The 57,671-nt window shown below is 75.1% G+C and carries 48 protein-coding genes and 1 tRNA gene (1 of these 49 running past the window's edge); 24 read left to right on the top strand and 25 right to left on the bottom strand.

Going from position 1 to position 57,671, the window contains the following annotated elements; translation table 11 throughout:
* Positions 1-48: 48 nt before the first annotated feature.
* From P9841_RS06645 to P9841_RS06610, 8 genes are all read right to left on the bottom strand, one after another.
* Positions 49-1,029 (bottom strand): electron transfer flavoprotein subunit alpha/FixB family protein, encoded by a 981-nt coding sequence (locus P9841_RS06645; protein WP_283321246.1) that lies wholly within the window; start codon positions 1,027-1,029, stop codon positions 49-51.
* Between the two features lie 10 nt (positions 1,030-1,039).
* Positions 1,040-1,822 (bottom strand): electron transfer flavoprotein subunit beta/FixA family protein, encoded by a 783-nt coding sequence (locus P9841_RS06640; protein WP_283321245.1) that lies wholly within the window; start codon positions 1,820-1,822, stop codon positions 1,040-1,042.
* Positions 1,823-1,865: 43 nt separating this feature from the next.
* Positions 1,866-3,488 carry an AMP-binding protein gene (locus tag P9841_RS06635; protein WP_283321244.1) on the bottom strand — a complete coding sequence of 541 codons (1,623 nt, stop codon included), beginning with the start codon at positions 3,486-3,488 and terminating at the stop codon, positions 1,866-1,868.
* 64 nt (positions 3,489-3,552) lie between these two features.
* Positions 3,553-3,855 (bottom strand): ferredoxin family protein, encoded by a 303-nt coding sequence (locus tag P9841_RS06630; RefSeq protein ID WP_283321243.1) that lies wholly within the window; start codon positions 3,853-3,855, stop codon positions 3,553-3,555.
* Positions 3,852-5,150 carry an FAD-dependent oxidoreductase gene (locus P9841_RS06625; protein WP_283321242.1) on the bottom strand — a complete coding sequence of 433 codons (1,299 nt, stop codon included), beginning with the start codon at positions 5,148-5,150 and terminating at the stop codon, positions 3,852-3,854. The genes P9841_RS06630 and P9841_RS06625 overlap by 4 nt, the downstream gene beginning before the upstream one ends.
* Positions 5,150-6,292: an acyl-CoA dehydrogenase family protein gene (locus tag P9841_RS06620; protein ID WP_283321241.1), complete on the bottom strand. Its 1,143-nt coding sequence runs from the start codon at positions 6,290-6,292 to the stop codon at positions 5,150-5,152. Before P9841_RS06620 ends, P9841_RS06625 begins: the two co-directional genes overlap by 1 nt.
* Before the next feature lie 77 nt (positions 6,293-6,369).
* A complete protein-coding gene (locus P9841_RS06615; protein WP_283321240.1) occupies positions 6,370-7,650 on the bottom strand; it encodes a CaiB/BaiF CoA transferase family protein in 1,281 nt (426 codons plus the stop codon).
* Between the two features lie 20 nt (positions 7,651-7,670).
* Positions 7,671-8,846, bottom strand: a complete 1,176-nt coding sequence (locus P9841_RS06610) for an acyl-CoA dehydrogenase family protein (RefSeq protein WP_283321239.1) — start codon at positions 8,844-8,846, stop codon at positions 7,671-7,673.
* Positions 8,847-9,216: 370 nt separating this feature from the next.
* On the opposite strand from P9841_RS06610, the gene P9841_RS06605 reads away from it, so the two are divergent.
* Both P9841_RS06605 and shiA read left to right on the top strand, forming a co-directional pair.
* Positions 9,217-10,470 (top strand): MFS transporter, encoded by a 1,254-nt coding sequence (locus P9841_RS06605; protein ID WP_283321238.1) that lies wholly within the window; start codon positions 9,217-9,219, stop codon positions 10,468-10,470.
* Between the two features lie 32 nt (positions 10,471-10,502).
* Positions 10,503-11,801 carry a shikimate transporter gene (gene shiA / locus P9841_RS06600; RefSeq protein WP_283321237.1) on the top strand — a complete coding sequence of 433 codons (1,299 nt, stop codon included), beginning with the start codon at positions 10,503-10,505 and terminating at the stop codon, positions 11,799-11,801.
* Between the two features lie 49 nt (positions 11,802-11,850).
* Here the strand turns inward: shiA and P9841_RS06595 are convergent, their stop codons facing one another.
* Positions 11,851-12,591 (bottom strand): TetR/AcrR family transcriptional regulator, encoded by a 741-nt coding sequence (locus P9841_RS06595; protein ID WP_283321236.1) that lies wholly within the window; start codon positions 12,589-12,591, stop codon positions 11,851-11,853.
* A 156-nt stretch (positions 12,592-12,747) separates the two neighbouring features.
* Between P9841_RS06595 and P9841_RS06590 the strand changes: the two genes are divergently transcribed.
* The 3 genes from P9841_RS06590 (at position 12,748) to P9841_RS06580 (ending at position 15,529) form a co-directional block, all read left to right on the top strand.
* On the top strand, positions 12,748-13,383 hold the full coding sequence (locus tag P9841_RS06590) for a shikimate kinase (RefSeq protein WP_283321235.1): 636 nt from the start codon (positions 12,748-12,750) through the stop codon (positions 13,381-13,383).
* A 31-nt stretch (positions 13,384-13,414) separates the two neighbouring features.
* Entirely contained in the window at positions 13,415-14,596 is a 1,182-nt protein-coding gene (locus P9841_RS06585) for an aminotransferase class I/II-fold pyridoxal phosphate-dependent enzyme (RefSeq protein ID WP_283321234.1), read from the top strand.
* Positions 14,597-14,824: 228 nt separating this feature from the next.
* Positions 14,825-15,529 carry a head GIN domain-containing protein gene (locus tag P9841_RS06580; RefSeq protein ID WP_283321233.1) on the top strand — a complete coding sequence of 235 codons (705 nt, stop codon included), beginning with the start codon at positions 14,825-14,827 and terminating at the stop codon, positions 15,527-15,529.
* 7 nt (positions 15,530-15,536) lie between these two features.
* Here P9841_RS06580 and P9841_RS06575 read toward each other — a convergent pair whose 3' ends face one another.
* The 7 genes from P9841_RS06575 to P9841_RS06545 all read right to left on the bottom strand — a co-directional run bounded on the left by P9841_RS06575 (position 15,537) and on the right by P9841_RS06545 (position 25,583).
* Entirely contained in the window at positions 15,537-16,481 is a 945-nt protein-coding gene (locus P9841_RS06575) for a 4-(cytidine 5'-diphospho)-2-C-methyl-D-erythritol kinase (protein WP_283321232.1), read from the bottom strand.
* 73 nt (positions 16,482-16,554) lie between these two features.
* The gene (locus tag P9841_RS06570) at positions 16,555-17,532 is read right to left on the bottom strand and encodes a ribosomal RNA small subunit methyltransferase A (protein ID WP_283321231.1); all 978 of its coding nucleotides are present in this window, start codon (positions 17,530-17,532) and stop codon (positions 16,555-16,557) included.
* A gap of 57 nt (positions 17,533-17,589) precedes the next feature.
* A complete protein-coding gene (locus P9841_RS06565; RefSeq protein WP_283321230.1) occupies positions 17,590-18,831 on the bottom strand; it encodes a resuscitation-promoting factor in 1,242 nt (413 codons plus the stop codon).
* Positions 18,832-19,106: 275 nt separating this feature from the next.
* Positions 19,107-20,435, bottom strand: a complete 1,329-nt coding sequence (locus P9841_RS06560; RefSeq protein ID WP_283321229.1) for a resuscitation-promoting factor — start codon at positions 20,433-20,435, stop codon at positions 19,107-19,109.
* Between the two features lie 446 nt (positions 20,436-20,881).
* Positions 20,882-21,856 (bottom strand): TatD family hydrolase, encoded by a 975-nt coding sequence (locus P9841_RS06555; RefSeq protein WP_283321228.1) that lies wholly within the window; start codon positions 21,854-21,856, stop codon positions 20,882-20,884.
* A complete protein-coding gene (metG, locus tag P9841_RS06550) occupies positions 21,857-23,650 on the bottom strand; it encodes a methionine--tRNA ligase (protein WP_283321227.1) in 1,794 nt (597 codons plus the stop codon).
* 124 nt (positions 23,651-23,774) lie between these two features.
* On the bottom strand, positions 23,775-25,583 hold the full coding sequence (locus tag P9841_RS06545; RefSeq protein ID WP_283321226.1) for an ABC-F family ATP-binding cassette domain-containing protein: 1,809 nt from the start codon (positions 25,581-25,583) through the stop codon (positions 23,775-23,777).
* 60 nt (positions 25,584-25,643) lie between these two features.
* Here P9841_RS06545 and P9841_RS06540 point away from each other — a divergent pair, with 60 nt between their 5' ends.
* The 4 genes from P9841_RS06540 (at position 25,644) to P9841_RS06525 (ending at position 29,864) form a co-directional block, all read left to right on the top strand.
* The gene (locus P9841_RS06540) at positions 25,644-26,957 is read left to right on the top strand and encodes a sensor histidine kinase (protein WP_283321225.1); all 1,314 of its coding nucleotides are present in this window, start codon (positions 25,644-25,646) and stop codon (positions 26,955-26,957) included.
* The gene (locus P9841_RS06535) at positions 26,954-27,679 is read left to right on the top strand and encodes a response regulator (protein ID WP_283321224.1); all 726 of its coding nucleotides are present in this window, start codon (positions 26,954-26,956) and stop codon (positions 27,677-27,679) included. Before P9841_RS06540 ends, P9841_RS06535 begins: the two co-directional genes overlap by 4 nt.
* A 119-nt stretch (positions 27,680-27,798) precedes the next feature.
* Positions 27,799-28,737 carry an ABC transporter ATP-binding protein gene (locus tag P9841_RS06530; RefSeq protein WP_283321223.1) on the top strand — a complete coding sequence of 313 codons (939 nt, stop codon included), beginning with the start codon at positions 27,799-27,801 and terminating at the stop codon, positions 28,735-28,737.
* Complete coding sequence (locus P9841_RS06525) at positions 28,734-29,864, top strand: ABC transporter permease (protein WP_283321222.1); 1,131 nt, start codon at positions 28,734-28,736, stop codon at positions 29,862-29,864. The genes P9841_RS06530 and P9841_RS06525 overlap by 4 nt, the downstream gene beginning before the upstream one ends.
* An 84-nt stretch (positions 29,865-29,948) precedes the next feature.
* Here P9841_RS06525 and P9841_RS06520 read toward each other — a convergent pair whose 3' ends face one another.
* Positions 29,949-30,479: a MarR family winged helix-turn-helix transcriptional regulator gene (locus P9841_RS06520; protein WP_283321221.1), complete on the bottom strand. Its 531-nt coding sequence runs from the start codon at positions 30,477-30,479 to the stop codon at positions 29,949-29,951.
* A 68-nt stretch (positions 30,480-30,547) separates the two neighbouring features.
* Positions 30,548-31,198: a TetR/AcrR family transcriptional regulator gene (locus tag P9841_RS06515; RefSeq protein ID WP_283321884.1), complete on the bottom strand. Its 651-nt coding sequence runs from the start codon at positions 31,196-31,198 to the stop codon at positions 30,548-30,550.
* A gap of 151 nt (positions 31,199-31,349) precedes the next feature.
* Between P9841_RS06515 and P9841_RS06510 the strand changes: the two genes are divergently transcribed.
* Positions 31,350-31,421 (top strand) — tRNA-Gln (locus P9841_RS06510).
* Between the two features lie 25 nt (positions 31,422-31,446).
* On the opposite strand, the gene P9841_RS06505 is transcribed toward P9841_RS06510, so the two are convergent.
* The 3 genes from P9841_RS06505 to P9841_RS06495 form a co-directional block, all read right to left on the bottom strand.
* Positions 31,447-31,620, bottom strand: a complete 174-nt coding sequence (locus P9841_RS06505) for a DUF6767 domain-containing protein (RefSeq protein WP_283321220.1) — start codon at positions 31,618-31,620, stop codon at positions 31,447-31,449.
* A gap of 105 nt (positions 31,621-31,725) precedes the next feature.
* Complete coding sequence (locus P9841_RS06500; RefSeq protein WP_283321219.1) at positions 31,726-33,447, bottom strand: phosphoenolpyruvate--protein phosphotransferase; 1,722 nt, start codon at positions 33,445-33,447, stop codon at positions 31,726-31,728.
* Positions 33,444-33,722, bottom strand: coding sequence for an HPr family phosphocarrier protein (locus P9841_RS06495; protein ID WP_283321218.1), 279 nt, complete (start codon positions 33,720-33,722; stop codon positions 33,444-33,446). Before P9841_RS06495 ends, P9841_RS06500 begins: the two co-directional genes overlap by 4 nt.
* 613 nt (positions 33,723-34,335) lie before the next feature.
* On the opposite strand from P9841_RS06495, the gene P9841_RS06490 reads away from it, so the two are divergent.
* From P9841_RS06490 to P9841_RS06470, 5 genes are all read left to right on the top strand, one after another.
* Complete coding sequence (locus P9841_RS06490) at positions 34,336-35,766, top strand: PTS transporter subunit EIIC (RefSeq protein WP_283321217.1); 1,431 nt, start codon at positions 34,336-34,338, stop codon at positions 35,764-35,766.
* 81 nt (positions 35,767-35,847) lie between these two features.
* Positions 35,848-37,737: an oxidoreductase gene (locus P9841_RS06485; protein ID WP_283321216.1), complete on the top strand. Its 1,890-nt coding sequence runs from the start codon at positions 35,848-35,850 to the stop codon at positions 37,735-37,737.
* 47 nt (positions 37,738-37,784) lie between these two features.
* On the top strand, positions 37,785-38,324 hold the full coding sequence (locus P9841_RS06480; RefSeq protein WP_283321215.1) for a PTS sugar transporter subunit IIA: 540 nt from the start codon (positions 37,785-37,787) through the stop codon (positions 38,322-38,324).
* 9 nt (positions 38,325-38,333) lie between these two features.
* Positions 38,334-39,743 (top strand): glycoside hydrolase family 1 protein, encoded by a 1,410-nt coding sequence (locus P9841_RS06475; protein ID WP_283321214.1) that lies wholly within the window; start codon positions 38,334-38,336, stop codon positions 39,741-39,743.
* Positions 39,744-39,745: 2 nt separating this feature from the next.
* Complete coding sequence (locus P9841_RS06470) at positions 39,746-40,612, top strand: PRD domain-containing protein (RefSeq protein WP_283321213.1); 867 nt, start codon at positions 39,746-39,748, stop codon at positions 40,610-40,612.
* Between the two features lie 5 nt (positions 40,613-40,617).
* Here P9841_RS06470 and P9841_RS06465 read toward each other — a convergent pair whose 3' ends face one another.
* On the bottom strand, positions 40,618-41,085 hold the full coding sequence (locus P9841_RS06465) for a VOC family protein (RefSeq protein WP_283321882.1): 468 nt from the start codon (positions 41,083-41,085) through the stop codon (positions 40,618-40,620).
* 234 nt (positions 41,086-41,319) lie between these two features.
* Between P9841_RS06465 and P9841_RS06460 the strand changes: the two genes are divergently transcribed.
* From P9841_RS06460 to P9841_RS06420, 9 genes are all read left to right on the top strand, one after another.
* Complete coding sequence (locus P9841_RS06460) at positions 41,320-43,389, top strand: hypothetical protein (protein ID WP_283321212.1); 2,070 nt, start codon at positions 41,320-41,322, stop codon at positions 43,387-43,389.
* Between the two features lie 292 nt (positions 43,390-43,681).
* Positions 43,682-45,340, top strand: a complete 1,659-nt coding sequence (gene glmU / locus P9841_RS06455) for a bifunctional UDP-N-acetylglucosamine diphosphorylase/glucosamine-1-phosphate N-acetyltransferase GlmU (RefSeq protein ID WP_283321210.1) — start codon at positions 43,682-43,684, stop codon at positions 45,338-45,340.
* On the top strand, positions 45,337-46,320 hold the full coding sequence (locus P9841_RS06450; protein ID WP_222171518.1) for a ribose-phosphate diphosphokinase: 984 nt from the start codon (positions 45,337-45,339) through the stop codon (positions 46,318-46,320). The genes glmU and P9841_RS06450 overlap by 4 nt, the downstream gene beginning before the upstream one ends.
* 636 nt (positions 46,321-46,956) lie before the next feature.
* Entirely contained in the window at positions 46,957-47,550 is a 594-nt protein-coding gene (locus tag P9841_RS06445) for a 50S ribosomal protein L25/general stress protein Ctc (protein WP_283321209.1), read from the top strand.
* 133 nt (positions 47,551-47,683) lie between these two features.
* Positions 47,684-48,304: an aminoacyl-tRNA hydrolase gene (gene pth / locus P9841_RS06440; protein ID WP_283321208.1), complete on the top strand. Its 621-nt coding sequence runs from the start codon at positions 47,684-47,686 to the stop codon at positions 48,302-48,304.
* A gap of 378 nt (positions 48,305-48,682) precedes the next feature.
* Positions 48,683-50,245, top strand: a complete 1,563-nt coding sequence (locus tag P9841_RS06435; protein WP_283321207.1) for a sugar transferase — start codon at positions 48,683-48,685, stop codon at positions 50,243-50,245.
* Entirely contained in the window at positions 50,232-51,401 is a 1,170-nt protein-coding gene (locus P9841_RS06430) for a glycosyltransferase (protein ID WP_283321206.1), read from the top strand. The genes P9841_RS06435 and P9841_RS06430 overlap by 14 nt, the downstream gene beginning before the upstream one ends.
* 11 nt (positions 51,402-51,412) lie before the next feature.
* Positions 51,413-53,251 (top strand): tyrosine-protein kinase domain-containing protein, encoded by a 1,839-nt coding sequence (locus P9841_RS06425; RefSeq protein WP_283321205.1) that lies wholly within the window; start codon positions 51,413-51,415, stop codon positions 53,249-53,251.
* Entirely contained in the window at positions 53,248-54,525 is a 1,278-nt protein-coding gene (locus P9841_RS06420; protein WP_283321204.1) for a glycosyltransferase, read from the top strand. Before P9841_RS06425 ends, P9841_RS06420 begins: the two co-directional genes overlap by 4 nt.
* Here the strand turns inward: P9841_RS06420 and P9841_RS06415 are convergent.
* The 3 genes in view from P9841_RS06415 to P9841_RS06405 are tightly spaced (each overlapping or abutting the next) and all read right to left on the bottom strand, a layout consistent with a single transcriptional unit that may run on beyond the window.
* Positions 54,503-55,720: a glycosyltransferase gene (locus P9841_RS06415; protein ID WP_283321203.1), complete on the bottom strand. Its 1,218-nt coding sequence runs from the start codon at positions 55,718-55,720 to the stop codon at positions 54,503-54,505. The two genes, P9841_RS06420 and P9841_RS06415, sit on opposite strands and share 23 nt — an antisense overlap.
* On the bottom strand, positions 55,717-56,877 hold the full coding sequence (locus tag P9841_RS06410) for a glycosyltransferase family 4 protein (protein WP_283321202.1): 1,161 nt from the start codon (positions 56,875-56,877) through the stop codon (positions 55,717-55,719). The genes P9841_RS06415 and P9841_RS06410 overlap by 4 nt, the downstream gene beginning before the upstream one ends.
* Positions 56,874-57,671: the 3' portion of an O-antigen ligase family protein gene (locus P9841_RS06405; RefSeq protein ID WP_283321201.1), read on the bottom strand. The gene runs 756 nt beyond the window's last position; the window shows 798 of its 1,554 coding nt (coding positions 757-1,554); its start codon lies off the right edge, out of view; it ends in the stop codon at positions 56,874-56,876. Before P9841_RS06405 ends, P9841_RS06410 begins: the two co-directional genes overlap by 4 nt.

Raw genomic sequence — 57,671 nt, 5'->3', positions numbered from 1 at the left:
GCCCCGTCGCCCTCCGGGGTGACGGGGCCGCTCCGCGTGCGGGACGCGTCATCCCCGGTGCGCGCGCACCGCCTCGGTCAGCGCGGGCACGATCTCGAACAGGTCGCCGACGACGCCGAAGTCCGCGACGCCGAAGATCGGCGCCTCCGGGTCCTTGTTGATCGCGACGACGGTGCGGGAGCCGGACATGCCGGCGAGGTGCTGGCTGGCGCCGGAGATCCCGCAGGCCAGGTACAGGTCGGGGGCGACCTTCTTGCCGGAGACCCCGATCTCGAGGGAGACGGGCACCCAGCCGGAGTCCGCTGCGGGCCGGGAGGCGCCGACGGCCGCGGTGGGGCCGAGTGCCGTCGCGAGCTCGCGCAGCACGCCGAACCCGTCGGCCCCGCCCATCGCGCGGCCGCCGGAGACGATGATGCGGGCGTCCTCGAGCGCGACCTCGCCGGTGTCCTCCGCGGGCACACGCTCCACGAGCGTGGTGCGCGAGGGGGCGGCCGGGAGGTCCTCGACGACGACCTCGGCAGCGGTCCCGTCGGTGGCGGCGGGCGGCAGGACGCCCGGGCGGACGGTGAGCACGGCGACGGCGTCCCGCACCCGGCTGCGGGTGACGGCCGCGCCGCCGAGCACGGTCTTGACGCCCAGCAGTCCGTCACCGGTGCACTCGAGCGCCACGCAGTCCGTGACCAGGCCCGTGCCGAGGCGCGCGGCGAGCCGGGGGGCGACGTCCGCCCCGCGGGTGGTCGCGGCGACCAGCAGCGCGGTCGGGGCGTGCGTGGTCAGCAGGGTGTGCAGCGCCGCCGTCCACGGCTCGGTGGCGTAGTCGGCGTAGCCGCCGGACACGCGGCGGACGGTGTGCGCGCCCGCGGCGCCGGCCCGGGCGACGACGTCGTCCAGGTCCTCGCCGACGGCCACCGCGGTCACGGTGCCGCCGCACGCGTCCGCCAGGCGGCGCGCCTCGGTCACGACGGCCAGGCTCGCGTCGGCGGCGACGCCGCGCTCCGACTCGACCAGGACCCACAGGGTGCAGCTCATCTCGTCCTCCTCACAGGGCGCCGGCGCCGGCGAGCGCGGCGACCAGCTTCTCGGCGGTGTCCCGGGCGTCGGTGCCCTGGATGCGCTGCCCGGGCTCCCGGGCGGGCGGCTCCGCGGTGGCGACGACGACCGCGCGGGCGGCGTCGGGGCCGACCTCGGTGACGCCGAGGTCCGCGGCGGTCAGCACCTCGAACACCGCCTTGTTGGCGGCGAGCTTGGAGCGCACGGACGGGTACCGCGGGGTGTTCACGTACTCGTCGACCGACACGACACCGGGCAGCGGCAGCCGCACGCGGGCGTGCCCGTCCTCGAGCACCTGGGTGCAGACCAGCGCGCCGGGCTCGGCCTCGATCGCGGTGACGGTCGTGACCTGCGGCAGGTCCAGCAGCTCGGCGACCATGGCGGGCACCGCGGCGGTGGCGCCGTCGAACGACCGCGCGCCGGCGAGGACCAGGTCGACCGGGCCGAGGCGGCGCACGGCGGCGGCGAGCACCCGCGCGGTCGCGAGCGCGTCGGAGCCGGCCAGGCCCTCGTCGCTGACGTGGACACCGGCGGTCGCGCCGACGCTCACGCACTCCTTGAGCACCGCCTTGGCGGACGCCGGACCCATCGCGACGACCGTCACGGTGCTGTCCCCGGCGGCCTCCGCCAGCGCGACGGCGGCCTCGAGGGCGTTGCGGTCCACGGGGTCGGTGGTCGCGGGACCGGCGGCCCGGTCGAGCACGCCGGCCGCGGTCAGGCGCGCGCCGGCGAGGTCGTCGGGCACCTGCTTGACCAGGACTGCGATCTGCATCTCTTCTTCCTTCTCTCGGGTACTGCCGTTCGCGGAGGCGGTGTCAGCCGACGGGGACGAGGGCCGCGGCGCGCTCGCGCAGCACGTCCTTGCGCACCTTCCCGGCGGGGGACAGCGGCAGGGCGTCGACCACCTCGACGTGCGCGGGGATCTTGTACTTGGCCAGGCCGCGCGCCAGGAACTGCTCGCGCAGCGCCGGGACGTCCGGGGCGGGCACCCCGGGCTCGAGCACGAGGTACGCGCACACGCACTCGCCGAGCCGGCGGTCGGGCATCGCCACGGCCGCGGCGTCGCGCACCCCGGGGCACTCCCGGAGCACCTGCTCGACCTCCGCGGCGGAGATGTTCTCGCCGCCGCGGATGATGACGTCCTTGGCCCGGCCGACGATGCGGAGGTAGCCGTCGGCGTCGAGCCGGGCGAGGTCGCCGGAGTAGTACCAGCCGTCGGCGTCGAGCACCGCGGCGGTGAGCGCGGGGTCGTCCAGGTAGCCGCAGAACACCTGCGGGCCGCGGGACGCCGCCTCGCCGACCTCACCGACCGGCAGCGGCTCGCGGGTCACCGGGTCGACGACGCGCACCTCGACGCCGGGCACGGGGCGGCCGTCGGTGGTGAGCACCCGCTCGAGGTCGTCGGCGGGGGTGGTGAGGGTGTGCGGGGCGCTCTCGGTGGACCCGTAGACGCTGAGCAGCCGGACCCCGTGGTCGAGCGCCTCGCGGGCGAGCGACCGCGGCACGGGGGAGCCGCCGCAGCACAGGAACCGCAGGTGCTCCGCGACGCGCTCGCCCGGGTCGCACGAGTCGAGCATGCACCGCACGACGCTGGCCGCGGCCATGCCGCACGTGGCGCCCTCGGCGCGGGCCATCGCGACCGCGGACGGCCCGGTCGGCACGTCGAGCAGCAGCGCGGTGCCGCCCACCAGGTACGGCAGCGTGAGGCCGTGCAGGTACCCGGTCGCGTGGCCGAGCGGCGCGGGCATGAGCACCCGGTCGCCGTGGCCGACGCCGAGCATGCGCGCGAACCCCCGCTCCCCGGACAGCACGTTGTCGTGGGACAGCAGCACGCCCTTGGGCCGGGCCTCCGACCCCGAGGTGAACAGCACGGCGGCCACGTCCTCGCCGCGCCCCGGCCGCCGCAGGTCCTCGGGCAGCGGCTCGTGGGTCGCGACGACGTCCGCCAGGTCGGGCACCGCTGTCGCGGGCCGGCCGTTGTGCGGGACGGCGGCGACGGCGACCAGGTGGTCCAGCTCGGCGGCGAGCCGCGCGGCGACGGGCTCGAGGTCGGCCCCCCGGAACCGGGTCGGGACGAGCAGCGCGCGCGACCGGCTGCGGGTGAGCACCTCGCGCAGCTCGGTCTCGCGGTACGCGGTGAGCACGGGGTTGACGACCGCGCCGATGCGCAGGCAGGCCGCGTTCACGCAGACCATCTCGGCCCAGCTCGGCAGCTGGACCGAGACCACGTCGCCCCGGCCGACGCCGTGCCCGCTCAGCCAGGTGGCGATGCGGGCGGCGCGGTCGTCCACCTCGGCGTAGGTGAGCCGGGCGCCGCGCGAGTCGACGACGGCCTCCTGCTCGGGCCCGGCGAGCACGGACAGCCGCCAGTAGTCGTCGAGCGACGCGTCGCCCCACAGCCCCGCGCGCCGCAGCTCCGCCCGCCGGGCGGGGCTCACGACGGCCGTCCCGCGCACGCCGCGCGGGACGGCCCGCCCCGGCGCGCCCTGGTGCCCCACCGCCTCAGCCCTGCCGGTAGGAGACGCCGGCGCCGGCGGCCGGGTAGTCCCAGGAGTAGCCCGGCGCCCCGGTGCGCAGCCGGTCGCACACCAGCCGGCAGCTGCCGCACTCCAGGCAGCCGACGTGGTCGAACGACATGACGTCGGCCGCGTCGTCCCAGGCGTAGCGCTGCGCCGGGCAGGACGTCGCGCAGGCGCGGTCCGAGGGGCAGGTGCGGCACGCGACGGGGTCGATGACGATGTGCGGGTGGTGCTCGTCGGTCTCGAACCGGGTGGCCGCGAGCAGCACGTCGACGGGGCGGGTCACAGCGTCCGCACTCCCTTCAGCAGGGTGCGGGCGGTCCGCACCGGCTTCTTGATCTGGCGGGCGGCGCGCCACAGCGTCGACGCGACGGGCGTCAGCGGCTCGGGGCCCACGTGGTACAGCCCGGTCATCGCGTCGACGGCGAGCTGCGGGTAGACGGTGAACAGGTCGGTCGTCGCGGCCATCCAGTCGTGCGCGCCCCGCGTCGCCCGGAAGTCGCGCAGCAGCCCGGCCTCCAGGCGCTCGCGGTACCCGGACAGCGCGGCGGCGCCCAGCGGCCCGGTGCCGGCCGCGGCGTCCAGCGCCCCGGTCACGGCGTCCGCGGCCGCGATCCCGCTCATGACCGCGTAGTCCATGCCGCGGATCGTGAAGCCGCGGTTGAGGCACAGCCCTGCCGCGTCGCCGCAGACCAGCCAGCCGGCGCCGGACAGCTCGGGCAGCGTGTCGTACCCGCCCTCGTAGACCAGGTGGGCGCCGTACTCGACGAGCTCCCCGCCGGCGACGTAGCGGCCGATCGCCGGGTGCTCGTGCAGCGCCTCGGCGGTGTCGAGCAGCGAGTGCCCGGACTCCTTCCACGCGACGGAGTCGAGCACCAGGCCCAGCGACACCGAGTCGGCGTTGGAGTAGCAGAACACGCCGCCGAACACCCCGCGGGTGACCGCGCCCATGCCGAGCACCGCGGCGCCCTCGCCGGGCCGGACGCCGAAGATGCGGTCGACCTCCTCGCCGGAGCCGTACCGGTAGACGTACTTGGCGCCGACCGCCACGGCGTGCGGGTCGAGCGGCCGGATCAGGCCGGCGCGCTCCAGCAGCAGCGGGTTGATGCCCTCGCAGTCGATGACGACGCGCGCCTCGAGCTCGTCCTCGCCGGCCTTCACGCCCCGGACCACGCCGTCGCGGACCAGCAGGCCCTCGACGGTGGTGGCGGTGACGACCATCGCGCCGGCCTCCTCGCACCGGGCGGCCAGCCACTCCAGCAGCGGCGTGGCGAGGACGGTGTACGACTCCTCGGGCGCGGAGCCGAGCGTGGTGTCGATGTTCACCGCGTCCTGCTCGGTCAGCAGCGAGATGATCTCGCGGGTGACCCGGCGCTGGAGGGGGGCCTCGCGCCAGTCGTCGCCGAGCAGCGCCTGCAGCGCGTAGGTGTAGAGGCGGCCGCCGGTGAGGTTCTTGGAGCCGCACGTGGCGCCGCGCTCGACCAGCAGGACGGAGCGGCCGGCCTGCGCCAGCCGGTAGGTCGCGGCGAGGCCCGCGAAGCCCCCGCCGACGACGATCGCGTCGAAGACCTCCTCGTCCATCAGGCCGACTCGCGCGCCAGCGCCCGGCCGATGACCAGGGCCTGGATCTCGTTGGTGCCCTCCATGATCTGGAAGACCTTGGCGTCCCGGAAGATCTTCTCGACCGGGTACTCCTTGGTGTACCCGTTGCCGCCGAGCACCTGGATCGCCTTGCTGACGACGTCCTGCAGCATGTCGGAGACGAGCATCTTGGTGATGGCCCCCTCCTTGGTGACGGGGAGGCCGGCGTCCATGAGGCGCATCGTGTTGTGCACGAGGCAGCGGGCGGCCTCGGTCTGCGCGGCCATGTCGGCGAGCAGCTTCTGGACGAGCTGGAACTCGATGATCGGCTGCCCGAACTGCTCGCGCTGCCTCGCGTAGGCGACGGCCTCGTCCAGGGCGCGCTGCATCATGCCGACGCAGATCGTCGCCATGAACGCGCGCGAGAAGTCCAGGCCGCGCATGGCGATCCGGAAGCCCTCGCCCTCGGCGCCGACGCGGTGGTCGGCCGGGACGCGCACCTCGTCGAAGACGACGTCGCAGGTGTTGGACGTGCGCAGGCCGCACTTGTCCTCGTGGGTGCCCCAGGAGACACCGGGCCGGTCGGTCTCGACGATGAAGCACGAGATGCCGCGGTGGCCGGCGGCCGGGTCGGTCTTGGCGAGCACGGCGTAGACCTTCGCGATGCCGCCGTTGGTGATCCAGGTCTTGGTGCCGTTGAGCACGTACTCGTCGCCGTCCCGCACCGCGGTGGTGCGGATCGCGGCGGCGTCCGACCCGGCGCCGGGCTCGGACAGCACGAACGCGCCGAGGCCGCCCGGGGCCACCAGGTCGGCGAACAGCTGGGCCTGCTCCGGCGTGCCGGCGAGGATGACGTTGCGCAGCGCGACGAACGTCGACACCAGGGTGATCGCGTAGCCGGCGTCGACCTTGCCGAGCTCCTCGAACACCATCGCGGTGGTCGCGAAGTCCAGGCCGCCGCCTCCGAACTCCTCGGGGATCTCGAGCATGTGCAGGCCCATCTCGAACGCGGGCCCGAAGAACCCGGGCGGCAGCTCGCCGGCCTTGTCGGCGGCGCCGATGTGCGGCGCGACCTCCTTCTGGACGAACTCACGGACCATCGCGACGAGCTCGGACTGCTCCTCGGTGAGGATGAGGGCCACGGGTGTGCTCCTTTGCTGCCCGCCGGCACGGCGGGGTGGGGGACGAGGGGACGCGGGGGCGCGGGGGACGGGGACGGTCAGGGGGCGGCGGGCGCCGGCGCGGCGGGTGCCGCGGGCGCCACCGGTGCCGCGGGTGCGGACGGCGCGGCCGGACCGTGCACGGCGCCGGCGGCCAGCAGGTCGGCGACCTGCGCGGGGGTGTAGCCGAGCTCGGCGAGCACGGCCTGCGTGTCCGCGCCCTGCGGCCGCGACAGCGTGAGCTCGGGGTGGCCCTGGCTGGCGAACCGCACCGGGTTGGTCGGCAGCATCCGCTGCGCGCCGTTGGGGTAGGTCACGGTCCGCAGCACGTCGTTGGCCTGCGCCTGCGGGTCGTCGTAGACGTCCCGGGGGAGCTGGCAGGGGGCGATCGGGAGGTCCAGCGCGCCGAAGGCGGCCAGCCAGTCGGCCGCGGGCCGGCGGGCGAACGCGGCGTCGAGCGCGTCGACGACCTCGGCGTTGCGCCCGGCGGCGTTCATGTCCGCGCACACCCCGAGCACCGGGTCGCCGACCAGGTCCTCGCGGCCGACCACGCGCATGACGGCGTCGTAGTCCCGGTCGTACTCCGCGACGCACAGGGCCATGAGGCCGCCGTCCGAGCCGAGGTAGGTGTTGTTGAACGGGTTGGTGACGGCCCGCCGCGCCTTGGGGTACTCGGCGCCGTACTGCGCCGCGATCATCGCCTGGTTGAGCATGAACACCCCGGAGTGCAGCAGGCTGGCCGTGACGTAGTCGCCCTGGCCGGTGCGGTCCCGCTGCAGCAGCGCGGCCAGGATGCCGGCGGCGAGCACGAACGAGACCTGGAAGTCCCCGTACCCCGACGGCGGCAGCATCGCGGTGCCCTCGCGGTCCCGGGTGGTGGCGAGGACCCCGCCGCGCGACATGTAGGTGGTCATGTCGAAGCCGGCGGCGTCCTTGAGCGGCCCCTCGGCGCCGAAGCCGAGCACCTGGGCCATGACGAGGCGGGGGAACCGGGCGTGCAGCGTGTCGAAGTCGTACCCCAGCTTCGCCAGGGAGCGGACCCGCGTGCTGGTCACGAACACGTCGGCGTCCGCCAGCAGCCGGTCCATGACCTCGCGCCCGCCGGGCGTGCGCAGGTCGACCGTGACGAACCGCTTGTTCATGTTCGCCATGTCGAACCCGGGGTTCTCGTCGTCCGTGCACGGCGTGCCGAAGACGGTGCCCTGGGTGCGGCCGGGGTCGCCCCGCGGCGGCTCGACCTTGATCACGTCCGCCCCCCACTCGCCCAGCACGCGCTGGGTGGTGGGGGCGGCCAGGAACGCCGTCATGTCGACGACGCGCAGACCTGCGAGCGGCTTCATCGTCCGGTTCCCCCCGCCCGTCAGAAGGTGTCGCCGCCGGTGGCGATCAGCCCGCGCGCCGCGGTGATGCGCTGGACCGTGGGAGGGCCCTCCTCGAGCCACATCGCGCGGCAGTCGCGGTACAGGCGCTCGACGGGTCCGTACTCGCAGTTCTCGAAGTAGCCGATGCCGCCGAGGATCTCGAGCATGTTGTCCGAGACGAGCTTGACGGTGCGGATCGAGAACAGCTTGCACATGGCCGCGTGGGTGTCGGCCTCCTCGCCGCGGTCGTAGCGGTCGGCGGTGTCGTGGACCATCTGGCGCAGCGCGTAGATGTGCGTGCCGGACTCGGCGATCATGTGCTGGATCTCCTGGCGGCTGGCCAGCACCTTGCCGAACGTGACGCGGTCCTTGGCGCGGGCGACGGAGATCTCGAGCATCCGCTGGGCCATGCCGAGGTTGGAGTCGGCGATGTGGGCGCGGGACAGGCCGAGCGAGAACATCGCGACGTGGTAGCCCTCGCCGACCTCGCCGAGGCGGTACCTGTCGGGCACGCGGCAGTCGGTGAACCGCAGGCCGGCGTGACCGGCGCCGCGGCAGCCCATCATGTGCTCCATCTCGACGATCTCGTACCCGGGGGTGTCGGTCGGGACGAAGAACGCGGTGAGGCGGTGGTCCTTGTCGGCCTCGGGGTTCGTGAGCGTGATGAGGTAGGTGCCGTCGGAGCAGTCGGTGTGGGAGATGAGGGTCTTCTCGCCGTTGATGACCCAGTCGTCGCCGTCGCGCACCGCGGAGGTCTTGATGTCGGCGCCGGAGCCGGCCTCGGCCTCGGTGAGCGCGAAGTTGATGTACAGCGTCTTGTCCGCGAACCGCGGCATCGCCCAGGTCTTGAGCTCCTCCTGGCCGAAGTCGTCCATGATCCGCCAGTTGAGGCCGGCCGCGTGGTGCAGGTGCATCCGCATGCCGCCGGGCCCGCGGGAGAACTCCTCCTGGACCTGGAAGATCTGCTTGGTCGTCAGGCCCCAGCCGCCGTACTGCTCCGGCAGGTAGAACCGGTAGAGGTTGTGCTTCTTGCCGAGCTCGAAGAACTCGTCCGGGAAGACGTTGGTGTGCTCGATCTCCTTCTGCATCTCGTCGAACGGGCCCTCGGCCAGCTCGCGGATCTCGCGCAGGTACTGCTGGAACTCCTCGTCGGTGGCGGGCTTGTGGTCGAGCACGGGCATCCTCCTCGATGGCGTGGGCCGACGGCGCGGAACGACGGCGTCGTCGTACTCACTAGTTCGTACAAACTCGTGGACAGCCTCGCACCCCGGCCGTGAGGTGCCAGGGACCAACGTCCCCGCACGCGTGCTCGATGGGCGATGTCGCAGGTCAGGGCGCTGCGGATGGGGGTAGACGCCCGTCGCGGGTGACTTTGTGACGCCGCGCTCAAACTCGGGACCTAGGGCCCTGCCGCGGGCCGGGGGAGGACCGATTATGTACTACCGAGTGAGTACCTACGACTGAGCTCCTCAGCCGACCGCCCCCTCGGGGCGCCGACCCCCCGGCGCGTGCCCTTCTGCAGCAGCGTCGCTCGAAAGGCTCGACATGAAGAACCGCTACGCCCCCACCGCGGGGTCCGTGTACCTGTACTTCTTCCTCTACGGCATGGCCGTCATCATCATGTCCCAGAACTCCGCGCACCTGCAGGAGCAGTGGGGCTCGACCGAGGGCAACGTGCTGATGGCCATCTCCGGCATCGGCATCGGCAAGATCATCGGCCCGTCGTTCGCCGGGTTCCTGTCCGACCGCGTCGGCCGCCGCTTCATGGTGCTGACGTCGCTCGGCATGTACACGCTGTTCATGGTGGGCATGCTCGTCAGCCCGACGTGGCAGGTCGGCTTCGCGCTCGCCGTCTGGTTCGGCCTCGCCAACGCGATCATGGACGTCGGCACCTACCCGACGCTCATGGAGTCCTACCCGGACAAGGCCGGCTCCGCGAACATGCTCGTCAAGGCCGCCATCGCCGCCGGTCAGCTCGTGCTGCCGCTCATCATCACGTGGCTCGCCGCCTCCGGGCACTTCTGGGGCCTGCCGTTCATCGGGGCGGCCGTCGTGCTCGTCGTGGTGTTCGTCGTCATGCTGCGCGTGCCGTTCCCGGACTACAAGGCGCTGGCCGCCGAGCAGAAGGCCCGCATCGAGGCCAACGCCGAGAGCGCCGGCGACACCGGGGCCAAGCTCGGCGTCGAGGGCATCGCGCTCGTCCTGTTCGGCTTCACCGCGACGTCGATGTTCTGGCTCGCGCAGAACTCGCTGCCGTCCGCCGGGCAGTACATGGCCGGCATGAGCGAGGGCTCCGCCCGCGGCCTCATCTCCTGGTACGCCATCGGGTCGTTCGCGGGCGTGTTCATCACCGCGAGCCTGGTCGCCAAGAAGTTCCGCCCGGTGACGTTCCTCATCGTCAACCCGGTGGCGGCGGCGCTCGCGTACCTGCTGATGGTCACGGTGCAGAACGCCACGCTGTACCCGTTCCTCGCGTTCGCCATCGGCTACTTCGCCGCCGGCGGCCTGTTCCAGCTGACCGTCGTCGTGCTGGCCGAGTTCTTCCCGGTCCGCAAGGGCGTCGTCACCTCGATGATCGGCCTCGCGTCCGGCCTCGCCGCCTTCGTGCTGCCGTACCTGTCCGGCTGGCTCGTCGACGGCGCCGCCACCAAGGCGTCCGGCTACACGAACGTCGTGTGGGTCGGCCTCGTCGTCTCGGTAGCCTCGGTCCTGCTCGGCGTCCTGGTGCTGATGCGGCACCGCCGGGTGTTCCCCCGGTCCGTGGCCGCCGAGTCCCGTCCCGCGGTCGTCGCCGCCTGAGGGCGGCCGCACCCGACCAGGAGATCCCCACCATGACCGCGCTCGGAACGACGGGCCTGCCGGCCGACGTCACCCCCCGCCAGGCCCGTCGCGCCGCTGTCAGCGCGTTCGTCGGTGCCGTCATCGAGTGGTACGACTTCCTGATCTTCGGGCTGGTCGCCGCCACGGTCTTCAACAAGCACTTCTACGCCTTCGACAGCCCGACCATGAACCTGCTGGCGTCGTTCGCGACGCTCGGCATCGGGTTCCTGTTCCGGCCGCTGGGCGGGCTGTTCTTCGGGCGCATGGGCGACCGGGTCGGCCAGAAGCGCGTGCTGATCGTGACGATGACCGTCATGGGCGCGTGCACCGGGCTCGTCGGGTTCCTGCCGACGTTCGACCAGATCGGCTGGTGGTCGCCGGTGCTGCTCACCCTGCTGCGGTCCGTGCAGGGGTTCGCGGTCGGCGGCGAGTGGGGCGGGGCCGCCCTGCTCGCCGTCCGGCACGCCCCCGCGGGCCGGCGGGCGTTCTACTCCTCGGGCGTGCAGATCGGCTACGCCGTCGGCCTCGTCACCGCCTCGACCGCCGTCTCCGGCATGAGCTACCTCACCGGCGACCAGTTCGAGGTGTGGGGCTGGCGGGTGCCGTTCTGGTCCTCGATCGTGCTGATCGCGGTCGGGCTGTGGATCCGGTCGGGCGTCGTCGAGCGCCCCAAGGAGCCGCAGGCGGCGAGCTCCGCGGCGGCGGGCGGCGTGCGGGCGGCGATCCGGCAGAACCCCCGGGCGTTCCTCGAGATCATCGGCCTGCGGCTCGTCGAGCTGCTCACGATGTACATCGTCACGACGTTCGCGGTGGCGTACGCCGACACGCACCTGGGGATGCCGCGCGAGCAGCTCGTCAACGTCGCGGCGCTGGTGGGCGCGCTCGGCATCGTGTCGATCCCGGCGTTCGCGTACCTGTCCGACCGGGGCGGCTGGCGGCGCAACTACGTGGTCGGCTCGCTGGTCGCCGCGGTGTGCGCGTTCCCGTTCTTCTTCGCCCTGGAGTCCCGGTCGATCGTCGCGATCGCGATCGTGGCGATCCTGCTCATCAACGTCGCCCACGACATGGCGGTCTCGGTGCAGCAGCCGCTCATCACCCAGATGTTCGGCGCCGCGCACCAGAACACCGGGGCCGGGGTCGGCTACCAGGTGGCCTCGGCCGTCGCCGGCGGCTTCACGCCGTTCCTGGCCACGGCCATGCTCGAGGCGGCGCACGGGCGGTGGTGGCCGGTGGCGACCTACCTGCTCGTCGGGTCGCTCGTCTCCGCCGCGGTCGCGGCGTTCGCGGTCCGGCAGCCGGCCGCGGCCTGAGCGCGGTCCGGGCCCGGTCGTCGCGGACCGGGCCCGGGCCGTCCCCGGGTCAGGCGGCGTCCGCCGGGTCCGCCAGCACGAAGCGCAGCACCACGTCCTCGATCATCGCCCGGACGTGCACCGACTCCTGCTCGCCCAGCATGTCCCGGCCGAACAGCTCCCGGAACGTCGAGCGGTTCGACACGCGCTGGAACGCCAGGCCCGAGATGACCTCCTGCACGTCGAGCGCCGTCGGGGCGTCCGGTCCCGCCCGGAACACGCCCTGCTCGCGCCCGCGCCGCAGGATGTCCTCGATGATCGTCACCGCCGAGCGGTTCGCGGCACGCACCTCGTCGGACATCAGGTGGATCGCCCCGGCCTCGAGCAGGTTCTCGAACACCACCAGCCGCACGAACGCCGGGTTCTGCTCGTGGTGCTGCACGTTCGAGCGGACCAGCAGCCGCAGCGCCTCGGCCGGGTCCCGCTCGTCGAGGTGCAGCCCGACCTCCGTGGCCCGGATGCGCCGGTAGGACTCGAGGAGCGCCTCGGCGTAGAGCTGCTCCTTGCTGCGGAAGTAGTAGTAGATCATCCGCTTCGTGGAGCGGGTGCGCTCCGCGATGGCGTCCACCCGCCCGCCCATCAGGCCGTGCGTCGAGAACTCCTCGATGGCCGCCTCGAGGATCTCGCGGCGGGTGCCCTCGGGGTCGCGGCGTGCCACGGCGGTGCGCGCCGTGCCGCGGCGGGCGCCGCCGGGGCCGCCGGGGCCGCCGGGGCCGTCGGTGGGCGCGGTGGTCGCGGTCGTCTCGGGCATGGCGGATCTCCGGTCGTCGTCCCGCGTGCCCCCTGCGAGCACGCGCGGCCGTCCGCAGGTCGGAGAGCCGCGAGGTGCAGTATGAACCACTTGGTACGATCCGCGACGCACCGCGGCACCGACCGCCGCGTCGCCGTACCCCTGGAGGACCGCGTCATGCAGCCCCGCCCCGCCCCGCACGCCGCCGCACAGCCCCCGCTGCCCGAGCACGGCCCGCTCCTGGTGCTCTGCGGCCCGATGGGGTCCGGCAAGACCTCCGTCGGGCAGGCGCTCGCCCGGCGCTGGTCGGTCGAGCTGCGCGACACCGACGACGACGTCGAGCAGCGGGCCGGCGTCACCATCGCCGACATCTTCCTCGCCGAGGGCGAGGACGCGTTCCGCCAGCGCGAGCACGAGGCCGTCGAGGCCGCCCTCGCCGAGCACCGGGGCGTCCTCGCCCTCGGCGGCGGCGCACCGCTGCGCCAGGACACCCAGGAGGAGCTCGCCGCGTACGTCGCGGGCGGCGGCATCGTGGTGTTCCTCGACGTCAGCATCGAGTACGCGGCGCCCCGCGTCGGGCTCGACGACTCCCGGCCGCTGCTGATGGGCAACCCCCGGCAGCGGTGGATCGACATCATGCGCGAGCGCCGGGAGGTCTACGAGTCCGTCTCGACCCTCCGCACGCTCACCGACGGCATGACCGCCGCCGAGGTCGCCAAGGAGATCGAGCGCCGGCTGCGCGTTGCCGCCCGGGAGCGCGCGGAGCACGCCGGGCACGCCAAGCACGGCCCGCACTCCGGCGAGCGTCACTAGCGCCGCGGCGGTCGGGGGCTAGCGTCGGGCCATGGAGTTCCGACGCATCCCGGGCCTGCCGCCGTACGTGTTCACGATCATCGACACGCTCAAGGTCGAGGCGCGGCGCGCCGGCCGGGACGTGGTGGACCTGGGCTTCGGCAACCCCGACCTGCCGAGCCCGCAGCTCGCGGTCGACAAGCTCGCCGAGGCGGCGCAGAACACCCGCAACCACCGGTACTCCGCGTCCCGCGGCATCCCCAAGCTCCGCCAGGCGGTCGCCGACCACTACCTGCGCCGGTTCGGCGTGACCCTCGACCCGGAGACCGAGGTGATCTCGACCATCGGGGCCAAGGAGGGGTTCAGCCACCTCATGTGGGTGCTGCTGCAGCCCGGCGACGCGGCGCTGGTGCCGACCCCGTCGTACCCCATCCACATCTGGGGCCCGTACTTCGCCGGCGCCGACGCCCGCCAGGTGCCGATCGGTGACGGCACGGACGGCGCCGGCTACGTGGACCGCGTGATGGAGGCGTGGGACCTCGGCTGGCCGAAGCCGCGGGTCGTCGTCCTGTCCTTCCCGCACAACCCGACCACCACCACCGTCGAGCTGCACGACCTGCAGCGGCTCGTCGACTGGGCGCGGGAGCGGGACGTCGTCCTCGTGCACGACCTCGCGTACGCCGACATGAGCTTCGACGGCTGGACGCCGCCGTCGATCATGCAGTGCGTCGGCGCCACGGAGGTCGCGGTCGAGCTGTACTCGATGACCAAGTCCTACTCCATGGCCGGGTGGCGGGTGGCGTTCCTCGTCGGGCGGCGCGACGTGGTGGGCGCGCTCGCGAAGCTCAAGTCGTACCTGGACTACGGCACGTTCCAGCCCATCCAGATCGCCGCGACCGTCACGCTCAACGAGGCGACGGAGTACCCGGCGGAGCTGTCCGCCGTCTACGAGAGCCGCCGCAACGCCCTCGTCGACGGCCTGTCCCGGATCGGGTGGGACATCCTGCGGCCGCGCGGGACCATGTTCGCCTGGGCGCGGATCCCCGAGCCGTACCGGGACCTCGGGTCGATCGAGTTCGCCGAGCTGCTCGTGCGCGAGTGCGACGTCGCCGTCTCGCCGGGAGTCGGGTTCGGCCCGGGCGGCGACGGGCACGTGCGGTTCGCGCTCATCGAGAACGAGCAGCGGATCGCCCAGGCGGTGCGCGGGCTGCGCCGGGGGCTCACCCGGCTCTGACGCAGGGCCGCCCGCACCCGCGGGCGCTCACCGTCCGGGGTCGGCTCAGGGTGCGCTCCGGGTGGTCCCCGATGCGGGGCGGGCCGGCCGGCTGGGAGGCTCGGGAGCACGACGCGGGGACGGCCCGCGCCCGGGACGAGGAGACGCACGATGGCACCGCGCACGACGGCACGGCGCAGCGCAGCAGGGCGTACGGCGGCAGGGCGTACGGCGGCAGGGCGCACGGCGGTGCGGCGCCGGACGGCCGGCGCGGTGGCGCTCGGGGCGGTCGCCGCGGTCGCGCTCGGCGGGTGCGTGGCGTCCGCCGGACCGAGCGAGACCCGGGAGGTCGAGGTCGGGGACGTCCACGCCGTGGACCTCGGCACGGGTGGCGAGCTCACCGTGCGGCGCGGCGACCGGGCCGGCCTCACCATCACGGCCGGCGCGCGCACGCAGGACCGGCTGGTCGTCCGCGAGCGCGACGGCGTGCTGCTCCTGGAGGCGGACAGCCGGCCGTTCGGCGGCCTCGGGGACGTCGAGTACGAGCTCGTCCTGCCCCGGGTCGACGAGGTGGCGGTGTCCGGCTCGGGCGACGTCGAGCTGGCCGACGTCACGGGTGAGCGGCTCCGGGTGCTGGTCGAGGGCTCGGGCAGCGTGTCCGCGTCCGGCGTGGACGCCGACCGGGTGGACGTGACGATCGAGGGCTCCGGCGGTGTCGAGCTGTCCGGCCGGGCGGGTGCGGCCAACCTGAGCATCGAGGGCTCCGGCGACCTGGACCTGGAGGACCTCCGGCTGGAGGAGGCGAACGTGTCGGTCGAGGGCTCCGGCGACGTCGAGGTCAGCGTGCGGGACCGGCTCGCCGTGTCGATCAGCGGCTCCGGGACCGTGAGCTACACCGGCGACCCGCGGGTCGAGCAGGACGTCTCGGGGTCCGGCTCGGTCGAGCGCGGCTGACGGCCGGTCAGAGCACGTCGGACCCGGCGACCACCCGCGCCCCGGGCACGGGGCCGGAGGCGGTGAGCACCGAGTCGGCGACCCCGGCGGCGGTCATCGCCGCGGCGATCACGAGCGCGTGCTGCCGGCTGCGGGCCAGCGCCGCGACCGTCGGGCCGGACCCGGAGACGACCACGCCGAGCGCCCCGGCGTCCTCGGCGACGGCGAGGGTCTCCACGAGGCCGGGCGCGAGCTCCACGGCCGCGTCCTGCAGGTCGTTGTGCAGCAGGGCGCCGACCGCCGGCGCGTCCCCCGCCCGCAGCGCCTGCAGCAGCGTGACGTCGGCGTCGGGCTCCGGCCCCGGGTGGCCGCCGCCGAGCGCGTCGAACTCCTCGAACACGCGCGGCGTCGCGAGCCCCTCGTCCCGGACGCCGAACGCCCAGTGGTACTCCCCGCGGCTGAGGGCGGCGGTCAGCAGGTCGCCCCGGCCCGCCCCGACGGCGGTCTGGCCCATGAGCAGGAACGGCACGTCGGAGCCGAGGTCGGCGGCGAGCTCGTGCAGCTCCTCCCGTCCGAGGCCCGTGCCCCAGAACGCGTCGCACGCCAGCAGCGCGGCAGCCGCGTCGGCGGAGCCCCCGGCCATGCCGCCGGCGACCGGGACGCCCTTGTGCAGGTGCAGGTGCACCCCGTCGGAGACGCCGGTGCGGTCGGCCAGGGCACGCGCCGCCCGCAGCGCCAGGTTGCTGCCGTCCGTGGGCACCAGCTCCGACTGCGGCCCGGAGACCGTGACGCGCAGCTCGTCGGCGGCGCTCGCGACCACGTCCTCGTAGACCGAGACGGCCTGGAACACGGTCGACAGCGGGTGGTACCCGTCCGGCCGGCGCGGGCCGACCCGGAGCGAGAGGTTGACCTTGCCCGGCGCCCGCACGCGGACCTCACGGCCGGTGCGGGGGGCGAGGCGCAGGTCGGTCACGGGACCACTGTGCCAGGTCCGGGCGCTGGTGGCGCGGGGTCGTCGGCCCCGGGCCGGGCGCCCTCCGTCGCGCTCAGACGCCGGGCAGGTGCTCGGCGACGCGCGCGAGGGCGGCCACGTCCAGGGCCTCGCCGCGCGCCTGCGGGTCGACCCCCGCCGCCGCGAGGGCCGCGACCGCGGGCCCCGACCCCCCGGCGAGCGGTGCGAGCGCGGAGCGCAGCATCTTGCGCCGCTGCGCGAACGCCGCGTCCACGACGGCGAACACCTGCTCGCGGGTGGCGGACGTCGGCGGGGGCTCGCGCCGGTCCAGGCGCACCAGCGCGGAGTCGACGTTGGGCACCGGCCAGAACACCGTGCGCCCCACGGTCGCGGTGCGGCGCGCGGAGGCGTACCAGGCGGCCTTGGCCGACGGCACCCCGTAGGTGCGGCTGCCCGGCGGGGCGGCGAGCCGGTCCGCGACCTCGGCCTGCACCATCACCAGGACGCGCTCCAGGGTCGGGAACCGCTCGAGGAACGTCAGCAGCACCGGCACGGACACGTTGTACGGCAGGTTGGCGACCAGCGCGGTGGGCGGGCGGCCCGGCAGCGCCCGGACGTCGAGGGCGTCACCGCGGACGACCGTCAGCGAGGGGGCGGGGGCGGGACCGGCGGGGGGCGCCGGGTGTCCGTCGGGGCGGACGTCCGCGCCGGCGTCCGGGCCGACGTCGGAGAGGTCCACGACGTCCACGGCCGCGCCGGGGACGTGCCGCCGGACCGTCTCCGGCAGCAGGCCCGCGAGCACCGGGTCGATCTCCACGGCGACGACGTCCGCGCCGGCCTCCAGCAGGCCCAGCGTCAGCGAGCCGAGACCCGGGCCGACCTCGACGACCCGCTCGCCCGCGACCACGTCGGCCTGCCGCACGATCTTGCGCACCGTGCCGCCGTCGAGCACGAAGTTCTGCCCGAGGGTCTTCGTCGGCCGGATCCCCGCCCGCTCGGCGAGGGCGCGGATCTCCGCGGGACCGAGCAACGGCCCCGCCGCAGGAGCGACGGGGCCGTTGCTGGAGGACATGCGGGCGAGCCTACCGGCCGCGCGCGGGCGGCCGGCGTGCGGCCGTCCGCCGCGGCGTCAGGAGAACAGCCGCGGCCCGCAGTGCGGCCACTGGCCGGCGCCGGAGCGGTTGTACAGCATCTGCGCCCGCGCGGTCTGCTCGTCGGCCGAGGCCTCCGAGGGCAGGCCCGCGCCACCGACGGCCTGCCAGGTGGCGACCGAGAACTGGTACAGGCCGTGGTACGTCCCGCTCGCGGAGACCGCGGTGGGGTTGCCGCCCGACTCGCACGCCGCGAGGGCGCCCCAGTTCAGGCCGGCCGCGTCGCCGCCGCCGACCGCGGGGGTGCTCGGGGTGCTCGGCGCCGCGACGACCGGGCGCTTCGTGGTCCCGACGTTCGTCACCTGCGCGACGGGCGCCTGCGTGACCTCGTCGGAGAGCAGGTCGCGCCCCGTCTCCTTGCCGTCCACGGTCGTGACCCGCTCGATGACGGTCCGCACGCCGGGCACGCCCGCGGTGGTGACCTTCGACTGGCCGACGTACAGCGCCGGGTCGTCCTGCTCGACGGCGTCGAACGGCACCTCGCTCGTGGTGGTGACGTCCTCGACGACCACGCGGTTCACGACGACCGTCACGCGGTCGTCCCGGTGGCGCACGCTCACGCGGTCCAGCGGCTGGAGCTCGACGTCCAGGCGGTCGAGCGCGTCGGCGACCGTGGTGCTGCCGTCGGGGACCGTGAGGGTCGTGCCGTCCACGACCACGTCGGCCGGGCCGTCCAGCGTGAGGTCCAGCGACAGGTCGGGGCGGCCGCCCGCGGTGGAGCGCGACGCCACGAGGCGCACGTCGTCGCCGCGGGTGGCGAGCATCTCGAGCGCCTCGTCGGCGGTCAGCGCGGTCGTCCAGACCGTCGCCTGCTCGCCGTCCGCCTGCACGGTCACCTGGCGGGCGTGCCGGACGACGACGTCGACGCCGTCGCTCAGGGCCCCGGCAGGGCTGACGGTGTCACGGGCGCCGAGCTCGAGGTCCTGCTCGGCGAGGAGGCCGTCGACGCTGCCCGCGAACGTGGAGACGGTGGTGCTCACGCCGTCCACGTCGAGGGTGACGGTCTTGTGGGCGTCGGCGACGGCGATGCCGCCGGTGGCCAGCACGACCACGGCGGTCGCGGCACCGATGAGGCGCACACGACCCCGGCGCGTCCGGCGCTCGGCGGTCGGCTCCTGGTCCGTGGTCCCGGGGTCCGTCGTGTTGGACACGACGCGGGTGCGGAGGGTGGCGGGCGTGGCTGCGAGGCGCATGCGGGCGCGACGGAGGAGGGAGGTCACGTGTGTCCAGACGACGGCGGTCCCGGGCACGAGGGGCGGGGTGCGTCGCGGTCCGCGACGCCCGGCGGTGCCCCGGGCTCAGGAGCCCGCGGCGACGGCGGCACCTGGAGGGAGGAGCCGCACCCGACGGTCCCGGATCCTCGATCCGGCGGTCGGCCCTCCGAGACCCGGAGGGGCGGTGCTGCCCGGGAGCCCAGGGTTGCGGGCTGTCACGGGCGACACGCGACCGTAACCCATTCGTGATCTGCTGCCAAGTGGGGGACAGGGCGCGGGGGTCAGTACCAGCCCTTGGCCTGGAACGACGACCAGGCGCCGCACGGCGTCGAGTACCGGCCGGCGATGTAGTTCAGACCCCACGTGATCTGCGTGGACGGGTTGGTGCGCCAGTCGGCGGCGATGCTGGCCATCTTCGAGCCGGGCAGCGCCTGCGGGATCCCGTACGCGCCCGACGAGCGGTTCTCGGCGTCGACCCGCCAGCCGCTCTCCTTGTTCCACAGCTCCAGCAGGCAGGCGAACTGGTCGTCGCCCCACCCGCGCTCCGCGGCCAGCTGCTTGCCGACCTCCTGCGCGCTGCCCGGCGTGACGGTGATGTCCACCCCGGACGCGAGCTCCATCGTGCCGACCTTGACGACCTGGGTCACGGGCTCGACGGTCACCGCCGACGCCACGACCTGCCGGTCCACGACCGCGCCGCCGACCGTGGACGTCGAGTACGTGGTGGTCCGGACGCCCGCGCGGCCCTTGGTCTCGACGACCCGGGTGCCCTTCACGAGCGTCGGGTCCTCGACCTCCTGCTCCTCGAACGGGACGGCCTCCTCGACGCGCTCGCCGCCGGTCGCCGCGCGGGTCACCAGCACCACCAGCCCGTCGGTCGCGGTGGCGTCCAGCGGCACCGACACGCGGTCGCCCTCGTTGAGCACCAGGCCGATCTCCCGCAGGGCGTCGCGCACCGTCCCGGCGCTGGTCACCCCGTCGATCACCTGGCCGTCCACCGCGAGGTGGATCGTCTTCTGCGTCGAGACCCGCAGCACGTCGCCGCGGCTCAGCGACGACGACCGCGAGGCGGACAGCAGGGTCTCGTTCTCCCGCAGGCCCAGGCCCTCGACGGCCTCGCCGACCGTCAGCGCGGTGGTCCACACGGTGCGCTGCTCGCCGTCCACCTCGACGTCGAGCTGCCGGCCGTGGCGGACGACCACCTGGGACCCGTCGCGCACGGGCTCGCCGAGCGCCGGGGCGACCATGTCGTGCTCGCCGACCTCGATGTCGCCCGCCGCGAGCACCTGCGCGACGGTCCGGCCGAACGCGCTCACCTCGACCGGCGTGCCGTCGACCTCGACCGTGATCGTCTTGTGCAGCCCGGCGAACGCCGTCGTCGCGCCCGCGACCAGCAGCAGGGCGGCGCCCTGCGCCCCGATCCGCAGCAGCCGGCCCCTCCGGGAGCGGTGCGCGCGGTGGGCGTGGACGCGGTGGGGGTGCGCGTCGCGCGGTGCGGGGTGCGGGGTCGATCCCGTCGCGGCGGACCCGGTCACGACGGCGTCGGCGGGGGGCTCGGTGCGCCCCGCCGGCAGCGGCCGGGAGGGCACGGACGGGTCGGGCGCAAGCACGCGGACGGCTCCAGCAGGTCGGGACGGCGGGAGGGAGGGACTCACGCCGGGTACAGCAACCCCGACCGTAACCGATTCGTGACCCGCAGCGGAAGCCACCCGCCCCGCCACCACCCACCCGGCCGCCCCGCCCGCTCGGCGGCCCCGCCTGCGTCGACGGCCCCGTCACGGCCGCCCCGGCACCCGCACCGGCTCCCGCGCGTTCGGAGGCTCCCACAGTGCTCGGAGGCGTCCGCGCGGGGTTGGAGGTGTCCGCGGAGCCCTCCGATGCCGCGCGCCTGCCTCCGATGCCGTTGGGAGCCTCCGAGGGTGCCGGGTGGTGTGGGCGCGGGCTCGGAGGGTCGGGCGCGGGGTTGGAGGTGTCCGCGGAGCCCTCCGATGGTGCGCGGACCCCTCCGATGACGTTGGGAGCCTCCGAGGGGAAGGGGAGAAAGGGGGCGGTCAGCTCACCAGGCGCCGTAGACGCGGGTGGCCGTGGTGGCGAGGGTGGCGCAGGTGGTCGCCAGGTCGAGGTCGCGCTCCTCGGCGAGGCGGCGGACGGTGTGCGGGATCACGTACGGCGCGTTGGGGCGGCCGCGCAGGGGGTGCGGCGTGAGGTAGGGCGCGTCGGTCTCGACCAGCAGCAGGTCCAGCGGCAGCAGGCGCAGGGCGGCGCGCAGGTCCTCGTTCGCGGGGTAGGTCAGCGGGCCGGCGAACGAGCAGTACCAGCCCTCACGCGCGCAGGCCTCGGCGAGCGCCGGCCCGCCGGAGAAGCAGTGGAAGACGGTGCGCTCGGGGGCCCCGTCGCGCAGCAGGACGTCGACGACGTCGTCGTGCGCGTCGCGGTCGTGGATCTGCAGGGCGAGGCCGAGCTCCTTGGCCAGCGCGACGTGCGCGCGGAACGCCTCGCGCTGCACCTCCCGCCCCCGCGATCCGGCGCGGAAGTAGTCGAGGCCGGTCTCGCCGACGGCGCGCACCCGGTCGTTGCCGCGCGCGACGTCCGCCACGCGGGCGAGGGCGTCGTCGAGGCCGACGTCGTGGCGGGGCTGCGGGTCGGGCTCGAGGCCGTCGGGTGCGACCTCGTGGACGCCGGCGTGCAGCACCGCCTCGTTGGGGTGGATCGCGACCGCGCCGAGCAGCGCCCGCCGGCCGGCCCGCTGCGGCACGGGCCCGGAGGCCGCCGCCCCGGCGTCCACGGCCAGCACCGCGTCGGTCCACGCGACGGCGTCCAGGTCGCAGCCCACCTGCACCATGCGGGTGACCCCGACGGCGGCGGCCCGGTCGAGGTGGTCGTCGAGCCCGGTGGGTGCCGGCTCGGCCCCCGGGGGCGCCTCGAAGCCGAGCACCGACTCCAGGTGGGTGTGGTCGTCGACGACCGGGGCCGGGAGCGCGTCCGGCAGCGCCGGCCAGCCGCGGTCCCGCCCGGCGCGCGAGCGGCCCACTCAGCCCTGCCGCAGCCGGTCGAGCTCCTCCTCGACGATGGCGTCGTCGAGCTTCGTGAACACCGGCTCCGGCTTGCCGACGGGCGTCCCCGGCACGACCGCGGCCGGCTGCCACGCGGGCAGCGTGACGCCGCGGCGGTAGTCGCCGGTGATGACCGGGTACTGCCGGGACGGGTCGTCGAGGTCGGTCACCTCGTCGATGCGGGGCAGCGGCGAGAACGCCCCGGTGCCGCCGAGGGCCTCGTGCACCTTCTGGGCCGAGTGCGGCAGGAACGGCGACAGCAGGGTGTTGCAGTCGCTCACGGCCTGCGCGGCGGTGTGCAGCACGGTGCCGAGGCGCTCCGGGTCGTTCTTCAGCTTCCACGGCTCGGTCTCGGAGATGTACCGGTTGGCCTCCTGGACCACCCGCATGGCCTCGCCGATGGCGGCGCGGTGGCGGTGCGTGCCGATGAGCTCGCCGACACGGCCGAACGCGGTGGTCGTCGTCGCGAGCAGGTCCTCGTCGACCGTCGTGCGCGGCCCGGGCTGCGGGATGGCTCCGACGTTCTTGTGGATCATGCTGGCGGTGCGGTTGACCAGGTTGCCCCAGCCGGCGACGAGCTCGTCGTTGGTGCGGCGCTTGAAGTCCGCCCACGTGAAGTCGGCGTCCTGGCTCTCCGGGCCGGCGGTCGAGATGTAGTACCGCAGCGCGTCCGGCTGGTACCGGCTCAGCATGTCGCGGACGTAGATGACGACGCCGCGGGAGGACGAGAACTGCTTGCCCTCCATGGTGAGGAACTCGCTCGACACGACCTCGGTCGGCAGGTTCAGCCGGCCGTACGCGCCCGGCTCGCCGCCCTTGGACCCGCCGCCGGCGTAGCCGAGCAGCTCGGCCGGCCAGATCTGCGAGTGGAAGGTGATGTTGTCCTTGCCCATGAAGTAGTACGACAGGGACTCGGGGTCGCTCCAGAACTGCCGCCACGCCTCCGGGTCGCCGGACCGGCGCGCCCACTCGATCGACGCGGACAGGTAGCCGATGACGGCGTCGAACCACACGTACAGCCGCTTGGACGGGTTGTCCTCCCAGCCCTCGAGCGGGATGGGGATGCCCCAGTCGATGTCGCGCGTCATGGCGCGGGGCCGGACGTCGTCGAGCAGGTTGAGCGAGAACTTCAGGACGTTCGGCCGCCACTCGGTGCGGGTGCGCAGCCAGTCCCCGAGCGCGTCGACGAACGCCGGCAGGTCGAGGAAGAAGTGGTTCGACTCGACGAACTTCGGCGTCTCGCCGTTGATGCGCGAGCGCGGGTTCTTGAGGTCGATCGCGTCGAGCTGGTTGCCGCAGTTGTCGCACTGGTCGCCGCGCGCGCCGTCGTAGCCGCAGATCGGGCAGGTGCCCTCGATGTAGCGGTCGGGCAGGGTGCGGCCCGTCGACGGGCTGATGGCGCCCATGGTGGTCTGCTCGACCATGTACCCGTTCTTGTGGACCGTGCGGAACATCTCCTGCACGACGGCGTAGTGGTTGCGCGTGGTGGTCCGGGTGAACAGGTCGTACGACAGGCCGAGCTGGGTGAGGTCCTCGACGATGACGCGGTTGTACCGGTCGGCGAGCTCCTGGGGTGTGACGCCCTCCTGCTCGGCCTGCACGAGGATCGGGGTGCCGTGCTCGTCGGTGCCGGAGACCATGAGGACGTCGTGGCCCGCCATGCGCATGTAGCGGCTGAACACGTCGGAGGGGACGCCGAAGCCGGCGACGTGGCCGATGTGGCGCGGGCCGTTGGCGTAGGGCCAGGCGACAGCGCTGAGGATGCGGGACATGCCGTCGATCCTAGTGAGCCGCGTGGCCCTCCCGGCGCGCGCGGTGCCGAGGTCGTCACCTCGGGCCGAGGTCGTGCGGTGCACCTGACGACCTCGGCCGGACCTGACGACCTCGCCGCCCGGGTCAGCCCTCGACGGCCTCCGCGAGCGCCATCCACCGCTCCTCGACGTCGGCCACCTCGGCCTCGAGCGCCGCCTTGTCCGTCCCGAGCGCGGTGAGGCCGACGTAGTCCGCGGGGTCGTGCTCCGCCATCGTCCGGTCGAGCGCCTCGATCTGGCCGGTCAGCTTCGAGATCCGCCGCTCCAGCGCCCCGAGCTCCTTCTTCGCGGCGCGCAGCTCCGCCCCGTCCAGCCCGGTGCCGCCCGCCGCCGCCGGGGCGCCCCCGGTCGCCTCGGTCGGGGCGCCCGTCTGCACCGGGTTCCCGCCGCGGTGGTGCTCGAGCAGCCGCAGGTACTCGTCCACGCCGCCGGGCACGTGCCGGAACCGTCCGTCGAGCACCGCGTACTGCTGGTCGGTGACGCGCTCCAGCAGGTACCGGTCGTGGGAGACGACCAGCAGCGTGCCGGGCCAGGTGTCCAGCAGGTCCTCCATCGCGGCGAGCATGTCGGTGTCGAGGTCGTTCGACGGCTCGTCCAGCACCAGCACGTTCGGCTCGTCCAGCAGGATCAGCAGCAGCTGGAGCCGCCGCCGCTGGCCGCCGGACAGGTCCCTGACCGGGGTCGAGAGCTGGGCGCTGGTGAACCCGAGCCGCTCCAGGAGCTGCCCGGGGGTCATCTCCTTGCCGCCGGCGACGTACGTGGTGCGGTACCGGCCGATGACGTCGCTGACCCGGTCGTCGGCCACGTCGGCGAGCTCCGCGAGCTCCTGCGTGAGCGTCGCGACCTGCACCGTCTTGCCGCGCTTGACCCGGCCGGCGCTCGGCGCGACGGCGCCGGTGACGAGCCCGAGCAGCGTCGACTTGCCGGCACCGTTGACCCCGAGCACGCCGGTGCGCTCACCGGGCGCGATCCGCCAGGTCACGTGCCGCAGCACCTCGTGGTCGCCGTAGGAGACCGACACGTCCTCGATGTCGACGACGTCCTTGCCGAGCCGTGCGGTGGCCATGCGGGACAGCGCGACGGTGTCGCGGGGCGGCGGCACGTCGGCGATGAGCGCGTTCGCGGCCTCGATCCGGAAGCGCGGCTTGGACGTGCGGGCGGGCGCGCCGCGGCGCAGCCACGCGAGCTCCTTGCGCATGAGGTTCTGCCGCTTGGCCTCGGTGGCCGCCGCCATGCGGTCGCGCTCGACGCGCTGCAGCACGTACGCCGCGTAGCCGCCCTCGAACGGCTCGACGACGCCGTCGTGCACCTCCCACGTCGCGGTGCACACCTCGTCGAGGAACCAGCGGTCGTGGGTGACGACCAGCAGGCCGCCGGCGTTCGCGGACCAGCGGCGGTTCAGGTGCCGGGCGAGCCACGTGACGGCCTCGACGTCCAGGTGGTTCGTCGGCTCGTCCAGCATGAGGACGTCGTCGTCGCCGGCCAGCAGCGCCGCGAGGGCGACGCGCCGCCGCTGGCCGCCGGACAGGTCGCCGACGCGCTTGTCCCAGGGCAGGTCGCCGACGAGCCCCTGCACGACGTCGCGGACGCGCGCGTCGCCGGCCCACTCGTGCTCGACGCGGTCCCCGACGACGGCCGTGCCGACGGTCAGCTCCGGGTCGAGCGTGTCGGTCTGGTCGAGCACCCCCACGCGCACCCCGCCGCGCACGGTGACGCGGCCGCCGTCCGGGGACAGGCGGCCCGCCAGGAGCGCCAGCAGCGAGGACTTGCCGTCCCCGTTGCGCCCGACGACGCCGACGCGGTCGCCCTCGTTCAGCCCGACCGTGACGCCGTCGAAGACGCGCTTGGTCGGGAACGACAGGTGCAGCGCTTCGCCGCCGAGCAGGTGGGCCATTCCGCCAAGCGTAGGGCCGCGCGCCCGCGGCCCGCCGCGGGCTGCGGCTACCGTGGGTGCGTGCCGCGCCCCGACCTCGACGCCGACCTCGACGCCGACCCCGACGCCCCCGGCTGGCGCCGGCCGCCGCTGACCGCCGACCAGCGCCGCTACGACGCGCTGCTCGCCGTCGGGCTGCTGGTGGGCGGGGTGCTGAGCCTCGCGCTCGGCGGCACCGCCGGGATGTACGACGACCCGGCGGAGGGCTGGGTCGCGGTGCTGTGCGTGCTCGCGGTGACGGCCCCGCTCGCGGTGCGCCGCCGGTGGCCCGCCGCCGTCGCCGGGGTGGTCGCCGCGGCGTTCGTGGTGGTCGGCGAGCTGCGCGTCCCCGAGACCCTGTTCGCGAACATCGCGCTGTTCATGGCCCTGTACACGGTCGGCGCGTGGGACCCGCGGCGGACCCGGGCGGTCGTCGTGCGCGGCGTCGTGGTCGTCGCGATGTTCGTCTGGCTGCTCATCGCGATGTTCCAGGCGGTCACCGACCCCGAGGGCATCGAGGGCTTCTCCAACGCCGGCGCGTTCTCGCCGCTCGTCGCGTTCCTGCTGATCCAGCTGCTCACCAACGTGCTGTACTTCGCCGGCGCGTGGTGGTTCGGCGACCACGCGTGGAACGCCGCGCGCGAACGCGCCCGCACGGACTGGCGGGGGCGCCTGCTGGTGGGCGAGCAGCGCCGCGTCGAGGAGCAGGCGGTCGCGATCGAGCGGCTGCGGCTGGCCCGCGAGCTGCACGACGCCGTCGCGCACCACGTGTCGATGATGGGCGTGCAGGCGGCCGCCGCCCGCACCCTGCTCGGCGTGGACCCGGGGCGCGCCGCGGAGGCCCTCGAGCAGGTCGAGGACTCCGCCCGGGAGGCGGTGGACGAGCTGCACGGGCTGCTGACGACCCTGCGCGACACCCCGGACACCGGCGAGGCGGCGGTGGGCTCCCTCGGCGTCGACCGGCTGCCCGAGCTGGTCCGCCAGGCCACCGACAACGGCCTCGAGGCGCAGTACCAGGTGGTCGGTGAGCCGGTGCGCGTACCGCCGCTGACGTCGCTCAACCTGTACCGGATCTGCCAGGAGGCGCTCACGAACGTCCGCAAGCACGCCGGGTCCGGTGCGCGCGTGGACGTCCGGCTGCGCTACGACGGCGCCGCCGTGGAGCTCGAGGTGGCGGACGACGGCACCGGGGGCCGGCGGGTCGGTCGCGGGACGTCCGGCGGGCTCGGGCTGGTCGGGATGCGGGAGCGGGTCGCCGCGGACGGCGGCACGCTGGAGACCGGCGCGCGGGGCCGCGGCGGGTACCTGGTGCGGGCGCGGGTGCCGCTCGCGCCGCGGACGGGAGGAGCACGATGACCGAGCAGGTGGCCGCGGGGACACCCGGCCCGGCGGGGCCCGTGCGGGTGCTGCTCGCCGACGACCAGGCCCTGCTGCGCGCCGGCCTCGCGACGATCCTCGGCGCCGCGCCGGACCTGGAGGTCGTCGGCGAGGCGGGCACCGGCCGGGAGGCCGTCGAGCTGGCCCGCGCGCTGCGCCCCGACGTGGTCTGCATGGACGTGCAGATGCCGGAGATGGACGGCCTCGAGGCCACCCGCCGGATCGTGGCGGACCCGGACGTCGCCGCGGCCGTGCTCGTGCTCACCACGTTCAACCGCGACGACTACCTGCTCGAGTCGCTCCAGGCCGGCGCCGCGGGGTTCCTGCTGAAGAACTCCCGCCCCGAGCAGCTCGCCGACGCGGTGCGTGCCGTCGCCGCCGGGGACGCCCTGCTGTCGCCGGAGGTCACGCGGGCGGTCATCGCCCGGGCGGTCGGGGCGGGCACCGCCTCCGCCCCGGGACGGAGCGTCCCCGGGGGCCCGCAGGAGGGCGGGTGCCCCTCGGCCGCGGGGCTGACCGAGCGCGAGACCGAGGTGCTGCGGCTCGTCGCCCGGGGGATGAGCAACGACGAGATCGCCGCGGAGCTCGTGCTGGGGCGCGCGACGGTCAAGACCCACGTCTCGAACCTGCTGATGAAGCTGGGCCTGCGCGACCGCGTGCAGGCCGTCGTGTTCGCGTACCAGAACGGGTTCACGGACTGACGCGCCCGGCGCCCTCCCCCGCGGGGCGGAGGGCGCAGGTTCCGCCGCCGGGCTGAGGCGCCCGGGCCGCCCGCTCCCTAGCGTTGACCCCGGACGACGCAGGAGAACGGGAGACGGACATGTTGCGACTCGACGGCATCCACCGGTCCTTCGGGGACCGCCTGGTGCTGGACGACGTGGGCTTCGAGGTGCAGCGCGGCAAGCTCACGGGCTTCGTCGGCGGCAACGGCGCGGGCAAGACCACGACCATGCGGATCGTGCTCGGCGTGCTGTCGGCCGACTCGGGCACGGTGACGCTCGACGGCGCGCCCCTCGGGGACGACCAGCGCCGCGGCTTCGGCTACATGCCGGAGGAGCGCGGGCTGTACCCGAAGATGAAGGTGCTCGAGCAGATCGCCTACCTGGCGCGGCTGCACGGGTACGACCGCCGGGACGCCACCGAGCGGGCGCGCGGGCTGCTCGAGAAGCTCGGCCTGTCCGAGCGGCTGGACGACCCGGTCGACGACCTGTCGCTGGGCAACCAGCAGCGCGCGCAGATCGCCGCCGCGCTGGTCCACGAGCCCGAGGTCCTCATCCTCGACGAGCCGTTCTCGGGCCTCGACCCGATGGCGGTCGACGTCGTGCTCGGCGTGCTGTCCGAGCACGCGGCCCGGGGCGTGCCGGTGCTGTTCTCCTCGCACCAGCTCGACGTGGTCGAGCGGCTCTGCGACGACGTCGTGGTCATCGCCGGCGGCAGGATCCGCGCGGCGGGGGAGAAGGAGGCGCTGCGCGCCCGGTACTCCGAGCCGCGCTACGAGATCACCTCCGGGGGCGACATGGGCTGGCTGCGCTCGGAGCCCGGGGTGCGCGTCGTCGAGTTCGACGGCGGCTACGCGCTGTTCGACGCCGACGACGCGACGGCCCAGCGGGTGCTGCGCACCGCGCTCGACGCCGCCCCGGTCAGCCAGTTCGCCCCGGTGCGCCCGCGGCTCGCGGAGATCTTCCGCGACATCGTCACCGACGAGCAGCGCCACGACGAGGAGCCCGCCGGTGCGCGGGTGAAGGAGACGGTCCGATGACTTCCCCCACCACCCCGCGCCCCCGCCCCGCGACGCCGAGCGCCGTGCAGAGCACCCTCATGGTCGCCGAGCGGGAGATCGTCACGCAGGTCCGCACCAAGTCGTTCCTCATCTCGACGGGCATCCTGCTGCTGCTCGTGCTCGGCGGCATCGTGCTGACCTCGCTGCTGGGCGACAAGCTCGGCGGCGGCGACACCAAGGTCGCGGTCGTGCCCGCGACGGCGTCGGTGATCGCCGACGTGGACGGGCTCGAGCCGGTCGACGCCGCCGACGCCGACGAGGCCCGCGCGCTCGTCGAGTCCGAGGAGGTCTCGGCCGCGATCCTCCCCGACGAGGACGCCGGCAACCCGCTCGGCATCGTCGTCGTCGGCCTGGACTCCGCCCCGGACGACGTGGTGGGCGCGCTGGCGGTGACCCCGCCCGTGGAGCTGCTGGACGACTCCGCGACGCCCGCCGGGCTGCGGTACCTCGTGTCGCTGCTGTTCGGCCTGGTGTTCCTCATGGCCGCGTCGTCGTTCGGCGGCACCATCGCGCAGAACACCGTGCAGGAGAAGCAGTCCCGCATCGTCGAGATCCTGCTGTCGACCGTCCCGCCCCGCGCGCTGCTCGCCGGCAAGATCCTCGGCAACACCGTGCTGGCCGTCGGGCAGATCGCGGCGATCGCCGCCGTGGCCGTCGTCGGCCTGGTCGTCACCGGTCAGGACGACGTGCTGAGCCTCGTCGGGGCGCCCGTCGCCTGGTTCGTGCTGTTCTTCCTCGTCGGGTTCGTGCTGCTCGCGGCGATGTTCGCGTCCGCGGCCTCGCTCGTGTCGCGCATCGAGGACACCGGCTCCGTGCTGACCCCGGTGATCATGCTGGTGATGATCCCGTACTTCGGCGTCATCTTCTTCAACGACAACGACACCGTGCTGACCGTCATGTCGTACGTGCCCTTCAGCGCGGCCGTGGGGATGCCCGTCCGGCTGTTCCTCGGACAGGCGGCGTGGTGGGAGCCGCTGCTGTCGCTGGCGGTGCTCGTGGTGTCCGCGGCCGTCGTCACGGCGATCGGTGCCCGCATCTACGAGCGGTCCGTGCTGCGCACCGGGCGGCGCGTGAAGCTGTCGGAGGCGCTCGCCAAGGCGGCCTGACCGACCCGTACCGGCGCGCGCGGCACCCGGGAGGGGGGTGCCGCGCGCGTCTGCGTCTGCGTCCCCGGACCCGGGGCTGCGGGATCAGGGCGTGTCGAACGGCGCGACGAGCGTGCGCAGCAGGTCCGCGAGCCGCTCCCGGTCCGCGTCCGGCAGGCCGGCGAGCAGCCCCGCCTCGACCTCCAGCAGCGTCGACATCGCCGCGTCCACCCGCGAGCGTCCCTCGGCCGTGAGGCTCACCAGGACGCCCCGGCGGTCGTCGGGCGACGGCAGCCGCTCCACCAGCGCCCGCGAGGCCAGCCGGTCGATGCGGTTCGTCATCGTGCCGCTCGTCACCAGCGTCTGCGTCAGCAGGGCGCCCGGCGACATCCGGTACGGCGCCCCCGCGCGGCGCAGCGCGGACAGCACGTCGAACTCCCACGGCTCCAGGCCGTGCCGGGCGAACGCCTGCCGCCGCGCCAGGTCCAGGTGCCGCGACAGCCGGGTCACCCGGGACAGCACCGTCAGCGGCGCGACGTCCAGGTCCGGCCGCTCGCGCGCCCACGCCGCGACGATCCGGTCGACCTCGTCCGCCGGGTCGTCCCCGCGCGGGGAGGGAGGGGCGGCAGCCGACATGCGGGCGAGGCTACCCGCTGCGCGCGGACGGACCCGCGCAGGGCACGCCGCCACGGTGGGCCCAGCGGTCAGTCCGCGGGCGTCTCAGCAGCGCGGGTCCGCTTCGTCGCGGGGCGCTTCGCCGCCTCGCTCGTCAGCGTCGGGCGTCGCTCCATGCCGGACAGGCCGTTCCACGCCAGGTTCACGAGCGCCGCCGCGACGTCCGCCTTCTTGGGGCTGCGCGCGTCGAGCCAGTGCTGCCCGGTCAGCGCGACCATGCCGACCAGCATCTGCGCGTAGATCGGTGCCGTGCGCGGGTCCAGGTGCTGCTTGCGGAACTGGTCCGCCAGCAGGTGCTCGACCTGCGTCGCGACGTCCCCGATCAGGCTGGAGAACGTCCCCGTGGCCTGCGCGACCGGCGAGTCCCGCACGAGGATCCGGAACCCGTCCTCGGAGTCCTCGATGTAGCCCAGCAGCGCCAGCGCCGAGCGCTCGACCATGACCTTCGGGTGCCCGCCCTCGTCCAGCGCCCCGGACAGCGCGCTGGTCAGCGCCTGGATCTCCCGGTCGACGACGACCGCGTAGATCCCCTCCTTGCCGCCGAAGTGCTCGTACACGACCGGCTTCGACACCTCGGCGCGCGCGGCGATCTCCTCGATCGAGGTCCCCTCGAACCCCTTCTCGGCGAACAGGCGGCGGCTGACGGCCAGCAGCTGCTCGCGCCGCTGCGTCGCGGTCATGCGGGCGCGCGTCGCCTTCGGGCTGCGGCGTGGCTCGGCGGTCATCCGGCCATCCTGTCAGGCCCGGCGCCCGCCCGCGGGTGGTGCGTCGCGCGACGTCGGCGCCTGGCAGACTGGCGGCCGACGCGGGTGCCCGCCGGGCGGCCCGCGGTCCGCCCTGGTGTAACGGCAGCACGCAGGCCTTTGGAGCCTTGCGGTCCGGGTTCGAATCCTGGGGGCGGAGCCCAGCCCAACCCGCCCGCCCGGGGTCAGCGCGGCGCGGCGCGCCGGGCGACGGTCCGCTCGTGCAGCTCCTCGCGCTGCTCCTCGTCGTCCATCACCAGCCAGACGAGCCCGCAGTTCTGCGGGCCGTCCGCCCCGGGGAAGCACAGGGTGCAGGCGTCACCCGGCCGGATCGGGCACTTCGGGACGGGGTGTCCCATGGCGGCTCCTTCGTGGGCGCGCACGGGCCGCGACCCCGTGGCGAGCGTACGCCCGGCTCGGGTACGCCGGGCCGGGCGCACGGCGGCGCCCGACCCGGCGGTCCGTCACTCCCCGAGCAGCACCCGCGCCGCGTCGGCGTCGAGCAGCTCCCGCACCGCCGCCCGGCCCGCGGCGGCGTCCGGCGCGGCCAGCGCGGCGTCCGCCATCGCCCGGCACCGGTCGAGGGTGTGGGCGCGCAGCGCGTACCGCGCGGCGGGCACCCGGCCGGCGGCCATCGACAGCGACGTGATGCCGAGCCCCGCGAGCACGAGGGCCATGAGCGGGTCGGAGGCCGACTCGCCGCACACGCCGACCGGCTTGCCGAGCGCCGAGCCCGCGCGGGCGGTCGCCGCCACGAGGTCGAGCACCGCGGGCTGCCACGGGTCCAGCAGGTCGGCGAGCTCGCCGCGCAGCCGGTCCGCCGCCATCGTGTACTGCGCGAGGTCGTTGGTGCCGAGGGACACGAAGTCGACCTCCGCGAGGATCGCCTCGGCGCGCAGGGCGGCGGCCGGGACCTCGACCATGACGCCGACCTTCTCGACGCCGGCGGCGCGGGCGGCGGTCGCGAACGCGCGGGCCTCCGCCGGGGTGGCGATCATCGGCGCCATCACCCAGACGTCCGCGCGCCGCTCGGCGGGCAGGGCCCGGACGACCGCTCCCAGGGCCTCGAGCTGCCGCTCGACGACGCCCGGCACGCTGCGCACCAGGCGGTAGCCGCGCACGCCGAGCGCGGGGTTCTCCTCGTCGGGCTGGGTGGCGAAGGCCAGCGGCTTGTCGGCGCCCGCGTCGAGGGTGCGGATGACGACCTTGCGGCCGGCGTACGCCTCGACGACCTCGGCGTACGCGGACTGCTGCGCGGCGACGGTCGGCTCGGTGCGCGCGTCGAGGAACAGCACCTCGGTGCGGAACAGGCCGACGCCCTCGCTGCGGGGCGCGGCGTCGCGGGCGTCGGCGGGCGTGCCGACGTTCGCGAGCAGCGGCAGGGCGTGGCCGTCGGCGGTGGCCCCGGGGCCGTCGACGGCGCGGATCTCCTCCTCCGCGGCAGCCCGGCGCTCCACGACGGCGACCGCCTCCGGCGACGGGTCGGGCTCGACGGTGCCGGCGGCGGCGTCGACGAGCACCGGGGTGCCGGACGCCAGGGCGGTCGCGCCGGCGACGCGCACGACGCACGGCAGCCCGAGCTGTCCCGCCACGATCGCGGTGTGGGACGTCGGGCCGCCGAGCTCCGTGACGATCGCCGCGACCTTCGTCAGGTCCAGCGCCGCGGTGTCGGCGGGGGAGAGGTCCTCCGCGACGACGACGGCCGGGCCGTCCAGCGGCGCGAGCCCGGGCTCGGGCACGCCGAGCAGCCGGGCGACCGCGCGGTGCCGGACGCTGCGCAGGTCCGTCGCGCGCTCGGCGAGGTCCCCGCCCGCGGCGGTGAACGCGGCCGCGAAGCCCTCGACGGCCTGGTCGACGGCGGTGGCGGGGCCGTGGCCGGCGTGCACCAGCCGGGCGGCCTCCGCGGCGAGCGCCGGGTCGCCGGCCATCGTCGCGGCGGCCTCCAGCATGTGGCGCAGGTCCTCGTTGCCGGTCGCGGCGGCGCGGGCGCGCAGGTCGTCGCCGACCTCCCCGAGCACGGCGCGCAGCCGGGACTCGGCGGCGGCCGGGTCGGCGGGCGCGGGCTCGTCGGCCGGGACCTGCGGCGCGGGGGCGACCAGCGCCACCGGGGCGACCGCGCAGCCGCGGCCGACGCCGATGCCGCGCAGCACGCCGTCCGCCGTGCGCCCGGTGCCGGCGGCGCTCATGCCTGACCGACCAGGTCGAGGTCGGACGCCAGCAGCGCGGCCAGCTCGTCCAGCAGCGGCTCGGCGTCGGCGGAGTCCGCGGACAGCACGACCTCCTCGCCGTGCTGCAGCTTCAGGCCCATCACCGACAGGATGCTCGCGGCGTCGACGGCGGGCTCGCCGTCGCGGCCGATCTGGACCGCGTGCCCGCCGTCGGCGGCGGCGCGGGTGAGGACGGACGCGGGGCGGGCGTGCAGGCCGGTGGCGGTCGCGATGCGCGCTCGACGGTGAGGCATGGAGATCCCTTTCTCGTCCGACGCCCGGCGGTGGGCGACGACCCAGGGCAACAAAAAAGACCCGAGGCGTCCGACGTGGTGCCGGTGCCTCAGGTCTTGCCTGAACCGCTCAGTAACAACCCTGGTGCGCCCAGTTCTACGGCGAGGGGGTGCGTGGCGTCAAACCCTGTGCTCCGGGCGGCCGCCCGGAGCCGCTACTTGCGCTCCCTGCCGCGACAGGGGCATGCTGCCGCCCGAAGCACACGCTTCATCCACGGCCACAGGGTTGTTACTCCTCGCGGAGGCAAGATCGGTGGCCCGGCGCACGGTGGTCCGTGCGTCCGGGTCCGCATCGCCTCCCCGCGACCGGACCGGACGGACGGTCCCAGGTCCCCGGAGGGGACGACGTGGCCCCTCGCCCCGAGCCACCAGGCGGTGGCCGACGGCGCGACGCCTCGTTCCTCCGTACCCGGGCGGTCGACGCGCCGCAGGCAGCCCCCGCCTGCGGTCGCCGAGGCCGCCGTCCGTCCCGTGCGCCGGCGTCTGACTGCGACGGAGCAGTCGCCCGTCCAGGTCTCGGCCCCTGCCGAGCCGTATCCGGTCCGCGGTGCAGCGGCCCGGGAGAGGAAGCGCCATGTACACCGAGTTCGCTCGCGTCACCGTCGACGCAGTGGGTGGCCCCGACAACATCAGGCAGGTCACGCACTGCGCGACCCGCCTGCGGTTCCAGCTGGTCGACCCGGCCAAGGTCGACCGGGCCCGCATCGAGGCGCGCCCCGAGGCGGTCGGGGTCCTGGAGTCCCAGGGCCAGTTCCAGGTGATCGTCGGACCCGGCGTCCCCGACGCCTACAAGGCCGTCGCCGCCGTCCCGGGAGTGCCCGGGGAGCAGGCCGCCACCCGGCCGGGACCGGGTACGCCCGGGCCCGACGTCGCGCGGGGTTCGTGGCTGGACCGCGTCCTCGCGACCATCTCGGCGATCTTCACCCCCTACATCCCGGTGCTCGCGTCCGTCGGCATCATCAAGGGCCTGCTCGCCCTCTGCCTGCAGTTCGGCTGGATCGCCGACACCTCGAACACGTACGCGATCCTGTCCGCCGCCGGCAACGCGATGCTGTACTTCTTCCCGGTCCTCCTGGCGTTCACGGCGGCCCGGCAGTTCGGCGCCAACCCCTACGTCGGGGCGACGATCGGCGCGGCCCTGATGGAGCCCAGCCTGACCGCGATCAACGTCACCGGGGAGCGCCTCGACTTCCTCGGCATCCCGTTCGTCGGCCAGTCGTTCGCCAACACGGTGATCCCGATCATCATCGGGATGTGGGCGTTCTCCTACCTGGAGCGCGCGCTGAAGCGGGTCCTGCCGCAGCTCACGCACCTGCTCCTGGTGCCCGTGATCTCCCTCGTCGTCATGGTGCCGCTCATGCTGCTGGTCTTCGGGCCGATCGGCTTCGCGATCGCGAACGGTGTGGCCACCGGCTACGACTGGCTCGTCCAGTACCCGGTCGTGATGAGCATGATCTTCGGCGCGCTGTTCGTGTTCGTCATCATGCTGGGTGCGCACTGGCTGGTGCTGCCGCTGCAGCTCGGCATCCTCGCGGACCAGGGCAGGGAGTACTCGCTCGCGGCGGGCGGCATGGGCAACTACGCGGTGCTCGGCGTGCTGCTGGCCGTCCTGGTGCTGTCGAGGGACCGGCAGACCCGGGCCGTCGCCGGGTCCGCGGCGTTCGTCAACGGCATCGCCGGCATCACCGAGCCCGGCATCTACGGCGTGCTCGTCAAGAGCAAGAAGTACTTCGTCGGGGTGCTCGCCGGTGGTCTCGTCGGCGGCCTCGTGTGCGGGCTGTTCGACGTGTACATCACCGCGTTCGCGTTCACGGGTGTGCTCGGGGCACCGGCCTTCCTGTCGTCCCCGCGGGCCGTCCCCTACTTCCTGGCGGTCTTCTGCACGATCGCCGTGGCGTTCGTCGTGACGCTCCTGCTCGACCGGCGAGGGCGTTCCCGGTCCGCCGGTGCGGCGGCGGACGGAGCCGTCCCCGCCGTGGCCGCGGAGCCCGCCGCGGCCCGCTGAAGCAGGCACGGCGGTGGGGACCCCGTCTCCCCACCGCCGTGCCCCGCACGTCGCCCCCCACGCACGACCCGGAAGGCCCCCATGGATTTCCCGCACCTGTTCTCGCCCCTGCGCATCAACCGGGTGACCACCAAGAACCGCATCGTGGCGACCCCCACGGGGGACTTCTTCGAGGACAAGGCGCTCGGCGGCGCGGGCATCGTGATCACCGGGCACGCGATCGTCGAGCCCGGTCGGTCCTCGTACGCGAGCCCGCACGAGCCCGACGCGTTCGCGAAGTACGAGGTCGAGGAGACCCGCCGCCGCGTGCTCAAGGCGCACCAGGCCGGCGCGAAGGCGTCGATCGAGATCTTCCACGGCGGCCGGCACGCCCGGGTCGCCGACTTCGCCCGGGGTCCCGTCTCGTACGTCCGGGAGGACGGCGTGGAGGTCCGCGGCATGACCGAGGACGACATGGCCGAGGTGCTCGAGCTGTGGGCCCGCGCGGCCCGCAACGCCCGTGACCTGGGCTTCGACATGGTGTTCCTGCACTTCGGGCACGGCTGGCTGCCGGCGCAGTTCCTGTCCCCGCGGTCGAACTCCCGGACCGACGGGTACGGCGGGTCGCTGGAGAACCGGGCACGGTTCCCGCTGGCGATCCTGCAGGCGGTGCGCGCCGCCGTCGGCCCGGACTTCCCGGTGGACATGCGGATCAGCGCCGTGGAGTGGGTGGAGGGCTCCATCTCGTTCGAGGACACGCTGGCGTTCATCCGGCTCGCCGAGCCGTTCATCGACACCGTGCAGATCTCCGCCGGGGTGGACATCGGGGTCGAGGGCAACGTGCACATGGCGACCACGAACTTCGAGGAGCACATGCCGAACGCGCCGTGGGCGGCGCGGGTGAAGTCCGAGGTGCAGATCCCGGTCAGCGTCGTCGGCGCGATCATGACGCCGGACGAGGCCGAGAACCTCATCGCGTCGGGCGTCGTCGACATGGTCGCGCTCGGCCGACCGCTCATCGCCGACCCGGACTGGCCGCGCAAGGCGCAGGAGGGGCGCGCGGACGAGATCGTGCCGTGCATCCGGTGCCTGCAGTGCTACCACATCAGCACGAACCGCCGGAACGTCGGCTGCTCGGTGAACCCGCGCTTCTGGAACGAGGACTTCGTCCCCCGGCGGCTGACCCTCACGCCGCGGCCGCGGCGCACCGTCGTGGTCGGGGGCGGCCCCGGCGGCATCACCGCGGCGCTCACCGCCGCGCAGCGCGGCCACGAGGTGGTGCTGCTGGAGAAGGACGACGTGCTCGGCGGCCAGCTGCAGTACGTGGCCCGCGAGCACTACAAGCAGGACATCAAGGCCTACCTGGAGTACCTGCTGCGGCAGGTCGCGACCAGCGGGGTCGACGTCCGCACCGGGGTCGACGCCACGCCGGACCTGGTCCGCGGGCTGCGGCCGGAAGCCCTGGTCGTCGCCGTGGGCGCGACCGAGGTGGTGCCGCCGATCATCGGCCTGGACCAGCCGCACGTCATGACCGGGAACGAGGCGATCCTGCGCGAGGACGAGATCGGCGACCGGGTGGTCGTCGTCGGCGCCGGGTCCATCGGCACCGAGATCGGGCTGGAGCTGGCCCGGCTGCGCGGCAAGGACGTGACGATGGTCGACATCGGGCAGACCTACGCGCCGCAGGGGAACAGCCTGTACCGCGAGGCCCTGCGGCAGAAGATCGAGGGCACCCCGACGCTGGGCTTCAGGCTCGGCCGGCGCTGCCTGCGGATCGAGGCGGACGCCGTCGTCGTGGCGGACGCCGACGGCGTCGAGGAGACGCTGCCCGCGGACCACGTGGTCGTGTCCGTCGGCATGCGCGCGCGGGACGACCTGGCCCGGTCGTTCTACGGGATCACGCCGGAGACGGTGGTGGTGGGGGACTGCGTGCGGCCCCGGATCCTCATGGACGCCGTCTTCGAGGGCCACACGTACGCCATGAACCTCTGACGGGCCCGCGCCCCGCCCCGCACGTCGCACCACGAGAAGGAGCACCGATGCCCACGAACGACGAGAGCCGCCGCCCCCTCTGGGGCCGGGGGCGCCGCCGCGAGGCCGCCGCACCCCAGCCCGTCGAGCTCGGACCCGTCCGGGTCGGCGCGCCGGTCGTGGGGGTGGCCGTACCGCTGGCGGACGTCGAGGACCCCGCGTTCTCGGCCGGCCTGCTCGGCCCGGGGATGGCGGTCCGGCCGTCGTCCGGCACCGTCGTCGCCCCGCTGGCCGGCACCGTCGTCACCGCCATGCCGCACGCGTACGGCCTGCGGTCCGACACCGGGGTCGAGGTGCTGGTGCACATCGGCATCGACACCGTCACGCTCAACGGGCAGCACTTCGCGCCCGCGGTCGAGGCGGGCGCCCGCGTGGCGGCCGGCGACGTGCTCGCCCGGGTCGACCTCGCCGGGGTCGAGGCGGCGGGCTGCCCCACCACGGTCGTGCTCGTCGTCACCAACGCCCGGACGCTGGGCGGCGTCGCGACCGAGCCGCCCGGCCCGGTCGACGCCGGCCGGACGCTCCTGACCGTCACCCCCGCGGCCTGAGGAGGACCCGTGCACCACCGCACCCTGCGCCCGTTCCCCCCGGCGTTCCTGTGGGGCGCGTCGACCTCCGCCTACCAGGTGGAGGGGGCAGCCGACGTCGACGGCAGGGGCCCGTCGATCATGGACGTCCGCACCGACCGTCCCGCGGGCGTCGCCGACTACACCGTCGCGAGCGACCACTACCACCGGCTCGAGGAGGACGTGTCGCTCCTGGCCGAGCTCGGCCTGCGCGCGTACCGGTTCTCCGTGTCCTGGTCGCGCGTGATCCCGGACGGCGACGGCGAGGTGAACCCGGAGGGCCTGGCGTTCTACGGCCGGCTGGTCGACGCGCTCCTGGCGCACGGCATCGAGCCCGTCCTCACCATGTACCACTTCGACCTGCCGCAGGCGCTGCAGGCGAAGGGCGGCTGGTCGTCGCGCGCCACCGTCGACGCGTTCGAGCGCTACGCGCGGGTGCTGACGGCGGCGCTCGGCGACCGCGTCCGGTACTGGCTGACGATCAACGAGCAGAACGTCATGATCCTGTTCGGCGGAGCCCTCGGCATCCCCCTCCCCGGAGGCGACGACCCGCAGCGCGAGGTCTACCAGCAGAACCACCACATGCTCGTCGCGCAGGCCCGCGCCATGCGGGCCGTGCACGAGGTGCCGGGGGCGTGGGTCGGGCCCGCCCCGAACATCGCCTGCGTGTACCCGGCGAGCAGCGACCCGCTGGACGTCGTGGCGGCCGAGGACTTCGCGGCGATCCGGAACTGGCTGTACCTGGACGCGGCGGTGCACGGCACCTACAACCCGACCGCCTGGGCGTACCTGGGGGAGCGCGGCTGGCGGCCCGACGTCGCACCGGGGGACCTGGCCGACCTGGCCGCCGGCCGCCCGGACTTCGTGGCGTTCAACTACTACACCTCGCACACGGTCGGGGCCCCGACGCCGGACGGGCCCGAGAAGGGCGGCTCGCAGGACCAGCACCTGCTCATCGGTGACGCCGGGGTGTACCGCGGGGTCGAGAACCCGCACCTGCCGACCACCGAGTTCGGCTGGGAGACGGACCCGGTCGGGTTCCGGACGACGTTCCGGCAGCTCTACGACCGGTACCGCCTGCCGCTGCTCGTCACGGAGAACGGGCTCGGTGCCCCGGACGTCCTCGAGCCGGACGGCTCCGTGCACGACCCGTACCGCATCGCGTACCTGCGCGACCACGTGGCGCAGATCCAGGAGGCCGTCTCGGACGGGGTCGAGGTGATCGGATACTGCCCGTGGGCGGCGATCGACCTCGTGTCCACGCACCAGGGCATGCGCAAGCGGTACGGGTTCGTCTACGTCGACCGCGACGAGGACGACCTGCGCACGCTCGACCGGTACCGCAAGGACTCCTTCCACTGGTACCGCGAGCTGATCGCGACCAACGGGCGGCGGAGGTGACGATGCGCGTCAAGCAGGTCCTGAACAACAGCGTCGTGCTCGGGATCGACGGCGCCGGGACGGAGGTCATCCTGCTCGGCCCGGGCCTGGGGTTCCGCACCTCGCCCGGCGACGAGGTGGACCCCGCCGCGGTGCAGCGCACGTTCGTGCCCGACGGCATCGGCTCGCTGGAGCGGCTCGCGGCCATGGTCGAGGAGATCTCCATCGACGCCGTGGCGGCGTCCGAGGAGGTCATGCGTGCGGGGCGCGAGCGACTCGGGCCGCACGTCACGGCGCGGGTGCTCCTCCCGCTCGCGGACCACATCGGGTTCGCCCTCCGCCGCGTCCGCGAGGGCAGCGCGACCGAGTACCCCCTGCGCTCCGAGCTCTCCTACCTCTACCCCGCCGAGCTGGCGTTCGGCCGCGAGGCGCTGGAGATCGTCGAGCGGCGCACCGGGGTCCGGCTGCCCGCGTCCGAGGCCGTGCCGATCGCCATGCACTTCGTCAACGCCCAGTACGGCTCGGACGACATGCGCGAGTACGTGCGGATGACCGAGGCGCTGCAGCAGATCCTGCAGATCATCGACGAGGAGCACGGCATCCGGTTCGAGGAGGGCGCCGTGGACGTCGCGCGGTTCGTCACGCACCTGCGGTTCCTGTTCGTCCGGGCGCGCCAGGACCCGAAGCCGCCGGCCCCGGGGGTGCCGACCGGCACCGGGGACACCGACGAGGTGCTCGCGGTCGTGCGGACCTCCAAGCCGCGGCAGTTCGCCTCGGCCGTGCGGATCGGGGCGCTGCTCGCGGACCTCTTCGACTGGACGGTCGACGCCGACGAGCTGCTGTACCTCACGCTGCACGTCACGCGGCTCACCGGGGCCGCGCCGCGCTGACGGGCTCAGCCCACGAAGATGCAGAACGGGTGCCCCGCCGGGTCGGCGTAGACGCGCAGCGGCTCGTCCGGGTCGTCGCGCCGGTCGAGCAGCAGCCGGGCTCCCAGGCCGAGCACCCGCTCGTGCTCGGCGTCGAGCGTCCCCGCGTCGGGCACCGTCATGTCCAGGTGGAGCTGCTGCGGGACGTCGGGGTCGGGCCAGGTCGCGGCCGGGAGCTCGGGGACCTTCTGGAACGCCAGCGGCCACAGGCCCTCGCCCCGCAGGACCAGCCAGTCGTCGCCCGCCGGGTCCGGCTCACCGGGCGCCGGCGGCTCGTCGCCGGGGCGGGACTCGAGCCCGAGCAGCTCCCGGTAGAACTCCGCGAGCCCCCGCGGGTCGGTGGTGTCCAGCACGGTCTGCACGACGCGGGGACGGGTCACCGTGGCCTCCCTCAGCCGCCCCGGCGCCGACCGCCGGGGCCTACGCCTCAGCATCCCCGCGCGGGGCCGGCTCCGCACGCGGGCCACCTAGGTCACGGCCCTCACCGACGCCGCCGGTCCACTCACCTGCGTCGCCGACGGGCCTGAGTGCTCCGCGGGACCCCCGCACGGCCGCGACGGCGGACCACCCACGCAGGACGCAGGTCCCCCACCCGGTCCGGCCGCGGCGCCGCCAGCGTCGGACGCGGTGCCCGCGCGGGTACCGCCGCGGCGACGAGAGGACCAGGCGTGGACGCCAGACGACCGAGGACGACCATCCGGGGCCGGCTGCGGCGTGCCGGGGCGGGGGTGCTCGCCGTGGCACTGGCCGGGCTCGGGCTCGTGGCCGGGGGTGGCGCGGCGCTCGCGGCGCCGGGGAGCGTCGAGGACGGTGCCATCCGCGTCGAGAACACCAGCATCCAGCGGGTGTACCTCGACGCGGCGATGCGCAGCCAGCTCTGGACCCGGCACTCGACGACCTTCGGGGCGTACTACCGGACGACGGACCGCGAGGGCGGCACGGCCGCGGGCAACACCGGCCCCATGGTCACCACGGCGTCGGGGCGCGAGATGCTCGCGGGCACGGGCACGTTCGTCGAGCAGCGGCACGGCGGCACGGGGACGCCGGCCGACCCGTACTGGATCTCCACGACGCGTGAGGTGGCCGGCGTCATGCGGGTCACCACGACGAACCTCTACGCCGACGGCGACGACTACATCCAGGGCCGGATCAGCTACACGAATCTCGGGGAGTCGGCGGAGGACGTGCAGCTCGGCTACTGGTACGACTGCCACTTCGCCGGGAACGACTTCGGGATGTCGGCGATGGACGCCACCTCCTCGAGCTGCATCTCGACGGAGGGGGAGGGGGCGATGAGCGTCGTGGCGGTGTCGCCCGACCCGATTCTGCTGGGTGGCAACTACTACGCCGTCGCCGCTGCCGCCGCCGGGTACGGCGTCACGACGACGTGCTTTCGCGACAAGTGGACCACGGCGGCGTGCGACGAGCTCCCGGTGGTCGACACCAGCGCCGCCGTCCTGTGGCGCTCCGACGCGGTGGCGCCCGGTGCCGAGGTGACCCGCGCGTGGTTCGTGACGGTCGGCGAGCGCGTCGAGCCGTTCGCGGACCTCGCGGTCGGCGCGACCGCCGAGCCGCCCTCCGTCCAGGTCGGCGACGAGGTGACCTACACGCTCGACGTCCGCGACGACGGGCCCGCGGCGTCGCCCGGGACCACCGTCGACTTCGCGATCCCGGCCGGCCTCGAGCTGACCGCGCAGTCCGGTGACGGCACGTACGACGCCGCGACGGGGACGTGGACCGTCGGGGACCTCGCGCCCGGGCAGGCGGCGCAGATCCGGCTGACCGCGCGGGCGGTCTCCGCGGGGACCTGGGAGGCGTCGGTGACGCGCGCCGCGTCGCCGACGGTGCTCGACCCCTCGGCGTGCACCGCCGGATCGCCGGAGGGCTGCGGCGCCCCGACGACCGTCGAGGTCACGGAGCGGGCCGTCACCGCGACGCTGGATGCCGCCCCGCGCACGCTCGCGGCGGACGGCGTGTCGGTGTCGACCGTCACGCTCACCACGGGGGCGGTCACCCCCGATCCGGTGGAGGCCGACGCCGCGGTCGCGGCGGTCGACGCGCCCGCCACGGGTGCGCCTGCCACGGATGCGCCTGCTACGGATGCGCCCGCTACGGATGCGCCTGATGCGGTTGTGCCTGCCGTGGACGCGCCTGCCGTGGACGCGCCTCCTGCGGACGCGCCTCCTGCGGACGCGCCTCCTGCGGACGCGCCCGCTGCGGACGCGACCGGCGCCGGTGGCGTCGAGGCCGCGGACGCTGCCGACGACGTGACGTTCGCCACGGACCTCGGGGAGCTGGCCACCCCGGTCGACCACGGCGACGGCACCATCACGGTCGGGCTCCGGTCCGTGGAGCCGGGAGTCGCGACGGTCCGCGCGTCCGTCGGCGGCACCGAGGTCGGCACGGTGCGCGTGAGCTTCGTCGCGGCGGACCCCGAACCGGTCGACCCGGAGCCCGTCGACCCGCAGCCCGTCGACCCGGAGCCGGTCGACCCGGAGCCGGTCGACCCGCAGCCCGTCGACCCGGACCCGGCGCCGTCCCCCGACCCGACCGTGGTGGCCCTGCCCGGTGAAACCGCTCCGTCGTCGACGGCGAGCACGCCGAGCGCGGCGAGCGGCGTCCTGGCGTGGACCGGCAGCCCCGCCGGCGTGGTGCTGCTGTGCGCCTCGGCGCTGGTGGTCGCCGGCGGCGCGCTCCTCGCGCTCCGTGGCCGCCGCCGGGTTCGCGGCGAGGGCTGACCCCCAGACGTGCGGGAGGGACGCGGGCGTGCGGAGGGGTGTGCCCGCGTCCCTCCCGCACACCCGCCCGCACACCCCCCGCGCGCCGCCGACCGCCGCGCGCCCGGCACGCCGGGACGACCGCTGCGGCGGCCGGTGCGCACGGGTCCGGGGTGGTCGCGCACGTGCGGGGAGTCGGCGGACGCGCGCCGGGGGTCGCCGCGACGGCGGTAGAGTGCGGGAGCACGACGTCCCCGCCCGGCCGCGCCCCCGCGTTCGTCCGGGCAGACCTCTCGACAGGGAGCACCCACAGGTGACCACCCCCCGCCCCGCTGCGGTCGTCGTCCTCGCCGCAGGTGAGGGCACCCGGATGCGTTCGGCCACACCCAAGGTCCTGCACACCCTCGCGGGCCGCTCGATGCTCGGGCACGCGCTCGCCGCGGCCCAGGCGCTCGAGCCCCGCCGGACGGCGGTCGTCGTCCGGCACGAGCGCGACCAGGTGGCCGCGCACGCCCGCGAGCTCATGCCCCAGGTCCTGGTCGCCGACCAGGACGACGTGCCGGGCACCGGCCGCGCCGTGCAGTGCGCGCTCGCGGTGCTCGACGCCGCCGCGCAGGCCGAGGCCGCGTCCGCCGGGGACGGCCCGGGCGTGCCCGGCTCCGCCGCGGGCGTGCTCGTCGAGGGCCCGGTCGTGGTGCTGGCGGGGGACATCCCGCTGCTCGACGGCGGGACGCTGGCCGAGCTGCTCGCCGCGCACGCCGCGGACGGCAACGCCGTGACCGTGCTGACCACCGAGGTCGCCGACCCGACCGGGTACGGGCGCATCCTGCGCTCGCAGGACCCGGCCGACGCGGGCGACGTGCTCGGCATCGTCGAGGAGAAGGACGCGACCGACGAGCAGCGCGCGATCGCCGAGATCAACTCGTCGGTCTACGTGTTCGACGCCGCGGTGCTCCGCGGGGCGTTCGGCCGGCTCGGGCGCGACAACGCGCAGGGCGAGGTCTACCTGACGGACGTGCTGGCGATCGCGCGGGCCGACGGCGGCCGGGTGCGCGCGCTGCGCACGGACGACCCGGTGCTCGTCGAGGGCGTCAACGACCGGGCGCAGCTCGCGGTGCTGCGCGCCGAGCTGAACCGCCGCGTCCTGGACGACTGGATGCGCGCCGGCGTGACGGTCGTGGACCCCGCGACCACCTGGGTGGACGTCGACGTCGAGCTCGCGCAGGACGTCACCCTGCTGCCCGGCACCCAGCTGCACGGCGCGACGTCGGTCGCCTCCGGCGCCACGATCGGCCCGGACACCACCCTGACGGACGTCGAGGTGCACGCCGGCGCGACCGTCGTGCGGACCCACGGGTCGCTCGCGGTGATCGGCGAGGGCGCGACCGTCGGCCCGTTCGCCTACCTGCGGCCCGGCACCGTGCTCGGCGAGCGCGGCAAGATCGGCACGTTCGTCGAGACGAAGAACGCGGAGATCGGCGCCGGCTCCAAGGTGCCGCACCTGTCGTACGTGGGCGACGCGACCATCGGCGAGGAGACGAACATCGGCGCGGCGTCGGTGTTCGTCAACTACGACGGGGTGCGCAAGCACCGCACGACGATCGGCTCGTACGCCCGCACCGGCTCGGACAACATGTTCGTCGCCCCGGTGACCGTGGGCGACGGCGCCTACACCGGTGCCGGCTCGGTCATCCGGCACGACGTCCCGCCGGGTGCGCTCGCCGTGAGCGCCGGCGCCCAGCGGAACATCGAGGGCTGGGTCTCCCGGTCCCGCGCCGGCACCCCCGCCGCCGAGGCCGCCGCCCGCGCCCGCGGCGAGGACGACCAGCTCTCGCCCCAGGCGCGCGCCGAGCGTGAGCGCGCCGGCCGCGCTGCCGGCTCGGGGGTCTACTCCACGCCGCCCCCGCACCTGCCGGACCACCCGGCCCCGCTGCCCGACGCCCAGCCCAGCACGGAGGACACCGCACGATGACCGGGATCGTCTCGCAGGACGGTGAGAAGCGGCTCGTCCTGGTCTCGGGTCGCGCGCACCCCGACCTGGCCGCGGCCGTGGCGCAGAGCCTCGACATCGACCTGCTGCCCACCACCGCGTACGACTTCGCGAACGGCGAGATCTACGTGCGGTTCGCCGAGTCGGTGCGCGGCGCGGACGTGTTCGTGCTGCAGAGCCACGCGGCGCCCATCAACCAGTGGCTGATGGAGCAGTTCCTCATGGTCGACGCGCTCAAGCGGGCCTCGGCCAAGACGATCACCGTGATCGCCCCGTTCTACGGCTACGCCCGGCAGGACAAGAAGCACCGCGGCCGCGAGCCGATCTCGGCCCGCCTGGTGTCGGACCTGTTCAAGACCGCGGGCGCCGACCGGCTGATGAGCGTCGACCTGCACGCCGCGCAGATCCAGGGCTTCTTCGACGGCCCGGTCGACCACCTGTGGGCGATGCCGATCCTCACCGAGTACGTGCGGACCCGGGTCGACGTGCAGAACGTCACCGTCGTGTCCCCGGACGCCGGTCGCATCCGCGTCGCCGAGCTGTGGGCGCAGAAGCTCGGCGGCGGGCCGCTGGCGTTCGTGCACAAGTCCCGCGACATCCGGCAGCCCAACAAGACGGTCGCGAACCGCGTGGTCGGCGACGTCGAGGGCCGGACCTGCGTGCTGGTCGACGACCTCATCGACACCGCCGGCACGATCACCGGGGCGGTGCGCGTGCTCAAGGAGGCGGGGGCGAAGGACGTCATCGTCGCCGCGACCCACGGCGTGCTGTCCGACCCGGCCACCGACCGCCTCCAGCAGTGCGGGGCGCGCGAGGTCATCGTCACCGACACGCTTCCGATCCCCGACGAGCACCGGTTCGAGAACCTGACCGTGCTGTCCATCGCGCCGCTCATCGCGCGCGCGATCCGCGAGGTCTTCGACGACGGCTCGGTCACGAGCCTCTTCGACGGCCAGTCCTGACCCCCAGCACGACCCCGCGCGCCCTCCGCGCACGCACCCTCCCCTCGCACGCACCCTCCCCGCGCACGCACCCCTCGCACCCTGCGACGCCGAGAGTCCAGGACACGCCGGCCGGGCGTCGTGATCCCGGGCGTGTCCTGGCTTCTCGACGCGGGCTGCGCGCGGGCGGAGGGCGCGGCGCGGGTGCGGGTGCGGGCGGAGGGCGCGGCGCGGGTGCGGGTGCGGGCGGAGGGCGCGGCGCGGGTGCGGGTGCGGGCGGAGGGCGCGGCGCGTGCGCGGGTGCGGGCGGAGGGCGCGGCGCGTGCGCGGGCGCGGGGGCGGACCCGGGTGCGTGCGGGCCGCGGGGCGCGCGGTCCGTGGGGGCGGATTCGTCCCGCAGGGTGGGACGCGGGTAGGATCGGGGGGTTGCCTCGGCGAGGGACGTCGGACGGTCGCTCCACGACCCGTCGGCGGTCCGGCGGACGGCGCGTCCCGCACCCCCCGGGTGCCGTGGACACGGCCGCGCGGACCGCGTCGGATCGAGACCACCGATCTCCGTGATCGACTGGGTGGTCCGCCTCCGCGTGCCCGTCCAGCGTCCCGCGTCGAGGCCACCACACCGTCTCGCCCGTCATCCTCTGCTTCTTGGGAGTCACCGTGTCCGAGGTCAAGCTCGTCGCCACCACCCGTACCGAGTTCGGCAAGGGCGCCGCGCGCCGCCTGCGCCGTGCCCACCAGATCCCCGCCGTCCTCTACGGGCACGGCACCGAGCCGGTGCACGTCGCGCTGCCGGGTCACGAGACCATGCTCGCCGTCAAGCAGGCGAACGCCCTGTTCGAGATCGAGCTCGAGGGCAAGGCCACGCTGGCGCTCGCCAAGGACGTGCAGCGCGACCCGGTCAAGAACGTGATCGAGCACGTCGACCTGCTGATCGTCCGCCGCGGCGAGAAGGTCACCGTCGAGGTCCCGGTCACGGTCGTGGGCGAGTCGGCCCCCGGCACGATCCACATCGTCGAGACCCAGACGCTGACCCTCGAGGCCGAGGCCACGCACCTGCCGGAGCACGTCGAGGTCTCCATCGAGGGCCTCGAGGCCGGCACCGCGCTGACCGCCGGCGAGCTGGCCCTCCCGGCGGGCTCCGTGCTCGAGGGCGACGCGGAGCAGGTCATCGTGACCGTCACCGTCCCGACCGTCTCCGCCGAGGACCGCGCCGCGGACGAGGCCGAGGCCGCCGAGGCCGCCGCGGAGTGATCCGCCCGGCGCGCCCCCGTGCGGGGAGCGCGCCGACCACGCTGGGGACGCCCGGTACCGTGCGACGGTGCCGGGCGTCCGGCATGCGGGGCACCCGCGGGTGCCCGTGACGACGAGAGGGAGTGGCGTCGCGATGAGCGAGGGGCGCTGGCTGGTGGTCGGCCTCGGGAACCCGGGTCCGCAGTACGCCGGCAACCGGCACAACGTCGGGCAGATGGTGCTCGACGAGCTCGCGCGGCGCGCGGGCGCGTCGTTCGGGTCGAAGGGCGGCGTGCTGTCCCGGCGCCCGCAGGCGGCGACGGCGGAGGTGCGCATCGGCACGCTGCCCGGGGGAGCGCCCGGTCCGCGGGCCGTCCTGGCGAAGCCGACCACGTTCATGAACACCTCGGGCGGGCCGGTCGCCGCGCTCGCGCGGTACTACGACGTGCCGCCGGACCGGGTGGTGCTGGTGCACGACGAGCTCGACATCCCGTTCGGCGAGATCAAGCTGAAGCTGGGCGGCGGCGAGGGCGGCCACAACGGCCTGCGGGACACGTCGAAGGCGCTCGGCACGAAGGACTACCTGCGGGTGCGGGTCGGCATCGGCCGGCCGCCGGGGCGGATGGACGCGGCGGACTTCGTGCTGCGCGACTTCGCGAAGCCGGAGCAGAAGGAGCTGCCGCTCCTGCTCGACGACGCCGCGGACGCCGTCGAGCTGGTGGTCACGGAGGGCCTGGAGCGCGCGCAGCTCCGGTTCCACACCCGCACCCGCTGACCGGGTCGCGCGCAGCAGTCCGCTCGAGGTCGTCACCTCGGGCCGAGGTCGTCACGCCGACGTGACGACCTCGGCCTGGGGTGACGACCTCGCGGTGCGTCCGGGGTGCGTCCGGGGTGCGGTGCCGGCGGGTGGGGCGGCGGCGGGTGGGGCGGAGGTCGGCGCGGGAGGGGTGTTGTCGCAGGCCGGGGGCCGGGTGCGGCATCCGGGTGACGCCGGGGGTGGGAGCGCGTCCAGCGCGGGTGTCGTCGCAGGTCAGCGCGAGGCGGATCGCCCATACGGGTGCGAAAGGGGTGAAAACGGACAGATAGGGCGGACCGGGACAAACCCGCTGATATAGCCTCAAGTCACACCAACGCCGCCCGGGGGGACCCTGACATGAGCCTGCTCGACGATCACGACGTGTCGCGCTCCGCCGAGCGCGCCGTCGCGGCGCCGGAGGCCGGACCCTCGACGGAGCACGACGCCGCCGAACGCCGGCGCGCCGCCCGCGGACCACGGCTCTCCTGGGCCTCCGAGCGGCCGTTCCACGAGCCCCTCGGCACCGCCGCCCCGTCCGGGTGGCGCAGCCAGCACGCGACCTACCAGGTCGAGACCCTGGCCCGGGACGTGGTGCTCGCCACCTGCATCCCGACGCTGCTGCTGTTCCTCATGCACGGGGTGTCGCTGCTCCAGCTGTCCTGGGGCCTGATGATCGGCGTGCTGTTCATCGCGATGGTCGCCGTCGAGCGCGGGTACGACCGCCAGGTGATCGGCGACGGCCACCTGGAGTTCGAGGCGGTGATCCGCGGCGGCGTGCTGAGCGCGGCGAGCCTCGCGCTGCTCGCGGTCGGCCTGGACGTCGACGTGCCCCGCACGATCGTGTTCTTCGCGCTGCCCCTCGTGGTGCTGGTGCTCATCACCGCCCGGCACGTCGCCCGCCGCGCGCTGCACCGCCGCCGCGCCGCCGGGGAGTCGATGCGCCGCACGCTGGTGGTGGGGGACGCCTCGTCGATCACCCAGGTCGTGGACGACCTGCGCGGGCTGCCTCAGTACGGGTACCACATCGCCGGGGTGTGCGTGCCGTCGTTCGACGGGCCGCTGCCGCCCCTCGGGGTGCCGGTGCTCGGGTCGGTCTCCGACGTCGTGCAGGTGGCGGTGGACGGGGAGTTCGACGTCGTCATCGTCACCGGGTCCGAGCTGTCCGGGCAGGCGCTGCGCCGGCTGTCCTGGGCGCTGCAGCGCACCCGCACCGAGCTGGTCGTCGCGCCGGGCATCGTCGAGGTGTTCGGGCCGCGCGTCACCCTCGAGCCGACGGCGGGCCTCTCGCTGATCCACGTGAACGCCGCCGAGTCGCGCCGGTCCCGCATCATCGCCAAGCGCGTGTTCGACACCGCGTTCTCCGCCGGGGCGCTGCTCGCGCTGCTGCCGGTCCTGGCCGTCATCGCCGTCGCGGTGAAGGTGACGAGCCCGGGTCCGGTGCTGTTCCGCCAGACGCGGGTCGGCAAGGAGGGCCGCGAGTTCTCCATGCTGAAGTTCCGCAGCATGGTGGTGGACGCCGAGGAGCGGCTCGCGGAGCTGCGCGCGGCGAACCAGGCCGACGGCCCGCTGTTCAAGATGGACCGCGACCCGCGCATCACGCGCATCGGGCACTTCCTGCGCAAGCACTCCCTGGACGAGCTTCCGCAGCTGTTCAACGTGGTCAAGGGCGACATGGCGCTGGTCGGGCCCCGCCCGCCGCTGCCGTTCGAGGTCGCCCAGTACCGCGAGTCGGCGCGCCGCCGCCTGCTGGTCAAGCCCGGGCTCACCGGCCTGTGGCAGATCAGCGGCCGCGCGGACCTGGCGTGGGAGGAGGCCGTGAAGCTCGACCTGCGCTACGTCGAGAACTGGTCGATCGCCTTCGACCTCATGATCCTGTGGCGCACCTTCTACGTCGTCGTGAGCGGGCATGGCGGGCGGTGAGCGCGTCGCGCTGGCGCACGACTACGCCACGCAGCGCGGCGGTGCGGAGCGCGTCGCGCTGGTGATGGCGCAGGCGTTCCCGGACGCGCCGCTGTACACGACGCTCTACCACCCGGACGGCACGTTCCCGGAGTTCGCGCCGCTGGACGTCCGCACCAGCCCGCTGGACCGCGTCGGGCTGCTGCGGCGCCACCACCGGCTGGCCCTGCCGCTGCTGGCGCCGGCCGTCCGGGCGACGCCGATCGAGGCGGACGTCGTCCTCGCGTCGTCGACCGGCTGGGCCCACGGGTTCCCGACACCGGGCCGCAAGGTCGTGTACTGCCACGCGCCCGCGCGCTGGCTCTACCAGACGGACCGGTACCTGGGCCCCGCCGGCGGCGCCCAGCGGTGGCTCGCCGCCCGGGCGCTCGGGCTGCTCGCCCCCGGTCTGCGGCGCTGGGACCGCCGGGCCGCGGGGACCGCCGACCGCTACCTCGCGAACTCGACCGTCACCGCCCGGGCGATCCGGGAGGCGTACGGGATCGAGGCCGAGATCCTGCCCCCGCCGCCCGCCATGCTGCCCGCCGGCGAGGAGACCGCGCCCGACGGCGTCGAGCCCGGGTTCCTCCTGTGCGTCGCGCGGCTGCTGCCCTACAAGAACGTGGACGTCGTCGTGGAGGCGGTGCGCCGGATGCCGGGCACCCGCCTCGTGGTGGTCGGCGACGGCCCCGAGCGGGCGGCGCTCGCCCAGCGGGTGCGCGACCTGCCCCGGGTGAGGCTCGTCGGGCGGGTGGACGACGCCCGCCTGCGCTGGCTGTACCGGCACTGCGCCGCCCTCGTCGCCGCGTCCTACGAGGACTACGGCCTGTCCCCGCTGGAGGCCGCCGCCTTCGGCCGTCCGTCCGTCGTCCTGCGCGACGGCGGCTACCTCGACACCGTCCGTGACGGCATCACCGGGGAGTTCTTCGACGCCCCGGACCCCGACCTGGTGGCCGAGGCCGCCGGGCGCGCGCTGGCCCGCACCTGGGACCCCCGGGTGCTGACGGCGCACGCCGACGAGTTCGCCGCAGGGCGGTTCGTCGAGCGGCTGCACGCGATCGCCCGCGAGGAGCTCGCGCACGCCGCCGGCCCCCGGCCCCGCCTCGAGACCGTCCCGACCGAAAGGCGCCCCCGATGACCCTGCAGGACATGTTCCGGACAGTCTGGTTCGGCAAGTGGCTGGTGCTGGTGTCCGTCCTGGCGGCGCTCGCCGGCGCCTGGCTCTACGTCGACCGGCAGGAGCCGGAGTACGCGGCGGAGGCGACGGTGCAGATCGTCGGGACCGAGACGCTCGCGGACGCCGGCATCCGGCTGGAGAGCGACCCCGCACTGGTGACCGGGGACGCCGTCACCACGACCGCGGCGACCGCCCTGGGCGACCCCGGGCTCGCGGACGACCTCGCGGCCCGGACGTCGGCCGAGTACGCGCTCGAGAGCCCCTCCAACGTCGTCGTCACCGAGACGGGCCTGGACCCGCAGGACACGGTCGACGCCGCGAACGCGGTCGCCACGGCGTACGTCGCGGCGCTGCAGGCGCAGTTCGACGACGACGTCGCGGCGATGCAGAAGCGCCTCGACGCGCTCGCCACGAGCATCGACGAGCAGCAGCAGGCCATCACGGAGTCCCGGCGCGCGGCGGCCGCGGCGGCCGCGAACGCGAACCCCGACGCCCAGGTGGACCCGGTCGAGGGCCTGCTCGAGGCGCAGTACTCCACGACGATGGAGCAGTACCAGACGCTGTCGTCGCAGCTCACGCAGGCCCAGCTGCTGGCCTCGCCGGCCGCGATCCTCCAGAACGCGGTGCACGGCACGCTGGTCAGCCTCCCGCCGATGCTGGTCTACGCCGTCGCCGGCCTGGCGGGCCTGCTGGTCGGCATCGGCCTCGCGGTGGTGCGGCGCGGCCTGGACACCAAGATCCGCACGACGGGCGCCGCGCGCCGCTCGGCGGGTGCTCCGGTGCTCGCCCGCCTGTCCGGCACGGGCGCGGCGCTCAAGTCGTACGAGGCGGAGGGCACGCTCCCGGTGGCCCGCCGCGAGGCCACGGCGTACACCCGGTCCGTCCGCGAGCTCCGCACCGCCCTGCAGGCCGCGGTGGAGAACGACTCGGGCAGCGCGGTGATCGTGGTCACCGCGTCGGACGTCGAGACGCCCCGCTCGTTCGTGGCGGCCAACCTCGCGGCCTCCTGGGCCCTGTCCGGCCGGAGCGTCGTGGTGCTCTCCGGCGACCTGCGCCAGCCGCGGCTCAACGCGCTGCTGCCGGCGTCCGCGGACGCCCCCGCCCCGGCCGGACGCGGCGGCGCCCGCAACCGCACCGCGGCGGTGCCGACCGCGATCCCGCACCTGTCCGTGCACCCGGCGCTCCAGACGGAGCTCGACCCGGCGGACTACCTGGCGAGCGACGAGGTGCGCGCGCTGGTCGAGCAGCTGCGGCGCACCGCGGACGTCGTCATCATCGACGCGCCGCCGATGCTGGTCGCGGCCGACGCCACGATCCTCGGGTCGTACGCGGACGGCGTGCTGCTGGCCGTGACGATCGGCCACACCGCCGCGGCGGCCGTCGAGGAGTCGGCCGAGCGCCTGCGCGCCGCGAACGCCGCGCTGCTGGGCCTCGCGCTCGACGGCGCCGGCGAGCGCCGGCACGTGGCCTACGAGGCGACGTACGCCTACACGGGTGCGGCGGTGGAGACCGAGGACGACGGCGACGCCGCCCCGGCGCCCGGTGCGACCGTGGCCGGGGCGGACGCGCCCGCCGCCGGGCGCGGTGACGCCGCGCGCTCCGAGGGCGACGACGGGCCGGCACCGGCGGACGACGCCGAGCCGGAGGGCGAGCAGGAGGCCGCCGGCGACGGCACGGCGCGCGAGGGCCGGGTCCCGACCCCCGCGTCGGGCCGCGGCGGCCGGGCGCCGGGCGAGCCGGCGCAGGAGCAGGAGGACTCCGAGGACCGCGCCCGGGAGGACCGCGCGCCGGTCGCCGCCGAGACGACGTGACCACCGGACGCGGTGCGCCGCGTGACGCCGCCGCGCTGGGCGAGCCGCACGTGCCGCACGGGCCGCACGGGCCGGGCGCACCGGGCGCGCCGCACGCCCCGGTGCGGGTGGTCGTGCTGGACCACACCGCGGAGCTGGGCGGCGCCGAGCTCGCGCTGCTGCGCACGTGCCGCGCGCTGGACCCGGCCCGGGTCGCGGTGACGGTCGTGCTGTTCTCCGACGGTCCGCTGCGCGAGCGCCTGCGCGAGGCGGGCGTGGCGGTGCGGGTGCTGCCGCTGGACCCGGCCGTCGCCCGCACCGACCGCGCGACGGCGGGGCGCTCGGTGCTCGGGGCGGCGCGGTCCGCGGTCGCGACCGCGCCGTTCGTGGCCCGGCTCGGCCGCCTGCTGCGGGAGCTGGACGCGGACGTGGTCCACACGACGTCGCTCAAGGCGGACCTGCTCGGTCTGCCGGCCGCGGCGCTCGCCCGGCGGCCGCTCGTCTGGCACGTGCACGACCGGATCGCGGACGACTACCTGCCGGGCGGGCTCGCCCGGGTGCTGCGGGCGGTCGCGCGCCGCGGGCCCCGGCACGTCGTGGTCAACTCGCACGCGACCGCCGCGACCCTGCTGCCGCTGCGCCGGGGCTGGACGCTCGCGTACCCCGGTCTCGCGCCGGAGCAGGTCGCGGCGGACCCCGCGGCGCGGCCGGTCCCGGAGGTCCCGGTCGTCGGCCTGGTGGGGCGGATCAGCCCGACCAAGGGCCAGCGCGAGTTCGTCGAGGCGTGCACCCTGCTGGCCGAGCGGTTCCCCGCGGCCCGGTTCCGGGTGGTGGGCGCGTCCCTGTTCGCCGAGGCGGCCTACGAGGCGCAGGTGCGCGAGCTGGCCGCCCGGCGCGGGCTGGACGGACGGCTGGAGTGGACGGGCTGGGTCGCGGACCCGGTCGCCGAGGTGGACGGGCTGTCCGTGCTGGTGCACGCGTCGCCGGTGCCCGAGCCGTTCGGGCAGGTCGTCGCCGAGGGGATGGCCCGCGGCGTGCCCGTGGTCGCGACCGCCGGCGGCGGCGTCGACGAGCTCGCCGTGGCGGCCGACGGCACGGAGCGCTGCCTGCTGGTCCCGCCGCGTGACCCGGCGGCGCTGGCCGCGGCCGTCGCGCGCGTGCTGGAGCGCCCGCAGGAGGCCGCCGCGCGGGCGGACCGGGCGTGGAAGGACGTGCAGGCGGAGTTCGCCGTCGAGCGCACGGCCGACCGGCTGACCACGGTGTGGGAGCGGGTCAGCCGGCGCGGACGCGGCTGAGCACCTCCGCCATCTCCCGGACCCGGTCGGACCAGCGGGGCACGTCGGCGTCGGCCGGCGGCCGCAGCGGGAACCGAGGCCCGGTGGCGTCGGCCCCGGTCGCGTCGGCGTCCGCGAGCACGCGGGCGACGACGTCCGGCAGGTGCTGCGGCGACGCCGTGGTCACGCGGTCCGGCGGCTGGTCGCGGAACCCGGCGACGGGCGTCGCCACGATCGGGCGGCCCACCGCCAGGTACTCGTACAGCTTGATCGGGTCCAGCGAGTCGGTGAAGTCGTCGACGACGTGGGGCACGACGAGCGCACCGGCGTGCTGCAGGTACGCGGGGACCAGCGCGGCCGGGCGGGCGCCGAGCAGCAGGGCGCCCGCGGCCTCGAGCCGCGTCAGGTCGAGCGGGTCCAGCAGCGGCGGCCCGACCAGCACGAGCCGGGAGCCGGTCGCCCGCAGGTGCGTCGCGAGCCGCAGGCACGCGTCGACGTCGAGCCGGTCGGGGTGCAGGGTCCCGACGTACACCGCGTACGGGCCGTCCGGCAGGTCGGCCGGGCGGGGCGCGGGCGTGCGGTAGGCGTCCACGTCGACGGCGTTGGTCAGCAGCGTCACGGGGCGGTCGGCGCCCTTCGCGCGCACGAGCGCGGGGGAGCAGACGACGACCTCCGCGCAGCGCTCCATCAGCACCCGCTCGGCGGCCTCGAGGCGCTCGTGCTCGGCGGGCTCGCGGACGGCGCGCAGCCAGTCGTCGGTGACGTCGTACAGCGCCCGCCAGCCGGTGGCGCGCAGCACGGCGGCACCGCCCGGGTCGTTCACCCACAGCACCGGGTCCGCCATGCCGAGCCGCCGGGCCACGCGGGCGACCGCCCGGGCCCGCCGGTCGTCACCGCCCGCGTCGAGACGGCGCGGCAGCCACTTGGTCGGCCGGTACGCCCACGCCCGGCCGGCGGGGGCGCCGTCCTGCGGGCCGAGCCGCCGCACCGGGCGGCCGAGGGTGGGCTGGGCACCGCGGCGCAGGTCGTGCAGGTGGTCGACGGGCGGCTCGACGAACAGCACGCGCAGCCCCGGGTCGTCGGCCAGGAGCCCCGCGACGAGGTGCTGGTTGCGGCGCCACACCTCGTCCCACGGCTCCAGGGACACCACGACGAGGTCGCGGCGGTCGTCCGGGGCCGCGGAGCGCCGCACGGAGGCGTGGGTCGCGGCGGTCACCGGCGCACCGCCCCGGGCAGACCGGGCAGACCGGGCACGTCGGGCGCACCGGTCGCCGCGGCACCCGCCGTCGGGGCCCCGGCGGGTCCGGCGGCCCCGGGCGCCCCGCCCGCGACCGGCCGCGTCCCGCTCTCCCCGCCGAGCACCGCCGCGTACACCGCGGCGACGCCGTCGGCGTGCGTGCCGAGGTCGAAGTGCTGCTGCTGCACCGCCCGGAGCTCCTCGCCGTAGGCGGCGCGGCGCTCCGGGTCGCGGGCGAGCCGGGCGAGCGCGGCGCCCGCCGCGGGGACGTCGTCGGCGGGCACGAGCACCGCCCCGTCCGCGGACCCCACGGTCTCGTCGTGCCCGCCGCCGCGCCCCGCGACGACCGGGGTCCCGTGCGCCATGGCCTCGACCACCGACAGGCCGTAGGGCTCGTCGGGCCGGGGGGCGAGGAAGATCCCCGCGGTCGTGAGCAGCGCGTCGACGTCGGACCGCGCGCCGAGGAACCGCGTGGTCGCCGCGACCCCGAGCTCGGCGGCCAGGCGCTCCAGCGCGGGCCGCTCGGCCCCGGACCCCGCCACGAGCAGCTCCCAGCCGGCGTCGGCGAGCCCGCTGGCCGCCCACACGCGCAGGCCGAGGTCCGTCCGCTTCTCCGCCTCGAGCCGCTGCGCCATGAGCACGACGGGGCGGCGGGCGGGCGCCACCTCGCCGTCCACCCGCGGCACGGACGGCACGCCGGGGTGCACGACGGTCGACGCGCCGTCCACGCGGTCGGCCACGAACCGGCTGATCGCGACCTGCGCCGCGATCCGCGGCCCGACGACGCGGGCCACGAGGCGCCCGGCCGCGGAGGATCCCCGGCGGTCCGCGAAGTGCCGCGTGGCGACGACGGGGGCGCGGCCCGCGACGACCGCCGCGAGCTCGGCGGCGGTCATGTGCGCGTGCACCAGGCGGGTGTCGACCCGCCGCAGGGCGGCCGCGGCGCGCGGGGGCGTCGGCGCGGGCGCCCACCGGACGCCGGAGCCGGCCAGCTCGGCGGGCATCCGGTCCGCCGCACCGCCGAGGACGTGCACGCGCAGGCCGCGGGCGTCCTGCGTGCGGGCGAGGGTGGTCACGTAGCGCTCGACACCCGCGAAGGCGTCGGTGCACACGACGTGCACGACGTCGGTGGTCACGAGTGCTCCCGGTGGCCGATCGGCAGGGGCAGACGGCGCCGGTGGGGCCGCTCGGGGCGGGCGTGCCGGGCGCGGCGGCCCTCCTCGCTGTCCGCGCTGCCCGGTCCGCGCCGCTCGGGCGGTGGTGGCGCCACCCGGGGCGGCAGCCCGTCCTCCCCGGCGCCGGACCGGGCGGCGTGCGCCTGCGCCCCGAGGCAGATGCCGGCGATCACGAACGGGATGGACACCTGCGCGGCGACCCAGAACAGGTCGAACTGGCCCTGCACGAGGCGCATGAGCACCAGGACGAACGCGAGGGTGCCGTAGCGGGAGTCGACCCGCCACAGGATGACGAGGATCGCCAGGAACATGACGAGGAACCCGACGAGGCCGACGATGCCGCCCGACGACAGCATCTCGAACTCGGCGTTCGGCGGCTGGAACTTCTCGTCGAACCGGTCGGTGTACCACCAGCGCAGGCCGGCGCCGAACCAGGGGTACTGCTCCCAGATCAGCAGCGACTGCCGGAACCAGATCAGGCGCTGGTAGGCCGAGTTGTACTGGTCGCCGGACTCGAGCTGGTCCTGCACGAGGGTGCCGACGACGAGGGCGCCGCCCGCGACCGCGAGCAGCACGACCTTCGAGCGGTGCCGGTGGGGGTCGGGGCGCAGGGCCACGACGGCCACGGCGACGGCGAGCCCGATCAGCGCCTGGCGGGACTGCGCGACGAGGATGCCCGCGACGAACAGCACGAACAGGGCGAGGCACACGAGGTCGTTCCACCGCAGCCACCGCGGGCGGGCGTAGACGACGAT

This window comes from Cellulomonas sp. ES6 (assembly GCF_030053835.1).
Classification (GTDB): domain Bacteria; phylum Actinomycetota; class Actinomycetes; order Actinomycetales; family Cellulomonadaceae; genus Cellulomonas.
The sequence above is the reverse complement of the archived record's forward strand: the minus strand, read 5'-3'. Positions and strand labels throughout refer to the sequence as shown.

What these genes read in the sequence shown, in the direction of transcription:
- P9841_RS06645 (WP_283321246.1), bottom strand. Translation starts at nt 1,029, where the DNA reads ATGAGCTGCACCCTGTGGGTCCTGGTCGAGTCGGAGCGCGGCGTCGCC.
- P9841_RS06640 (WP_283321245.1), bottom strand. Translation starts at nt 1,822, where the DNA reads ATGCAGATCGCAGTCCTGGTCAAGCAGGTGCCCGACGACCTCGCCGGC.
- P9841_RS06625 (WP_283321242.1), bottom strand. Translation starts at nt 5,150, where the DNA reads ATGGACGAGGAGGTCTTCGACGCGATCGTCGTCGGCGGGGGCTTCGCG.
- P9841_RS06615 (WP_283321240.1), bottom strand. Translation starts at nt 7,650, where the DNA reads ATGAAGCCGCTCGCAGGTCTGCGCGTCGTCGACATGACGGCGTTCCTG.
- P9841_RS06605 (WP_283321238.1), top strand. Translation starts at nt 9,217, where the DNA reads ATGAAGAACCGCTACGCCCCCACCGCGGGGTCCGTGTACCTGTACTTC.
- shiA (WP_283321237.1), top strand. Translation starts at nt 10,503, where the DNA reads ATGACCGCGCTCGGAACGACGGGCCTGCCGGCCGACGTCACCCCCCGC.
- P9841_RS06595 (WP_283321236.1), bottom strand. Translation starts at nt 12,591, where the DNA reads ATGCCCGAGACGACCGCGACCACCGCGCCCACCGACGGCCCCGGCGGC.
- P9841_RS06590 (WP_283321235.1), top strand. Translation starts at nt 12,748, where the DNA reads ATGCAGCCCCGCCCCGCCCCGCACGCCGCCGCACAGCCCCCGCTGCCC.
- P9841_RS06585 (WP_283321234.1), top strand. Translation starts at nt 13,415, where the DNA reads ATGGAGTTCCGACGCATCCCGGGCCTGCCGCCGTACGTGTTCACGATC.
- P9841_RS06570 (WP_283321231.1), bottom strand. Translation starts at nt 17,532, where the DNA reads ATGTCCTCCAGCAACGGCCCCGTCGCTCCTGCGGCGGGGCCGTTGCTC.
- metG (WP_283321227.1), bottom strand. Translation starts at nt 23,650, where the DNA reads ATGTCCCGCATCCTCAGCGCTGTCGCCTGGCCCTACGCCAACGGCCCG.
- P9841_RS06545 (WP_283321226.1), bottom strand. Translation starts at nt 25,583, where the DNA reads ATGGCCCACCTGCTCGGCGGCGAAGCGCTGCACCTGTCGTTCCCGACC.
- P9841_RS06535 (WP_283321224.1), top strand. Translation starts at nt 26,954, where the DNA reads ATGACCGAGCAGGTGGCCGCGGGGACACCCGGCCCGGCGGGGCCCGTG.
- P9841_RS06530 (WP_283321223.1), top strand. Translation starts at nt 27,799, where the DNA reads ATGTTGCGACTCGACGGCATCCACCGGTCCTTCGGGGACCGCCTGGTG.
- P9841_RS06525 (WP_283321222.1), top strand. Translation starts at nt 28,734, where the DNA reads ATGACTTCCCCCACCACCCCGCGCCCCCGCCCCGCGACGCCGAGCGCC.
- P9841_RS06520 (WP_283321221.1), bottom strand. Translation starts at nt 30,479, where the DNA reads ATGTCGGCTGCCGCCCCTCCCTCCCCGCGCGGGGACGACCCGGCGGAC.
- P9841_RS06515 (WP_283321884.1), bottom strand. Translation starts at nt 31,198, where the DNA reads ATGACCGCGACGCAGCGGCGCGAGCAGCTGCTGGCCGTCAGCCGCCGC.
- P9841_RS06505 (WP_283321220.1), bottom strand. Translation starts at nt 31,620, where the DNA reads ATGGGACACCCCGTCCCGAAGTGCCCGATCCGGCCGGGTGACGCCTGC.
- P9841_RS06500 (WP_283321219.1), bottom strand. Translation starts at nt 33,447, where the DNA reads ATGAGCGCCGCCGGCACCGGGCGCACGGCGGACGGCGTGCTGCGCGGC.
- P9841_RS06495 (WP_283321218.1), bottom strand. Translation starts at nt 33,722, where the DNA reads ATGCCTCACCGTCGAGCGCGCATCGCGACCGCCACCGGCCTGCACGCC.
- P9841_RS06490 (WP_283321217.1), top strand. Translation starts at nt 34,336, where the DNA reads ATGTACACCGAGTTCGCTCGCGTCACCGTCGACGCAGTGGGTGGCCCC.
- P9841_RS06485 (WP_283321216.1), top strand. Translation starts at nt 35,848, where the DNA reads ATGGATTTCCCGCACCTGTTCTCGCCCCTGCGCATCAACCGGGTGACC.
- P9841_RS06480 (WP_283321215.1), top strand. Translation starts at nt 37,785, where the DNA reads ATGCCCACGAACGACGAGAGCCGCCGCCCCCTCTGGGGCCGGGGGCGC.
- P9841_RS06470 (WP_283321213.1), top strand. Translation starts at nt 39,746, where the DNA reads ATGCGCGTCAAGCAGGTCCTGAACAACAGCGTCGTGCTCGGGATCGAC.
- P9841_RS06465 (WP_283321882.1), bottom strand. Translation starts at nt 41,085, where the DNA reads ATGCTGAGGCGTAGGCCCCGGCGGTCGGCGCCGGGGCGGCTGAGGGAG.
- P9841_RS06450 (WP_222171518.1), top strand. Translation starts at nt 45,337, where the DNA reads ATGACCGGGATCGTCTCGCAGGACGGTGAGAAGCGGCTCGTCCTGGTC.
- pth (WP_283321208.1), top strand. Translation starts at nt 47,684, where the DNA reads ATGAGCGAGGGGCGCTGGCTGGTGGTCGGCCTCGGGAACCCGGGTCCG.
- P9841_RS06435 (WP_283321207.1), top strand. Translation starts at nt 48,683, where the DNA reads ATGAGCCTGCTCGACGATCACGACGTGTCGCGCTCCGCCGAGCGCGCC.
- P9841_RS06430 (WP_283321206.1), top strand. Translation starts at nt 50,232, where the DNA reads ATGGCGGGCGGTGAGCGCGTCGCGCTGGCGCACGACTACGCCACGCAG.
- P9841_RS06425 (WP_283321205.1), top strand. Translation starts at nt 51,413, where the DNA reads ATGTTCCGGACAGTCTGGTTCGGCAAGTGGCTGGTGCTGGTGTCCGTC.